Annotated in this window: 57 protein-coding genes and 1 tRNA gene (2 of these 58 only partly in view); 50 read left to right on the top strand and 8 right to left on the bottom strand. The window is 52.1% G+C overall.

The genetic code is table 11. The annotated features are described in order from the left end of the window. On the top strand, positions 1 to 800 hold the 3' portion of the coding sequence (locus K0H63_RS13010; protein WP_220065044.1) for a DUF6268 family outer membrane beta-barrel protein. The gene continues 220 nt to the left of window position 1, outside the view; the window shows 800 of its 1,020 coding nt (coding positions 221-1,020); its start codon lies beyond the left edge, outside the window; its stop codon occupies positions 798 to 800. 135 nt (positions 801 to 935) lie between these two features. Here the strand turns inward: K0H63_RS13010 and K0H63_RS13005 are convergent, their stop codons facing one another. The 3 genes from K0H63_RS13005 to K0H63_RS12995 all read right to left on the bottom strand — a co-directional run bounded on the left by K0H63_RS13005 (position 936) and on the right by K0H63_RS12995 (position 4,666). Then, the gene (locus K0H63_RS13005; RefSeq protein WP_220065043.1) at positions 936 to 1,487 is read right to left on the bottom strand and encodes a chalcone isomerase family protein; all 552 of its coding nucleotides are present in this window, start codon (positions 1,485 to 1,487) and stop codon (positions 936 to 938) included. Between the two features lie 55 nt (positions 1,488 to 1,542). Then, entirely contained in the window at positions 1,543 to 2,022 is a 480-nt protein-coding gene (locus K0H63_RS13000) for a DUF2947 domain-containing protein (protein ID WP_220065042.1), read from the bottom strand. Between the two features lie 139 nt (positions 2,023 to 2,161). Continuing rightward, positions 2,162 to 4,666, bottom strand: a complete 2,505-nt coding sequence (locus K0H63_RS12995) for a motility associated factor glycosyltransferase family protein (protein ID WP_220065041.1) — start codon at positions 4,664 to 4,666, stop codon at positions 2,162 to 2,164. 386 nt (positions 4,667 to 5,052) lie between these two features. Here K0H63_RS12995 and pseB point away from each other — a divergent pair, with 386 nt between their 5' ends. The 8 genes from pseB (at position 5,053) to K0H63_RS12955 (ending at position 14,955) form a co-directional block, all read left to right on the top strand. Then, positions 5,053 to 6,048: a UDP-N-acetylglucosamine 4,6-dehydratase (inverting) gene (gene pseB / locus K0H63_RS12990; RefSeq protein ID WP_220065040.1), complete on the top strand. Its 996-nt coding sequence runs from the start codon at positions 5,053 to 5,055 to the stop codon at positions 6,046 to 6,048. Continuing rightward, entirely contained in the window at positions 6,045 to 7,196 is a 1,152-nt protein-coding gene (gene pseC, locus K0H63_RS12985; protein WP_220065039.1) for a UDP-4-amino-4,6-dideoxy-N-acetyl-beta-L-altrosamine transaminase, read from the top strand. The genes pseB and pseC overlap by 4 nt, the downstream gene beginning before the upstream one ends. A gap of 105 nt (positions 7,197 to 7,301) precedes the next feature. Then, complete coding sequence (gene pseF, locus K0H63_RS12980; protein WP_220065038.1) at positions 7,302 to 8,000, top strand: pseudaminic acid cytidylyltransferase; 699 nt, start codon at positions 7,302 to 7,304, stop codon at positions 7,998 to 8,000. 165 nt (positions 8,001 to 8,165) lie between these two features. Next, positions 8,166 to 8,858, top strand: a complete 693-nt coding sequence (gene pseF, locus K0H63_RS12975; protein ID WP_220065037.1) for a pseudaminic acid cytidylyltransferase — start codon at positions 8,166 to 8,168, stop codon at positions 8,856 to 8,858. Further along, positions 8,855 to 10,375: a UDP-2,4-diacetamido-2,4,6-trideoxy-beta-L-altropyranose hydrolase gene (gene pseG / locus K0H63_RS12970; RefSeq protein WP_220065036.1), complete on the top strand. Its 1,521-nt coding sequence runs from the start codon at positions 8,855 to 8,857 to the stop codon at positions 10,373 to 10,375. Before pseF (K0H63_RS12975) ends, pseG begins: the two co-directional genes overlap by 4 nt. Before the next feature lie 7 nt (positions 10,376 to 10,382). Then, positions 10,383 to 11,432, top strand: coding sequence for a pseudaminic acid synthase (gene pseI, locus K0H63_RS12965; RefSeq protein WP_220065035.1), 1,050 nt, complete (start codon positions 10,383 to 10,385; stop codon positions 11,430 to 11,432). Between the two features lie 25 nt (positions 11,433 to 11,457). Further along, a complete protein-coding gene (locus K0H63_RS12960; RefSeq protein ID WP_220065034.1) occupies positions 11,458 to 12,075 on the top strand; it encodes a pseudaminic acid biosynthesis-associated methylase in 618 nt (205 codons plus the stop codon). 1,215 nt (positions 12,076 to 13,290) lie between these two features. Then, positions 13,291 to 14,955 carry a methyl-accepting chemotaxis protein gene (locus K0H63_RS12955; protein ID WP_220065033.1) on the top strand — a complete coding sequence of 555 codons (1,665 nt, stop codon included), beginning with the start codon at positions 13,291 to 13,293 and terminating at the stop codon, positions 14,953 to 14,955. Between the two features lie 524 nt (positions 14,956 to 15,479). Here K0H63_RS12955 and K0H63_RS12950 read toward each other — a convergent pair. Both K0H63_RS12950 and K0H63_RS12945 read right to left on the bottom strand, forming a co-directional pair. Continuing rightward, positions 15,480 to 15,555 (bottom strand) — tRNA-Arg (locus tag K0H63_RS12950). A 54-nt stretch (positions 15,556 to 15,609) separates the two neighbouring features. Further along, positions 15,610 to 16,785, bottom strand: coding sequence for a flagellar assembly protein FlgT (locus tag K0H63_RS12945; RefSeq protein WP_220065032.1), 1,176 nt, complete (start codon positions 16,783 to 16,785; stop codon positions 15,610 to 15,612). A 286-nt stretch (positions 16,786 to 17,071) separates the two neighbouring features. Between K0H63_RS12945 and K0H63_RS12940 the strand changes: the two genes are divergently transcribed. Continuing rightward, complete coding sequence (locus K0H63_RS12940) at positions 17,072 to 17,704, top strand: FlgO family outer membrane protein (RefSeq protein WP_220065031.1); 633 nt, start codon at positions 17,072 to 17,074, stop codon at positions 17,702 to 17,704. Continuing rightward, complete coding sequence (locus tag K0H63_RS12935; RefSeq protein WP_220065030.1) at positions 17,701 to 18,156, top strand: LPP20 family lipoprotein; 456 nt, start codon at positions 17,701 to 17,703, stop codon at positions 18,154 to 18,156. Before K0H63_RS12940 ends, K0H63_RS12935 begins: the two co-directional genes overlap by 4 nt. Positions 18,157 to 18,284: 128 nt before the next feature. On the opposite strand, the gene K0H63_RS12930 is transcribed toward K0H63_RS12935, so the two are convergent. From K0H63_RS12930 to flgA, 3 genes are all read right to left on the bottom strand, one after another. Further along, entirely contained in the window at positions 18,285 to 18,719 is a 435-nt protein-coding gene (locus tag K0H63_RS12930) for a flagellar protein FlgN (protein WP_220065029.1), read from the bottom strand. A gap of 108 nt (positions 18,720 to 18,827) precedes the next feature. Next, a complete protein-coding gene (gene flgM / locus K0H63_RS12925) occupies positions 18,828 to 19,163 on the bottom strand; it encodes a flagellar biosynthesis anti-sigma factor FlgM (protein ID WP_011760435.1) in 336 nt (111 codons plus the stop codon). Between the two features lie 74 nt (positions 19,164 to 19,237). Then, a complete protein-coding gene (gene flgA / locus K0H63_RS12920; protein WP_220065028.1) occupies positions 19,238 to 19,945 on the bottom strand; it encodes a flagellar basal body P-ring formation chaperone FlgA in 708 nt (235 codons plus the stop codon). A 203-nt stretch (positions 19,946 to 20,148) separates the two neighbouring features. On the opposite strand from flgA, the gene K0H63_RS12915 reads away from it, so the two are divergent. The 39 genes from K0H63_RS12915 to flhF all read left to right on the top strand — a co-directional run. Next, positions 20,149 to 21,069: a chemotaxis protein CheV gene (locus tag K0H63_RS12915; protein ID WP_220065027.1), complete on the top strand. Its 921-nt coding sequence runs from the start codon at positions 20,149 to 20,151 to the stop codon at positions 21,067 to 21,069. A 160-nt stretch (positions 21,070 to 21,229) separates the two neighbouring features. Beyond that, complete coding sequence (locus K0H63_RS12910; RefSeq protein WP_220065026.1) at positions 21,230 to 22,063, top strand: CheR family methyltransferase; 834 nt, start codon at positions 21,230 to 21,232, stop codon at positions 22,061 to 22,063. 141 nt (positions 22,064 to 22,204) lie between these two features. Further along, complete coding sequence (flgB, locus tag K0H63_RS12905) at positions 22,205 to 22,603, top strand: flagellar basal body rod protein FlgB (RefSeq protein WP_203324300.1); 399 nt, start codon at positions 22,205 to 22,207, stop codon at positions 22,601 to 22,603. Positions 22,604 to 22,605: 2 nt separating this feature from the next. Continuing rightward, positions 22,606 to 23,019, top strand: coding sequence for a flagellar basal body rod protein FlgC (gene flgC, locus K0H63_RS12900; protein ID WP_011760430.1), 414 nt, complete (start codon positions 22,606 to 22,608; stop codon positions 23,017 to 23,019). 26 nt (positions 23,020 to 23,045) lie between these two features. Continuing rightward, positions 23,046 to 23,774: a flagellar hook assembly protein FlgD gene (gene flgD, locus K0H63_RS12895; protein ID WP_220065025.1), complete on the top strand. Its 729-nt coding sequence runs from the start codon at positions 23,046 to 23,048 to the stop codon at positions 23,772 to 23,774. Positions 23,775 to 23,807: 33 nt separating this feature from the next. Beyond that, complete coding sequence (flgE, locus tag K0H63_RS12890) at positions 23,808 to 25,169, top strand: flagellar hook protein FlgE (protein WP_220065024.1); 1,362 nt, start codon at positions 23,808 to 23,810, stop codon at positions 25,167 to 25,169. Between the two features lie 167 nt (positions 25,170 to 25,336). After that, on the top strand, positions 25,337 to 26,080 hold the full coding sequence (gene flgF, locus K0H63_RS12885) for a flagellar basal-body rod protein FlgF (RefSeq protein WP_220065023.1): 744 nt from the start codon (positions 25,337 to 25,339) through the stop codon (positions 26,078 to 26,080). Positions 26,081 to 26,092: 12 nt separating this feature from the next. After that, positions 26,093 to 26,881, top strand: coding sequence for a flagellar basal-body rod protein FlgG (gene flgG / locus K0H63_RS12880; protein ID WP_011760426.1), 789 nt, complete (start codon positions 26,093 to 26,095; stop codon positions 26,879 to 26,881). Between the two features lie 12 nt (positions 26,882 to 26,893). Next, positions 26,894 to 27,568, top strand: coding sequence for a flagellar basal body L-ring protein FlgH (gene flgH, locus K0H63_RS12875; protein WP_220065022.1), 675 nt, complete (start codon positions 26,894 to 26,896; stop codon positions 27,566 to 27,568). A gap of 12 nt (positions 27,569 to 27,580) precedes the next feature. Continuing rightward, positions 27,581 to 28,672 (top strand): flagellar basal body P-ring protein FlgI, encoded by a 1,092-nt coding sequence (locus K0H63_RS12870; protein ID WP_220065021.1) that lies wholly within the window; start codon positions 27,581 to 27,583, stop codon positions 28,670 to 28,672. Positions 28,673 to 28,699: 27 nt separating this feature from the next. Further along, complete coding sequence (flgJ, locus tag K0H63_RS12865; protein ID WP_220065020.1) at positions 28,700 to 29,836, top strand: flagellar assembly peptidoglycan hydrolase FlgJ; 1,137 nt, start codon at positions 28,700 to 28,702, stop codon at positions 29,834 to 29,836. A 21-nt stretch (positions 29,837 to 29,857) separates the two neighbouring features. Beyond that, on the top strand, positions 29,858 to 31,774 hold the full coding sequence (gene flgK, locus K0H63_RS12860; RefSeq protein WP_220065019.1) for a flagellar hook-associated protein FlgK: 1,917 nt from the start codon (positions 29,858 to 29,860) through the stop codon (positions 31,772 to 31,774). 12 nt (positions 31,775 to 31,786) lie between these two features. Next, entirely contained in the window at positions 31,787 to 32,992 is a 1,206-nt protein-coding gene (flgL, locus tag K0H63_RS12855; RefSeq protein ID WP_220065018.1) for a flagellar hook-associated protein FlgL, read from the top strand. A 92-nt stretch (positions 32,993 to 33,084) separates the two neighbouring features. Further along, a complete protein-coding gene (locus K0H63_RS12850; protein ID WP_220065017.1) occupies positions 33,085 to 33,906 on the top strand; it encodes a flagellin N-terminal helical domain-containing protein in 822 nt (273 codons plus the stop codon). A gap of 248 nt (positions 33,907 to 34,154) precedes the next feature. After that, positions 34,155 to 34,973 (top strand): flagellin N-terminal helical domain-containing protein, encoded by an 819-nt coding sequence (locus K0H63_RS12845; RefSeq protein WP_220065016.1) that lies wholly within the window; start codon positions 34,155 to 34,157, stop codon positions 34,971 to 34,973. A 125-nt stretch (positions 34,974 to 35,098) separates the two neighbouring features. Then, positions 35,099 to 35,506 carry a flagellar protein FlaG gene (locus tag K0H63_RS12840; RefSeq protein WP_220065015.1) on the top strand — a complete coding sequence of 136 codons (408 nt, stop codon included), beginning with the start codon at positions 35,099 to 35,101 and terminating at the stop codon, positions 35,504 to 35,506. A gap of 25 nt (positions 35,507 to 35,531) precedes the next feature. Then, positions 35,532 to 36,896 carry a flagellar filament capping protein FliD gene (gene fliD / locus K0H63_RS12835; RefSeq protein ID WP_220065014.1) on the top strand — a complete coding sequence of 455 codons (1,365 nt, stop codon included), beginning with the start codon at positions 35,532 to 35,534 and terminating at the stop codon, positions 36,894 to 36,896. Between the two features lie 29 nt (positions 36,897 to 36,925). After that, the gene (locus K0H63_RS12830; protein ID WP_220065013.1) at positions 36,926 to 37,246 is read left to right on the top strand and encodes a hypothetical protein; all 321 of its coding nucleotides are present in this window, start codon (positions 36,926 to 36,928) and stop codon (positions 37,244 to 37,246) included. A 6-nt stretch (positions 37,247 to 37,252) separates the two neighbouring features. Beyond that, positions 37,253 to 37,663 (top strand): flagellar export chaperone FliS, encoded by a 411-nt coding sequence (gene fliS, locus K0H63_RS12825; RefSeq protein WP_220065012.1) that lies wholly within the window; start codon positions 37,253 to 37,255, stop codon positions 37,661 to 37,663. Between the two features lie 289 nt (positions 37,664 to 37,952). Next, entirely contained in the window at positions 37,953 to 39,383 is a 1,431-nt protein-coding gene (locus K0H63_RS12820) for a sigma-54 dependent transcriptional regulator (protein WP_286670260.1), read from the top strand. Between the two features lie 92 nt (positions 39,384 to 39,475). Beyond that, positions 39,476 to 40,549 (top strand): sensor histidine kinase, encoded by a 1,074-nt coding sequence (locus K0H63_RS12815; protein ID WP_220065011.1) that lies wholly within the window; start codon positions 39,476 to 39,478, stop codon positions 40,547 to 40,549. Further along, positions 40,542 to 41,882 carry a sigma-54-dependent transcriptional regulator gene (locus K0H63_RS12810; RefSeq protein WP_220065010.1) on the top strand — a complete coding sequence of 447 codons (1,341 nt, stop codon included), beginning with the start codon at positions 40,542 to 40,544 and terminating at the stop codon, positions 41,880 to 41,882. Before K0H63_RS12815 ends, K0H63_RS12810 begins: the two co-directional genes overlap by 8 nt. 123 nt (positions 41,883 to 42,005) lie before the next feature. Further along, positions 42,006 to 42,341: a flagellar hook-basal body complex protein FliE gene (gene fliE / locus K0H63_RS12805; protein ID WP_220065009.1), complete on the top strand. Its 336-nt coding sequence runs from the start codon at positions 42,006 to 42,008 to the stop codon at positions 42,339 to 42,341. Between the two features lie 36 nt (positions 42,342 to 42,377). Then, positions 42,378 to 44,063, top strand: a complete 1,686-nt coding sequence (fliF, locus tag K0H63_RS12800) for a flagellar basal-body MS-ring/collar protein FliF (RefSeq protein ID WP_220067900.1) — start codon at positions 42,378 to 42,380, stop codon at positions 44,061 to 44,063. Next, positions 44,056 to 45,093: a flagellar motor switch protein FliG gene (gene fliG, locus K0H63_RS12795; RefSeq protein WP_011760409.1), complete on the top strand. Its 1,038-nt coding sequence runs from the start codon at positions 44,056 to 44,058 to the stop codon at positions 45,091 to 45,093. Before fliF ends, fliG begins: the two co-directional genes overlap by 8 nt. Continuing rightward, positions 45,093 to 45,995 (top strand): flagellar assembly protein FliH, encoded by a 903-nt coding sequence (gene fliH, locus K0H63_RS12790; RefSeq protein WP_220065008.1) that lies wholly within the window; start codon positions 45,093 to 45,095, stop codon positions 45,993 to 45,995. The genes fliG and fliH overlap by 1 nt, the downstream gene beginning before the upstream one ends. Further along, positions 45,964 to 47,304 (top strand): flagellar protein export ATPase FliI, encoded by a 1,341-nt coding sequence (gene fliI / locus K0H63_RS12785; RefSeq protein WP_220065007.1) that lies wholly within the window; start codon positions 45,964 to 45,966, stop codon positions 47,302 to 47,304. The genes fliH and fliI overlap by 32 nt, the downstream gene beginning before the upstream one ends. Positions 47,305 to 47,307: 3 nt before the next feature. Then, the gene (fliJ, locus tag K0H63_RS12780) at positions 47,308 to 47,754 is read left to right on the top strand and encodes a flagellar export protein FliJ (RefSeq protein ID WP_220065006.1); all 447 of its coding nucleotides are present in this window, start codon (positions 47,308 to 47,310) and stop codon (positions 47,752 to 47,754) included. Between the two features lie 154 nt (positions 47,755 to 47,908). After that, positions 47,909 to 49,642: a flagellar hook-length control protein FliK gene (locus tag K0H63_RS12775; protein WP_220065005.1), complete on the top strand. Its 1,734-nt coding sequence runs from the start codon at positions 47,909 to 47,911 to the stop codon at positions 49,640 to 49,642. Positions 49,643 to 49,726: 84 nt separating this feature from the next. Beyond that, entirely contained in the window at positions 49,727 to 50,254 is a 528-nt protein-coding gene (fliL, locus tag K0H63_RS12770) for a flagellar basal body-associated protein FliL (RefSeq protein ID WP_220065004.1), read from the top strand. Between the two features lie 38 nt (positions 50,255 to 50,292). Then, on the top strand, positions 50,293 to 51,321 hold the full coding sequence (gene fliM, locus K0H63_RS12765) for a flagellar motor switch protein FliM (protein ID WP_220065003.1): 1,029 nt from the start codon (positions 50,293 to 50,295) through the stop codon (positions 51,319 to 51,321). 11 nt (positions 51,322 to 51,332) lie between these two features. Then, positions 51,333 to 51,707, top strand: coding sequence for a flagellar motor switch protein FliN (gene fliN / locus K0H63_RS12760; RefSeq protein WP_220065002.1), 375 nt, complete (start codon positions 51,333 to 51,335; stop codon positions 51,705 to 51,707). A 38-nt stretch (positions 51,708 to 51,745) separates the two neighbouring features. Then, a complete protein-coding gene (fliO, locus tag K0H63_RS12755; RefSeq protein ID WP_258405541.1) occupies positions 51,746 to 52,099 on the top strand; it encodes a flagellar biosynthetic protein FliO in 354 nt (117 codons plus the stop codon). Then, entirely contained in the window at positions 52,096 to 52,845 is a 750-nt protein-coding gene (gene fliP / locus K0H63_RS12750) for a flagellar type III secretion system pore protein FliP (protein WP_220065000.1), read from the top strand. The genes fliO and fliP overlap by 4 nt, the downstream gene beginning before the upstream one ends. 5 nt (positions 52,846 to 52,850) lie before the next feature. Next, positions 52,851 to 53,120 carry a flagellar biosynthesis protein FliQ gene (gene fliQ / locus K0H63_RS12745; RefSeq protein WP_220064999.1) on the top strand — a complete coding sequence of 90 codons (270 nt, stop codon included), beginning with the start codon at positions 52,851 to 52,853 and terminating at the stop codon, positions 53,118 to 53,120. Continuing rightward, positions 53,120 to 53,908 carry a flagellar biosynthetic protein FliR gene (gene fliR, locus K0H63_RS12740; protein WP_220064998.1) on the top strand — a complete coding sequence of 263 codons (789 nt, stop codon included), beginning with the start codon at positions 53,120 to 53,122 and terminating at the stop codon, positions 53,906 to 53,908. The genes fliQ and fliR overlap by 1 nt, the downstream gene beginning before the upstream one ends. Position 53,909: 1 nt before the next feature. After that, positions 53,910 to 55,043 (top strand): flagellar biosynthesis protein FlhB, encoded by a 1,134-nt coding sequence (flhB, locus tag K0H63_RS12735; protein ID WP_220064997.1) that lies wholly within the window; start codon positions 53,910 to 53,912, stop codon positions 55,041 to 55,043. 99 nt (positions 55,044 to 55,142) lie between these two features. After that, positions 55,143 to 57,242 carry a flagellar biosynthesis protein FlhA gene (flhA, locus tag K0H63_RS12730; protein ID WP_011760396.1) on the top strand — a complete coding sequence of 700 codons (2,100 nt, stop codon included), beginning with the start codon at positions 55,143 to 55,145 and terminating at the stop codon, positions 57,240 to 57,242. A gap of 12 nt (positions 57,243 to 57,254) precedes the next feature. Further along, positions 57,255 to 57,671, top strand: partial view of a flagellar biosynthesis GTPase FlhF gene (flhF, locus tag K0H63_RS12725; protein WP_220064996.1) — the beginning only. It continues 975 nt past the right edge of the window; the window shows 417 of its 1,392 coding nt (coding positions 1-417); the start codon lies at positions 57,255 to 57,257; the stop codon falls past the right edge of the window.

The raw sequence follows: 57,671 nt of genomic DNA, 5'->3' as shown, positions 1-57,671 counted from the left end.
GTCCGCCGTCTTTGTCTTTTCAGGCAGCCTATGCCAGTACCCAGGATGCCGAAGTGGGGCAGGCGACCCTGGGGCGTGATCTCTATATGTTCGATTTGAAAGGCAACCACGGCCTCAATCAGCATTGGTCTGTGGGATGGTCACTGGGTTATGACGTGCTCGATTACCGTTGGCAATCCGGTGATGACGCACTCTTTGCCGGGCGGGTTGCGCCCTGGAGTTCCATCAACAGATACAATCTGTCGATGTCGGTCGGTTATCGTGATGACAATTGGTTTTATAGCCTGAGCCCCATGCTGCAGTATACCTGGGCCGATACGGCTTCATCATCCGATGCCCAGAGCTGGGGCCTCGTTGCCACAGCCATGCACAGATTTGATAATGGTAACCTGCTCGGCCTTGGTGCTATCTACCTGGATGATATAGGTAAAAGCCGTGTCTTCCCGTTTGTGGCTGTTAACTGGCGATTGTCGGATACCTTCGTATTGACCAATCCTTTTGATGCCGGATTCAGCGGACCTGCTGGGCTTGAGCTTATCTATGAAATGTCGCCGGCGTGGCAATTGGGTGTTGGCAGCTCCCGGCGCAGCCAGCGGGTATTGCTGGATGATAATGGCCAAACCGTGGAGTTTGACGAATGGGTCGGATTTTTACGCCTTGGTTGGCAGATTGGCCAGAAGGTAAGCCTCAATACCTATGCCGGCATGATGTTTAATGGCGAAATGGAATTGGGCAGCGGAGAGCGGGAAAAACTCTCCAACGAAGGGGCTCTGGCTCTGGCCTTTAAAGTCGAGTTTTAAGCCTGTCACCCAAGTGGTTTTTTAAGCGGCCCGGACAGGCGTTGTTGCAAAAGGCCGGGCAGTAGAAAACGGCCTGGCAAGGCAGAAACAAAAAAGGACCCTGAGGGTCCTTTTTTGTTTTGTGTGGATGATGCATCAGTTACCCAGCATATCTCGCTTGAGGCTTTTCTGGGCCGGACGCTCGCCGAGCCAAATGTTGAGAAGGGCTTTGGCGAAGGTCGCGTCACCTACCCTGGGCTGGGGGATATCATTTTTGATGGCTTCCACGCCATCCCGGCTGGCAATCAACACGAAGTTGTCGCCGGGTTTGATATCGGCTTCAAACAGCGTCATAAAGGCGGCGATACTGGCCTTCATGGCGTCATCCATCTTGCCATCGGTTGCGGCTTCAAAGCCGTCGCTGATGGCATCGCGCATTTTATCGCTGGTGATAAGGTCAGACAGAATATCCAAGCGGATGATGGCTTTATCCTGTGCCAACACCTTGTCGGCAGTGTCGGCTGTGGCGGTCAGATAGAGGCTGCCCACGTACAGGTCCATAAAAAATTTGCTGCGTACCCCTGCGCCATTGAGCACATAGGTTTGATTATCCTGCGACAGGCTATCGGGCAGAGCTATACCCGCAACCTCTTTGGCAACACCTTGAAAAGAAAGACAGAGTAACAGTAAGGAAAGGAGTGACTTCATCACGGCTCCGGAAATAAGAGGGGGGCTAGGGCGGGTAAACCGACCTGCATAGATGTTAGCTGCGAACGCCCAGTTGCACGTTGCCATCTTGGGTAAAGAGTGCAACCTGGGGCTGGCTGGTAGAAATCAGCAGTGGGCCATCATCAAAAAACAGAAAGCATTTCCAGTTACGTACAAACACATCCCAGCGGGTTTCGATGGCCTGATATTTGTCGTAGCAAAAGAACACCCGGGTATCGTCCGGCCACTCAAAATGTGCCGCCACAACGGCGGGCAGGGCGGCTTCGTCGCTGTCCCAGGCGTCTTGCCAGATATCGCTTTTCACCCAGCTTTTAGGGCGTCCGCCCCAATCGGCCTTGGAGAAATGCTCTGATGCGCTGGCCTTATCACTCACCAGTTGTTTCCACACCGCCATGGCACTTTTTTCATCCAAAGGATAAATACAGGCCTTGTCATCATCGCTTACCGGCAAGTCTTTGTTGTTGAAAATCCACTTGCGACGGTATAGGGCAAGTGGAATATAGCTGTAGGTCAAGCAAGACTCCCGGGTACAGGCAGAAAATTGCGGCCATTATAGCGGGATAGCCCACGCTGGCAAAGTCAGGGCTTTGTCTCCAAATTGCAACCTGGCCGGGTTGTGTATTCCGTCGACTGGGATAAGGTGCACAAGCAGATTAGTTCTTTTCCTCTAGCACCGCTAAGTATTGAGATGCAATGGCATTATCCGGGTCTGCCTGCAAGGCGTTACTGAATGATGTTACGGCGGCATCTGGTTCATTCAACTCCATCATGAGTTGACCCAGTTTGATCCAAGTCGGTACATCACCCGGGTATTTTTCGAGGTAGTCAACATAGGCGTTGACTGCTGCTTGCCACTGCCGCTGCAGCTTTAGCACCTGAGCGTAAAGGGGGGCATATTCATCACTGTATGACAAAAGCTTGCTCAGCACTTCGGAAGCTTGATCCAACTTCTGCAACGACAGGGACAATACCACAATCTCCCTTAGCTCTGTTTCTGTCCTGTCTTTGTTTGGTATGCAAATAAGGCTGTCCAGTGCCTGTTCCTGCTTATTTTCCAGCTGGTAGACATAACTTTGGGCAAGAAAATAGAGCCTCTGAGCCTCTGCTTCTTTTGTTCTCAATGGTTCAAGCAGCTTTACCATGTGGTTAAGGGCGGCTGAGTTCCGATAGCGATACAATATGATTAATTTCTGTTGAACGCCCGATAGCGAGCTGGCTTTTGTCGCTACAGCGGCGATTCCTTCACTTCCCTGTAACATCTCGTTTTCGAAAGCCTTTTGTAGTCTGGCGATACACTCTCTATCTTCATCTGTTAGATCGTTTGAGATTTCAGTTTGCCTGTCCAGCCAGATATTCACTCTGCCAGGCTCGAGGTTGCTCAACCAAAATGCTTCCAGTTTGTGTAGTTGGGTGAGGCCCCGCAACTCAGACTCACGCGCGTGAAGTATCAGCTCACAGTCACTGACCATCTTTTCCAGCATTTGACTGTTTTCTTCAAAAGCCCTGTAATAGGCTTCTGTCATGTCGAGCATCTTGTCTTGGTGCCATTCATCCGTTGCGGCAGGGTTGAGAAAACGGATGAATTCGCCATAGCCGAAAAACTTGAGAAACCATGCCAGCTTGGAATACTTCTCGTTAAGCTCCTTTTCAATCGATTCTATTCTCTGCTCCAGGTTGCTAGCCTGGGTTTGTGAAACTGGCGGGTTGGCCAAAGTAACCCTGAGGGATTGGTTGCATTTGATGGCTTCTTTTGCCAGCTTGGAAATGGCAAGCAGTTTTTTGCGTGTGGCCTTGATGTTGCTCACGCAGACGCAGAGGTCACGTTTGATGTTTTCCTGAGTTGTATGCGGAATCAAACTGTTCAGCTTGGCGAAAGCATTAATACCAGTCGGCTCAAAGGAGAAGGATAAGTGGTTTCGGTACACAATACCTTCAATTTTGGCGGCATCTTTTGACAGGTTGTAAATGGCACAGTTTTGCAGATTTTTCGTTTGTTCTGCTAATGAACGCATCGCGTGCAGCAACTGGATTGGCGTTTCGGCCTGATGACCGGCGTAGGTTTCCACCCATTCCCCCAATCCGCTCAGGCTTGGGCCTATCTTGGCTTCAATACTTCCTTGGGTATGGCTGAATCCAGAAGGTGAATAACAAAAGTCCACCCCAGAGAGCAGGATTTCACTAAACCCCATCTCAACTGCCAAATGAATAGCGGCATTGGTGACTGTGGGACCCATGGTTTCTATGTTGTCTTGGGAGCCATCGTCATCCCCCCATGGATACCTTGGCCCCAGATAAGCGCTCTTACCCCTCCACTGACCAATGAGACTGGGCGTGACGTGATTTGAGTTGATGAAAATTGTTTGGTCGGTCAATTTCAGCAGGTCTTTACTGACCTCCATACTCATCTGCTGTGGATCAACAGAGACGACTATGTGTGGTGTTATGCCTTTTTCTATTAGTTGTTTGCTTAACCTGGAAACCGCAAAGATTACCAAATCCTGCTGATGGGATTTTACCCAGTCGATATGGCAGTCAAGTGATGGACCTCCTGCCAATACTATACATCTATGACCTGTGAACTGATTGCGCAGCAAAGAGGCGGGATGACGGTTATCGGCCAGGTTTTGCAGTTGCCTCTTGACGAAAATTTTTTGGGTTGTGCCTATTTCATGATTGAAGGTTTCATGTTGAATAAGCTTTTCTACTTCGGCGGCCAGCAACAAATAATCTTGCAGATAGCCTAATTCGGCCCCCAAAGACTTATGCAGGCTGACTGCGTTTTTGGCTATGTAGATATCGTTATTGTCAGTTGAGATGCGTTCGGTAAACTCACTTAAAGACATCACCTGTAGCTTATGGGACAACTGCTGCGGTATGTCTATATTGAGTAACCTGAGCACTGGGTCGAGTTCGACAAATAGATACTTGCTGCCCACAGGTAACTCTGCATCCAGCAGATAATTGGCCAGCAGGCCCGAGTCAAGGCCAATGATGATATGCAGGTGTTGCTGCTTTTGGAGCAAGTCTTTCAACTTGGCCCGGTACAAGGTTTTTGAGTCCAGTTTTTCAAACGTTTGCCTGTTTACCGATGGTAAATAGACTTCGTCAAACTGGCTGATGGCAAATACGGGATTGATCTCTTGTGATGACCCTGGCATAGCATCCTCTATTGGTGTCCATTGGATGTCTCAGCAAACCGTCAAAAAACAGCGATTCCTGGCAAGAGGTTTTCTGGACAGGAAGCACGGGCCGGTGAGCAAGGCTAAGTTCGACTTACTGTAGCAATTACATGAAAATCAAGCAAATTAAAGGTTTTTAGATAACTCTGCACGTTCTTTCTTTGGAACTGCAATGGATGACTCTGGCATTGGCATGCTGTTTGCTTTCTATTCAGCAACGCAAATATCTGCCGGGCGTGATGGACCGTCAACAAAAGTGATCTGAAGTAGACATTTGACGCTGTAAGGTTATGCTCTAGCTAATATCATGAATTAATGCGGAATTTATACCGTCAACGGTAATGACCCTAGCTTTGGGAGTGAGTATGTTTAATGATAAGACTATTTTGATAACGGGTGGCACAGGATCTTTCGGCCACCAGTATGTCAAAACGCTCCTGGAGCACTATCGTCCCAAGCGTCTGATCGTATTCTCGCGTGACGAACTTAAGCAATTCGAAATGCAGCAGCGCTTCAATGCCCCCTGCATGCGTTATTTTCTTGGTGACGTACGCGATGTTGACCGCCTGACTCAGGCGTTTCGTGATGTCGACTTCGTCATTCATGCAGCCGCCATCAAACAGGTTCCTGCAGCCGAGTACAATCCCATGGAATGCATCAAAACCAATATCTATGGTGCTGAGAATGTGATTAAGGCAGCCATAGCCAATAATGTCGACAGAGTGATAGCCCTGTCCACTGATAAGGCGGCGAACCCTATCAACCTTTATGGTGCCACCAAGCTGGCCTCTGACAAGCTGTTTATTGCTGCCAATAATATAGTGGGTGGCGGGAGGACTCGTTTTGCAGCCGTGCGTTATGGCAATGTCGTAGGCTCTAGGGGCTCAGTGGTGCCTTTCTTCAAAGGGTTGGTTGCCAAAGGGGCCACCTCTTTGCCAATTACCCATCCCAATATGACCCGCTTCTGGATTACCTTACAGGACGGCGTCAATTTTGTGTTGAAGAATTTCGCCAGAATGCAGGGCGGTGAAATCTTTATTCCCAAGATCCCTTCCATCAGAGTCGTTGATCTGGCAAAAGCCTATGGCCCGAATTTGCAACAGGAGATAGTGGGTATCCGACCAGGTGAAAAGATGCATGAAATAATGTGTCCAAGTGATGATTCCCACCACACTCTGGAGTTTGATGATCATTTCGTCATTACCCCCAGCATACAGTTTTTCGGTGGTAACAATGACTACAGCCAAAACAAGTTGGGAGAGAAAGGCACATTGGTTGAACCCGGCTTTGAATATAACTCCGGTACCAATACTCATTTCCTGACGCCAAGTGAAATTCTCAGCATGGATGCCAATGTATGATTTTATATGGCAGACAGGACATTTCCTCACAGGATATAGCTGCCGTTGTTGATGTACTCAATTCTGATTATCTGACTCAGGGGCCCTGTGTACCTGCTTTTGAAAAGGCAATTTGTGAATTGACTCATGCAGCTCATGCTGTGGCGGTTAACAGCGCCACCTCAGCGTTGCATATTGCCTGTCTGGCGCTGGAGGTGGGTGCAGGGGATCTGGTGTGGACCTCGCCCATTACCTTTGTTGCGTCGGCTAACTGTGTACTTTATTGCGGCGCTGAGGTGGATTTTGTTGATGTCGATCCTGCTACGGGCAACATGTGCCCGCAGGCGCTCAAGGACAAACTTGAAAAAGCCAAGTGCCTGGGCCGACTGCCCAAGGTCATCATTCCGGTGCACCTGGCCGGTCACTGTTGTGACATGCAAGCCATATGGGCGCTAGCGACCGAGTATGGTGTAAGGGTGATTGAAGACGCCTCCCACGGGATTGGGGGAAGCTATGGTGAGCACAAGATAGGTGCCTGCCGCTTTTCGGATATCACGGTATTCAGTTTTCATCCGGTGAAAATAATCACTACGGCCGAGGGCGGGATGGCCACAACGAACGATGCCGTATTGGCAAAGCAGTTGGCCTTGTATAGAAGCCATGGGATCACCAAAACTGCCGCCGACATGCTTAGACCTGACGAGGGGCCTTGGTATTACGAGCAGCATGAACTGGGTTTCAATTATCGGATGACGGAATTGCAGGCTGCATTGGGACTGAGTCAGTTGGGGCGTCTGCAGACCTTTGTGGAAATTCGCAACAGGCTGGCAGATGGTTACCGAAATGCGTTCGCTGCATCCGTTGTACAGACGGTGGATCCTTTGGCCGGAAGCCTTAGCGCCTATCACCTGCAAATAGTTCGACTTCCCGATCCCGCAAAGCGCCGTGCCATCTTTGAGAAGATGCACGCCGATGGTATTCAGGTACATGTACATTATTTCCCAGTCCACCTTCAGCCCTATTATCTCGGGCTGGGATTTGCCAAAGGAGACTTCCCAATAGCTGAGAAGTTTTACGATGAAATCATGACCTTGCCTCTGCATCCCGGCGTTTCGCAAGAACAGGTTGAGTTTATTGTCCAGCGTCTGATGCTCCATGTGTCGGCTTGAGAGGTAGTCTGGTCGCTGGTTGTGTGCATCTGTAAGTCGTGACTAAAGCAAGCAGGTGCGATCGAGCGTGGGCTCGGGCAGGGGCGAGGTGAACAGGAAACCCAAATGGCAATAGCTTTGATTCCCGCCCGTGGCGGAAGTAAACGCATACCAAATAAAAACATCAAATTGTTTAATGGTAAGCCAATCATAGCTTACTCGATTGAGGCAGCGAGGGAGAGCGGTTGTTTCGAGCGTATTATCGTTTCTACTGATAACAGTGACATTGCTCGTGTGGCCGTTTCCTGCGGAGCCGAGGTGCCTTTTGTCCGACCGGCTGACATTGCGGACGATTACGCTACCACGATAGATGTGATTAAGCATGCATTGAACTGGTTGGATGTATGTGGTGAGATGCCTGAGTATATCTGCGCCCTTTATGCGACAGCGCCTTTTCTTGAGGCAGAGACCATAGCCAATGCATTGCTATTACTAAGACAAGATGTGGCAAAGCAATATTGCTTCGGCGTGGCGGAATATCCTTCGCCTATCCAGCGTGCCTTTAAAATCACGCCGATCGGCAATATCGAGATGTTTCACCCTGAATATTTTTTGACCCGCTCCCAAGATTTGGAAAAGGCCTATTTCGGTGCAGGCCAGTTTTACTGGGGCAGGTCTCAAGCCTTTCTGAATGATGTGCCATTGTATTCAAAGGCTTCCATCCCCTACGTCTTACCAAACTATAAGGTGCAGGATATTGACAGCCTAGATGATTGGATAAGGGCTGAAGCTTTGTATCGTGCCATCAATAGCTTGGTAATTTGAAAATAAGCACTTAATAGAAACGAAAATATCACTTTTGGCATGGCAACAGAGATATAAGTGTCGAAAGGACCGCATTACCGGTGTTTAAAGGAGACCCGCGTGTTTTGCCGTTTCCTCTCTGGATGTTTTTAACAAGGCAGATACAGTGCTATCAGGAGATAAACAGTGAAAGTTGCGATTATTCCCGCAAGGGGGGGCAGCAAACGTATTCCCCGAAAAAATATCAGGTTGTTCCATGGTACGCCCATCATTGCCTATTCTATCGAAGCAGCCCTTGCATCCGCTTGCTTTGACAAGGTTATCGTGTCTACCGACGATGAGGCCATTGCCGAAATCGCAAGGCAATATGGTGCAGAGGTGCCTTTTATCAGGCCACAACATATCGCCGATGATCACGCAACTACCCTGGATGTCATTCAACATGCCATTGACTGGTGTGAACAGCAGAGTTGGAACCTGAGCTACGTTTGCTGCCTGTATGCAACGGCTCCTTTTATTCAACTGAGTGATCTGCAAATGGGGCTGGCCAGGGTACAACAACCCGGTGTCGAGTACGTTTTCAGCGCAACCAGTTTCTCTTTCCCAATCCAAAGAGCGATAAAATTATCCAACTCGGGTGAGGTGAGCATGTTTTCTCCCGAATTTGAACAGAGCCGATCTCAGGATTTGGAGGAAGCCTATCATGATGCCGGACAGTTTTACTGGGGCCGGGCCAGCGCCTTCAAGCAGCGACTCGCCATATTTGCTCCGCATTCCAGGGTGGTTATGCTGCCGCGAATCCAGGTTCAGGACATAGACACCCATGAAGACTGGGAATGTGCTGAAGCCTTATATGCTGTGTTGAAGAGACAGGTATGAATATCCTGATTAGGGCCGACGCATCTGTTCAGATTGGAAGCGGTCATATCATGCGTTGCCTTGTGTTGGCCCATGCATTAAAGAAGCAAGGTCACGAGGTCTGCTTCGCCTGTCGTCGACAATCGGGTGATCTCGTTGAACTGATTAAAAAACGCGGCTTCAGGGTCATAAACTTGGTTGCCCCTGCGCAGCCGCCTTCCCTTGGTTCAAGCGTTGAATATGCGTCTTGGTTGCGTGTCCCATGGCAGCAGGACGCGGAAAGCCTGGTCACCCAGGCTGGAAAGGTAGATCTACTGATAGTCGACCATTACGGTATCAATATCGAATGGGAGAGATGGGTTAAAGGTGAACTGCGGTGTAAGTTATTCGTCATCGATGACTTGGTGCGATCACATGATGCCGATCTCCTGTTAGACCAAACCTTGCTGCGTGATAAACAAGCCTATATATCGCTTGGCGCTGCCAAACGGGTACTTGTTGGCAGCGACTACGCCTTGCTGGCAGAGAACTTTCCTGCTGCAAGAGAAGCTATGTTAAGTAAACCAGCCACCCTGAACCGTCCCAGAGTACTGCTGTTCATGGGGGCGATGGATTTGCCGAATGTCACGCTAAGGGTGATAGAAGCCTTTGCCAAAATTGGCGCAAGCAAGCGTCCGCTGTTGACAGTGCTATTGGGGAAACATGCATGCCATTATCAGCAAGTGCATGAGGCATGCGCTCGGACCTACGGCTGGGTGAACCATATTGAGCATGTGGACAACATGGCAGAACTTATGTGTCAACATGATTTGGCTATAGGAGCTGCTGGCACTACGGCACTGGAAAGAGCCTGTGTGGGTTTACCCAGTATTATTATTCCCATGGCGGATAATCAGAAAGACATCTGCCAGAACCTTGTTACGACAAACGCGGCCATCAGTCTTGAAATTGACAAGATTGAAGCTGAGTTAATCGTTAAGTATGGACTTTTGCTTACTGATTACCGTGAATTCAGAAACAGGAACTTCGGTCTGTGTGATGGGCTGGGGATCAAAAGAGTGATACTGGAACTGAATGATTTGCTTCATGATACTTCTTCGACATTGACTCTGCGCAAGGCGACTTTGACCGATATAAAGCAAGTTTATGAATGGCAGAATCATCCGAGCACCCGCCAATACGCCAACAATCCCCAAAGTCCCGGTTGGGAAGAACATCAAACCTGGATGCGAAAACAATTAGCCAATCCGGAGCATTTTTTTTATTTCATAGTTGATTGCGAAAGCAACAGTGATCTTGGCGTAGTGAGATTGGACAGGGTTGCTCAGGCGGAATATGTCATTTCGATCTTTATTGATCCCTCTCAATATGGAAAGAAAATTGCGGGCAAGACATTAGCCATGGTAGACGCCGTACATGGAGATGTAACAATTATTGCCAAGGTTTTGAAAGATAATATGGTTTCGCAGAGATTGTTTTCCTCGGCAAACTACAAGCAAGTCACTGACGAAACCTTCATTCGTGTGCCCTTAAAGTGAGGTTGGAATGAAATCCGAAATTTGTATCGATGGCCGTCTTATAGGTGTGTCCCATGAGCCCTATGTGATTGCCGAATTGTCTGCTAATCATAACGGCAAAATAGAAAACGCGATTGAGATCCTGATCCAGGCAAAACGTGCCGGTGCAGACGCCGTGAAATTACAGACTTATACGCCCGACACCATAACACTTGATTCCGAAGACGATGCCTTCATGGTGCACGGTGGGCTCTGGGATGGTCAGTCGCTCTATCAATTGTATAAAAGTGCTTACATGCCTTGGGATTGGCACAAGCCGTTATTTGACAAGGCCAAAGAGCTGGGCATCACCATATTCAGTTCCCCCTTCGACTTCAGTGCGGTTGACTTACTCGAATCACTCAATGCACCCGCTTATAAAATTGCTTCGTTTGAGCTGGTGGATCTCCCTTTGATAAAGCGCGTCGCGCAGACCGGCAAACCCATGATCATGTCCACCGGCATGGCAAATGAAGCTGAAATTCATGAGGCAATTACGACAGCTAAGGATAACGGTTGTAAGGAACTGATTCTCCTTCACTGCGTCAGCGGTTATCCGGCGCCAGCAGCTGAATATAACCTGCGAACCATTCCGGACATGGCACGACGATTTGATGTCTTGACCGGTCTTTCGGATCACACAATAGATAACGCGACGGCCGTAGCTGCTGTGGCGCTGGGCGCTTGTGTGATAGAAAAGCACGTCACACTGGATCGCAATGGTGGTGGACCGGATGACAGCTTTTCATTGGAACCTGCAGAGCTGGTGGCACTGTGTCGAGACGCAAAAACCGCGTGGTCGGCGCTTGGCCAGGTAAACTATCAAAAGACAACGGCGGAGCTGGGCAATGTAAAGTTTCGCCGTTCTTTGTATGTGGTGAGAGACATAGCCAAAGGTGAGTTTTTGACCGCAGACAATATCAGAAGTATTCGCCCAGGGTTTGGCTTGGCACCAAAGCATTATGAAACTGTGATCGGAAGAAAAGCTAAGCATGACCTTCCGAAAGGCTCAGCCTTAAGCTTTGAGTTTATAGAATAAGTATATCAATTGCGGGGACATAAAAGTGACTTACAAGACTGAACAAGAAAGATTCTGGGCCGGGGAATTTGGTGATGAATACCTGAATCGCAATCAGGGAGAAAGAGCCATTGCCGCCAATATCGCTTTCTTTGCCAAAGTGTTGCAACAAACTCAAAACATAGGAACCCTAATTGAGTTTGGCGCCAATATTGGTTTAAATATTGCTGCTTTCAGGGCAATTATGCCGGAAGTAAAGATGTCAGCAATTGAGATTAATGATAAGGCAGTAGCGCACCTCAAGCAATTTCAGGATCTAACGGTGTATCATTCGTCGATACTGAACTTCTTACCTGAAACTCATTATGACTTTGTGTTGATAAAGGGCGTACTTATCCACATCAACCCGGACGAATTGCAAGGGGTATATGACAAACTGTATAACAGCAGCGGCCGTTATATTTGCATTGCCGAATATTATAACCCCACGCCGGTCGAAGTTCCATACCGGGGGCACAGCGGCAAATTGTTCAAGAGAGATTTCGCCGGCGAAATGCTGGACAAATACCCGGATCTGCAACTGGTGGATTATGGTTTCATGTATCACAGGGATAACAACTTCCGTCAGGACGACATGACCTGGTTTCTGTTGGAGAAGCGCTAGTCGAAGGGGCGATACTTAATAAAGCTGAATTTAGTGCATGATCTGCCATTTGCTTTTGCTCCAGTGTTATGCACTCAATTAAAATAAAAGAACCCATGGTGATAGATATTTACTCAGTTTTTCTGGCGTACAAGAACAAATGGAATAAAAGAAATAGCCCTAAAAGCGAGCGAAGGGAGTTCTTTGATCTTACAAATTTAAGACCATAGCCAGAAACATTGTTTCTGCACTGCGCAGTTTAGGCTTCAGTTCATGAGTTTACTGCTCGAACAAGGCTGCTCAATTTTACAAGCCCATTGATGTCTCAGGAGTGGTGAGACGGTTAGAAGACTAAAGAAATTGCCCTGACTATCACACCTAAAAGTCAGTGACTGTTGAACTTCGTGGCATCCCCAGCTGAGTGGGTAGGATAATTGCGTCCAACGGGTCTCAATCATGGGGTGGTGATCCCCATTACATGAGTGGGCAGCGGTTGGCGCATTCTGAGTCAATGAATGATTTCCGGTGTTGCAAACAGTTGGCAGTGCAAAGTCTAACAGACCTAACACTGAGACTGCGGATAATGAGTTTAATACGATCTTTGGGATTAAAGGCAGAAGCTTTTTGTCTGGTTTTTCTACAGCGCGAGGATGGAAGTAAAGTCGCCAACTCCTCCATTGGTGGTTTGGCGCTGCTGTATTACGAGGCGCATAAATCGCCGTGAAAGCGGTTGGGATGGTTCACAAATGGAAAAGTTGTTCTGCCGCGTGACACCACAGCGGGTAGCCGTTGCATTAGGCAATATGGGGCCTCAGTGAATACCTGATGCACTAGGACAATTAACCTGCTTTCCCATCAATACCATAATGAGAGACCGGTTCAAGGCTGGGAACGTGTCCGATATTGTCTTACTATCACAAATTTCTTTTTCTTTGATAACTATCGTTTTCTGTCCTCACTGGCGCTGCAGGCACATTTTCGCTAATACTTTTCTTTGAATTCCATTATTTAAGTGGGCTTACCATCGACTAAAGTGCAGTTTTTAGTCGAGTCCTCAGCCCATACTATAGTTTAAATTAACAGGGCGTCTGCATGACCGTGGCACAGTGGCCGGTTTTGACTGTTTGTCGGTTATCCGCGTCTTGACTTAGCGTTTGTAGGGCGTTTGAGGGTGTTCGTACTAAAGAGAGCATATTGACACAACGCGGCTCTTTTCCCCGTTAAAAACACCCAACAATGTTGTCGAATACCGAGGTGCTTATGCTTGGCAACTATCTGAGAAATTACAATATTTCACGCCGAATTTGGGCGATGCTGCTGTTGTCATTGGTTGCGACCCTGCTGATGTTTGTGTTTGCGCTACGCAACATGGATTCGGTGTTGGTACAGGAAAAAGAAGCGCGGTTGAATGCGCTGACAGATATCGCCATCAGCATCATCAAGGATTATCAGGACAAGGCTCAGTCCGGAGAGCTCAGTGAAGCTGATGCCAAGACAAAGGCATTGGCTGCCCTCGATAGCCTCAGATACTCAGGAAAAGAGTACTACTTCACCATCGACCGGCAAGGAATGCTGATCCAGCACCCCTTCGCTAAAAAACTGGTGGATACCAGCGTGCTGGGTATGGCCGACCCCAACGGGGTAAAGCTGTTTGCCGAAATGATCCGCCTCACTCAAAACAGTGATTCTGCATTGGTCAATTACATGTGGAATAAGCCCGACGCCGATGCCCCCAGTCCAAAGATGAGTGTGGTAAAGCGCTTTAATGAGTGGAACTGGATTGTGGGAACAGGTATTTATGTGGATGACATTGCGGCCCAGAAACAGGAGTTTGCCTGGCAATACTTACTGGTATTTTTGTTGGTGTGGGGACCGGTGCTGGCACTGCTGCTGATGATAAGTCGCAGCGTGACCGAGCCCCTGCAGCGAACCCTTATGGCTTTTAAAAACATTGCCGAAGGCGAAGCCAACCTGACGCTGCGGCTGGAAGAGCGCGGCCGTGATGAGTTATCACAGGTGTCGGTATACTTTAATGCCTTTGTTGGCCGCATCCAGTCATTGGTCAGCTCGGTGCGCGACTCGGTCGACCACAGCCGTCAGCTGTCGGCCTCGCTGTCGAATGTCGCCCACGAAGCGGCCCATGCCACAAACAGCATGCAACAGGAAACCCAGAGTGTGGCAGCCGCCATCAATCAAATGTCGGCCACTGCCAGTGAGGTGGCGGCGAATGCTCAGCTTGCGGCGCAATCGGCAAAAGATGCCGACGCCCAGGCCGACAGTACCAATTTGGTGGTCACCCATGCCATGGGTAATGTCCGGCAGCTTTCGAGCGAGCTGGAAGAGACCTCTGAGATTGCCAAGGCCCTCAAGGTCAGCTCGGGTGAAATCGGTCAAATTCTCGATGTGATTGTGGGCATCGCCGAGCAGACGAATTTATTGGCTCTCAATGCCGCCATTGAGGCTGCCCGCGCCGGTGAGGCTGGGCGGGGCTTTGCCGTGGTAGCGGATGAAGTTAGAACGCTGGCGAGCCGTACCCAGCAGTCCACCCAGGAAATCAATGCCATCATTGAGGCCATTCGTGGCGCCGTCGACAAGGTCAATGCGTCGGTTGCAAGAGCGCGCCAGCAATCGGATAACACGGTGGATGAAACGGCTCAGGTGATGGATGCCCTGGGGCTGATTAAGCAGGCCATAGGTCAGATAAACGATATGAATCTGCAAATAGCAACGGCGACCGACGAACAGAGTGCGGTGATTGCCGAGTTGAATCAGAACATCACCCGGATCAACGACATCTCCCTGGACAATCAGTCCAAGAGCGAAACCGTCGGCCACACCAGCGACAGGATTGCCGAAGACTCTCGGCAGATGGAGCAGTTGATTGCGGTATTCAAGGTATAGGTTGATTGCTTAGCCAGTGTAGCGGCCAACCAAGCTGAACGTTAGTCACTGCATTTTGGCGATTATTCACATGCCTGACTGAGCCGCAAGGCTATTCCGAAGCATATCCCCTGAAGTGAACTTCTACAGCATGGATGCTGTCGTCGAGCTTACATGGATGTACTCGCTGCGCGTCACCTAAGTGGATGTGCCAAGGGGCGCTCATTCGTATCCATGCGATCGCGACATTGGTGCATCCATGCACGGCACCCACGGCAGGGGGATAAGCGTGTCGTCAGACTGCGAGATGAACAGTTTCATCTCGCAAGCGTTCCCCGAAGGCCTCTGGCCGCCACGCGGGGATTAATGGCATCAGATGCCGGAAGTTGCAGTTGAAACAAGAGATTGCCACGGTGGCGGCACATAAGCGGCACAGCCGATCAATACAGATACTGTAGCGGCAACAGAAACACAAAAATTGGCAGAAAAAGAGGAACTGAACGACAAGCTTGAAACTTGTGCAAGCATTCACAAGCACAAGTGAATGGTCTCCCCACAGGGACTCGAACCCCGATCGGTCGCTTAGGAGGCGACTGCTCTATCCTGTTGAGCTATAGGGAGACCCGCTGATTATACCTATTTTGTCTTTGATTAAAAGTCTTGATATTTAACTGGTTAATTCTTGTTCTGCCCGGTTTTTATCGCAATATCGCTGACCTGAATATTATCCACGCTGCCCAGACCAGAGAGCTCGGCGCGGGCACTGTCTTCAGTTACCTGGGTTATGCTGATGTTTGTTTTGGTGTTGTTCCCGGTGGCGCGGGTGTCGTTCAGCCTGTCTGGAATGTGTTTTGCCAGCACCACGGCGAGTTCATCCCCGACCTTAATGCCATGGCGACGTCCCAGATTCAGGATCAAAGTTTGCCCCTGCCTGGCAACAATTTGCCCCAGTACAGGGCGGCAAAACAGTGCCTTGTCGAGTTCCTTTACCGCCTGCACCAGCAGTTTATCTACCGCCATGCCATAGGCTGAGCGCCAGAACCTGTCATGGGTTGGGGACACCTGCTCCGTGCGTTCGAACTCCCAGGGAGCAGAGGTTGTGAACTCGTCACGCCAGATAATTTCGCCGCTGATCCCCTGGAACAGGGTGAGGGTAAGGGCAAACTGGCGCTCGGGGGCGTCTGTGACCAGGCCGAAGTAGCTACTTTGCGCGGGCTCGGTGGAGACATCAGTAATTTGGGGGACCAAAACGTATTGGCTATCGCTTGCCATGGCAAGGTACCCCGGCAAACGATAGCCGGGGGCGGCAAGTTGCCTTGCGTCCACATCAAGACGCGCGCCGGGCCGCAGGTTGGCAAAGGCCGCACCTGAGGTACTGTCCAGTCGTCGGGCGAGCTGCCGGGATACGGCTTCCCCAAGGTTATTTATCTGACCCTGCGCCAATTGGCTGCGGTGACTCACGGCGGCTTCGGGCAATAGTATCGCTGCTTTCAGGTGGGTGCTCTGACACTGATTTTGAGGCGCTTCCATCAATTCGACGCGCAGTTGCACTCGTAAGCGGTTGTTTTCAATCTGCTCACTGATGAGCTGTACGGGCCCAGTCATCAGCTGTTGCATCAGACGGGTGCTGGTATCGGTAAGATGACCATCGACCATCTGCTGTGAGGATTCAATGCTGACACCGGCTTGCAGGCTGGCATAGCTGACGGCCTGCTCAATGGCTTCTGCGCGAGCTTTGGTGACGTTACCATTGACGATAACGGCCTCGCCCTGGGCGGTCACCCAGTCGGCTTGTGCCTGAATGCTCATAAGGAGCGCGCTGAAAACGAGGGCGGATTTTATCAATCCCATATGCCTGTCCTGCCACATCTCAAAGGGTTGAGGGTTCCATCCATTGGTGTCTTTGGCACAGGGCCTGCAAGCCATTTTAGTGCCGCCGCGGTGCATGCTGGATACCGGATGGTTCTGTCATGATACGGACTAAGCAAGTTACGTGCCGCCCCAGGCCTGGCATCCGCTGGGATTATGGTGTTTTAAAGTAAAGTAATTGCCACAGGTGCCGATAGCTGTGTAATGGAGTGGAAAGTCTGAAGATGGGTTTTCTTATTAATTTATATAAAATCATGGAGTTGTCTCTATGAAGGTGCGAATGGTCACTGCTCTGGCACTCGCTTTTGTATGGTTGCCTGCGATGGGGCAGCCCAAGGTTCCTCAGAGTGTATCCTATGGGGAAGACGGCTACCCACAACGGGAGCAAGTCAATGTTCTGGCACAGCAGATAGTCAATGAGCTGCTGCTGACCAACGACGTGCTTTCATCCACCGATCCCATCGTGGTGACAACCCCGGTAAACGTGGATGACATGACTCAAAGTGGCAGTTTTGCCCGCCAGTTGCAGCAGGGCATGATGGCCGCGCTGCATGCCCGGTACTTCAACGTGGTGGATACGGCTATCAGCCAAACCCTGAGAGTCACAGACAAAGGGGACTTGCTGCTGAGTCGTGATTGGCAAAAGCTGCGTGAATCTGCCCAGACCCAGCATGTGCTGGTGGCTACTTACAGCCTGGGGCGGGATGGCATGACAGTAAATAGCCGTCTGGTCGACATAGCCAATAACCGTGTGGTAGCGACATCTCAGTCGTTCAGTCGTCCGGGGGATCTCAGGGATTACCTGGGTTACTCCCAGCAAGTCGTTTCCAAAGACGGGCTGTTATATCGCCATGAAGCGCCGGGGCTGGACAGGGTCACTCTGCTTGGAGAAGACAAATGAAAAAGTGGATTAGCACCTGTTTGACCCTGGTGTTTTTAGCCGGGTGCGCCAGCAGTGATGACCGTTATGTGCAGTGGGAGACTGAGGCGCCAGCGAGTTTTCCCAAGCTGACCGCCATTGGCTATGCGCCTTTGGCAACCCAACCTGCGAAGACCCAGGCCGAAAAGGTGCTGATGGCCATGCAGGCCTCAAAGCTTGCGGCATACAGAGAACTGGCAGAGCAGGTTTACGGTCAAAAAATCAGTGCCGGCGCCAGCGTGAACGACTGGGCCATGGGCAGTGACAGCATTAAAGCATCGGTATCTGGTGTCATCCGCGGCGCCAGAGTCGTTAAGGCCTATCCTGTTGGTGAGCATTATGTGACAGAGCTGGAACTGGATTTTGCGCGCGTGTGGGATATCTATCAGCAGCAGAATCGCCCCTCCAAGGTAAAGGAAGTGACTTACTTTTAAGGTTGGCACTCCCCTTAATCGCAGCCGCAGTAAAAAAGCCCCTGAGAATGGGGCTTTTTTATTGGGCGTTTTGTAGGCTATGTCGACATAGGCGCAGGTGGCAATAAAGCGCTTATACCCCGGGCGTGTCAGACTTCTATGCTGCTACCCAGAGTAGAGATGGTCGATGTTTTACCCTTATCCGTGTAGGTAAGGGAACTGGCGTTGCGACTTACCTGCAGCGCCTGTGCCAGCCGGTTAATGCTTGCCTGGCTGTGTTCAATAAGCTGCGCGTTGGCTTCGTTTTCCTGCTTACAGCGTGCAAGGGTGTGTTGAACCGATGCTACCTTGGCCGCCAGGGCGTTATCGTTTGTCAGCAGGCTGTGACCGGGATGAGCCGCCATGACATCATCATTTTGCTTCAGTCGTAACAGGGCAGAGGACTTGTGCTCTGCGATGGTCATCAGCTCAGATGCATTTTGGGCAATCAGGGCTGCACGTTCAGCTGCCATAGCAGCCAGAAGTTGCTCCAACAGGCTCTGTTGTGCATCGAGCAATTGATTGAGTTCATTAACGTGATCCATGGTGTTGCATCCCGGTTTTATTGACATCAGGGTTAGTGATTAAAGAATGCAAAAAGCCGGCCATCATCAAATGGCCGGCTTTGGATAGTTCCCAATCCGTGCTGGAAATCAGGCGTCTCGGCCTAATTCCTGTAATTCTGCTTCAAAGCTGGCGATATTGGCCGCGAGCTTTTCAGGGTCAATTTTATAACGGCCTTCAGCAATGGCTTGCTTGATTTCGGCCACTTTCTTTTGGTCAACTTCAGGCAGAGAAGACAGCTTTGACTGCACGCTTTGCAATTGCTGAGCCTGACTGGTGATCATCACCGAGTCGGCCTTTTGGGGTACCTGTGGCTGAGCGGTTTGTGCTGCCGATGCCTGGGCAGTGCGGGCACTGGTCAGTGGACTGCTGGTGTTGCCGACGCGGTTGGACGCGGCATTGTTTTTGGGTAATTCGATGGCCATTTCGGGCTCCAGTGTCACGGATTTGGGTTTCTTGAGGTTTATATCGGCCGCAGCCAGCAAAGCTTTAGGGTATTTTACATTTTGACTTCCACTTCGCCAACGCCGATGACAGTTGCCTCTAATACCCTGTTTGAGTTGATATTTCTAATCCTAACCCTATCGCCTTCGTTACCGTCGGCCAAGGCCTCGCCCTGGGTTTTTATCTCAAAGCTGGCTGATTTTGCGTAAATAGCTACCGCATCTCCCTTGCATACAAAACACAGGTTGTCGGCAAAGATGGGGGCGTCCTGGGGGATACGGCGCTTAACCCGCGATCCATAAAGGGGCTGTAAGTGCGAAAACTGTTGGCCACGCAGCAGAGTTTTGTCGACATATCTGACTTCGATGCTCTCTGCGTCCAGCAAATCGCCATTACCCAGCGGGCGTTTGGCCACCACCACAGGGAAAAGCACTTCTGCGCGGACAGAAAGGTACATCTGCCAAGGATAGTCCAGATCCGGGCTGACACAGCTTATACGCACTGTATTGTTACGGGAAATGGGTCTGTCGGTGGCAAGTCTTGCTGATACAGGTCCTTCACATCGGGGCAGATTCCCCCGGCTTTCCAGGCTTTGGGCCTGTACGTTGATTTTGGCGTTCGCCGGTGCATCAATTTTTTCAATAACCACGGCTTCAGCCGCCGAAGCGATGGCCGATATACTCGGGATATGAGGTTCTTCTGCGATTGATACCTTGGGTAGCAACGTCAGAATCACCAAAACTTGTGCTAACTTTACTTTCATAATGAACAGACTAGCGTGTGGCGCCAGATTACACCTATACTTTCATTCAGCACCAAAGTACCTCGTCCAAGCGCTTAGACGGGCCGTCAGAAGTTTGACGAAGTTGGGGCAAGGGTTGTCGGTGACAATAACAAAAGCAAGTTACATGCCTATGCTCCGAGGTGATCGGGGCGTCATTCCATCAAGACCACTAAGGCGAACTTATGTCGAGCATTCTTGAGTCAGTCAACAAGCGTACCCAACTGGTGGGGCAAAACCGATTGGAGCTGCTGCTGTTCAAGCTGAACGGCCGTCAGCGCTTCGGTATCAACGTCTTTAAAGTAAAAGAAGTTTTGCAGTGCCCACCCCTGACAGGATTACCCAAGCTCAATCCATTCGTGCGCGGTGTGGCCCATATTCGTGGTACCACCATTTCTGTGATTGACCTCAGTGCGGCCACCGGTGGCAAACCCATAGAGAACATTCAGAACTGCTTTATTATTATCTCTGAATATAACCGTAGTGTTCAGGGCTTTTTGGTGAATTCAGTCGAGCGCATCATCAACATGAACTGGGAGGCCATAATGCCGCCGCCTCAGGGCGCTGGTCGCTACTCCTATTTAACAGCGGTCACCGAGATTGATGGAGAGCTGGTAGAAATCCTGGACGTTGAAAAAATTCTTGATGAAATCAGTCCGGTCCGTACCGCCATCAGTGAAGACACAGATGCACAGTTAACGATTGATCGTGGGCAGCACTTCCACATCATGGTGATTGATGACTCTGCGGTGGCGCGTAAGCAAATCATTCGTGCGCTCACCTCCCTTGAGCTACAGATTGACACGGCAAAAGATGGCCGTGAAGCACTGGAAAAGCTGAAAGCCATTTCGGCGGAAATGACCAACGTGGCTCACGAGATCCCGCTGATTATCTCCGATATCGAGATGCCGGAAATGGACGGTTATACCCTGACCGCCGAAATCCGTGATGACCCCAAACTCAAAGACATCAAGGTGATTTTGCACACGTCGCTGAGCGGTGTGTTTAATCAGGCGATGGTTCAGAAAGTGGGTGCCAACGACTTTATTGCCAAGTTCAATCCCGACGAACTGGCCGCTGCGGTTAACAAGCACCTGAGTATCTGAGCAGGATGGCATTCCCCTTGGGCGGGGTTATACTCCTCCAAGGGCGCTTGTATTCAGTCACTGGATAATGTATAAAGCAGCGCTTATTTTTGGGGAATAAAATCAGAAAGTTAACCAGTTATTGAGTTAATTTTCTCTATTTGGTGCAGGATGAGAAACGGTGTCAGACAAATCACTGGCTGAAGCGGAATATAATCAATTCAGGTTGTTCCTTGAACAACACAGCGGCATAGTGCTTGGCGAAAACAAGCAGTATCTGGTCCGCAGCCGCCTTGCGCCTCTGATGGGCAAATACAACCTGCCTTCGTTATCAGAAGTGGTCAAACATTCAATGAAACCCACAGAGCGGCAACTGCGCGCCGAGGTCATTGATGCCATGACTACCAACGAAACACTGTGGTTTCGTGATAAATACCCCTTCGAATTGCTCGCCAATGCGCTGCTGCCTGACTATGCCAAGCTTGGCAGGCCGCTTAAAATTTGGTCTGCCGCTTGTTCTTCAGGGCAAGAGCCTTATTCGCTGGCGATGACTATCCTCGAATATCAGCAAAAACGTCCGGGCGGCTTGCCCGCAGGCGCATCGATTCAGGCAACGGATTTATCCCCCTCGATGCTGGATCGCTGTAAACAGGCCGAATACGATAGCCTGGCGCTGGGACGGGGCTTATCGGATGAACGAAAAAGAGCATTTTTCGATACCCTGCCAAGCGGCAATATGCGGGTAAAAGACAACGTGCGGCGTATGGTGAGTTTCCGGGCACATAACCTGCTGGAAAGCTATGCCTTGCTGGGTAAGTTTGACATCATCTTTTGCCGTAACGTGCTCATTTACTTTGCCCCTGAGGCAAAGGCAAAAATACTGCGGCAATTTGCTGCCGCTCTCAATCCCAAGGGCATCCTGTTTCTTGGCGCTTCCGAGTCCATTGCCGGTTTGACCGATGAATTTGACATGGTGCGCTGCAACCCGGGTATTTACTACCAGAAGAAGACATAGCCAAATAACCTAATGAATAAAAACAAAAAAGCCGACTTGGCAAAGTCGGCTTTTTTGTTGTCTGCCATTTGCATGGCGGAACTCCCCAGATTTGGCACACGAATTGCTTTTCATCTGCCATCATGGCGTGGAGGCAATTTTATGGCGATCAGTTTCGATAAGGCGCTTGGGGTGCATCAGTTTACCCTTGGCATCAGAGCAGAGCGGGCGGAAGTCCTCTCAAGCAATATCGCCAACGCCGATACCCCCCATTACAAAGCACGGGATGTGAACTTTGCCGATGCGTTGCAGGCGGCACGCAGCCACCAGCGTGGCATGCAAATGGCTCAAACCAGTGAAGGGCATTTTGACTTGCAAGCACTGAGCCGACAGCACGTGCAGTTCCGTGTCCCCAATCAGCCAGATACCGGCGATGGCAACACTGTGGATATTCAGCAGGAACAATCTGCCTTTATGCAAAATGCGCTGGAATATCAGATGTCGCTGGGCTTTCTGGAAGGCAAGTTCAACGGTATGAAAAAGGCCATTAAAGGAGACTGACAATGAGCTTGTTTAATATCTTCAATGTGTCTGGCTCCGGCATGAGCGCGCAATCGGTCCGCCTCAACACCACCGCCAGCAACATTGCCAACGCCGACTCAGTGTCCAGCAGCGTCGATAAAACCTACCGGGCGCGTCATCCCGTGTTTGAGGCTGAACTTGCCAAAGCCAGCCAGCAGCAATCTGCCCGTGGTGTGAATGTCAAAGGCATAGTCGAAAGCGATAAGCCGCTGCAAAAAGAATACAACCCGGACCATCCCATGGCGGATGCCGATGGCTTTATTTACAAACCCAATGTGAACGTGATGGAAGAAATGGCCGACATGATATCCGCTTCGCGTTCGTACCAAATGAATGTCCAGGTGGCCGATACCGCCAAGAGTATGCTGATGCAGACTTTGAGAATGGGCAAATAACGGATGTGGCGCTAAGGAGGTAAGCCGTGAGTTTTCTTAACTCTATCAGTCAGGCATCGGCGGCCCAGTCAACCCAGAGCACGGGAAATCCCTTTCTGGACAGTGTCAGGTTGCAGACCAAAGAAGCAGTGCCAGAGGCCAAAAAACAGGAATTGACCCAAGAGGACTTTTTCGCCCTCTTGTCGCAGCAGTTGTCTATGCAGGATCCGTTCAAGCCGGTTGAAAACGACCAGATGATTGCCCAGATGGCGTCTTTCTCTACCGTGGACGGTATCGCCAATTTGAACGAGCACATTGTGAATCTGAATACCGTGATGACCTCCAGTCAGGCACTGCAGGCATCGGGTTTGGTGGGACAGAAGGTGCTGATCCCATCAGCATCTGGTCATGTATCCGCTGAAGAGCCCAACCTCAAGGGCGTTATCAGTACCTCCAAGCCCATTGAGACAATCATGGTGCGCATTGAAGATGCCAAGGGACAGTTGGTGAAAACCTTCAGTGTCGATGGCAGTGATGGCGGCAACATTGATGTGAATTGGGATGGCCTCGACGCCGAAGGTAAACCCGTTGCCGACGGTACTTACACCATCAAGGCCAGTGGTCGGGTCGATGGTAAGGCCGAGGAATTACCGGTTTCAACTTATGCCCACGTGACCAGCGTGTCGCTTGGGACTGCAGCAACAGGCGCCATTCTTAACTTGCGTGGCATTGGCGGCATTAAACTATCGGATGTTCTGGCTGTGGCTGAGAGCTGATCCAGAAAACCAGACTAAAGAGGTAATTGACTTATGTCTTTCAATATCGCACTCAGTGGCATTGCTGCCGCCCAGAAAGATTTGAACACCACTGCCAACAACATCGCCAACGTCAACACCACGGGCTTTAAAGAGTCACGTGCTGAGTTTGCCGATGTGTATGCGGCTTCGATTTTCGCTAACAGCAAAACCCAGGTGGGTGGTGGCGTGACCACCACTCAGGTGGCGCAGCAGTTCCATCAGGGCAGTTTGCAGTTCACCAGTAACGCGCTGGATTTGGCCATTAGCGGCGGCGGTTTCTTTGTGACGTCTGCCGACCCTTCGGCCCGTGATTACAGTTTCACCCGCGCCGGCGCCTTTAAGGTAGACAGCAATAACTACCTGGTGGATTCAGCAGGCAACTTCCTGCAGACCTTCCCGGTGGATAAATTCGGTAACTCCACCTCCGTGAGTTTGACGACTACCCGTCCGGTACAAATTCCCGATACCGCCGGCAGCCCGGTGATGACCGAGAACGTGGGTATTCAGATGAATCTGAACGCCGGTGAAAAAACCAAGGATCCCGTGGCATTTGACCCAGACGATCCAACTACGTTCAACAACTCAACCTCGTCCACCATTTATGACTCCCTGGGTGAGCCTCACATTCTGACCACCTACTTTGTAAGGCCAAACGATGGTGCCTACACAGGGGAAAACAACTGGGTGGCTTACTATGCGCTCGACGGTCAACCTGTGAATCTGGGCGCTGGCGCCGGTACTTACCAAATGGATACCAATGGTGACGGTACCCCTGACACCACCGGAACTGCCCAAACCACGGGGGGCTGGACTGGTGCCGTACTGACCTTTAACAGCACTGGTACTTACACTGGAACCAATCCAGCAACCATCACTACAGAACCCCTGGGGATCGGTGGTGCCGGCATTCTGGGGCCTGGCGCCGATGGCAGCCAGACCCTCACCATCAACTTCGCCAACCCGACTCAGTACGCCTCAGCCTTTGAAGTAACCGAGCTGACTCAGGATGGAACCACTGTCGGTCGTCTGACCAACGTGGAAGTGGGTGAAGATGGCCTGATTAAAGCCGCCTACAGCAATGGCAGTACCGTGCCCCTTGGCCGCGTTGCTTTGGTGCGTTTCGCCAACGAGCAGGGGCTGACTCAGGTGGGTAACACTTCCTGGAAAGAAAGCCTGGCATCAGGTACAGCCCTCGCCGGTGAAGCAAACAGTGGTACCTTCGGTGCCGTGCGATCTGCAGCGCTGGAACAGTCCAACGTGGATTTGACCACAGAGCTTGTTGACCTGATTTCAGCGCAGCGTAACTTCCAGGCCAACAGCCGTACATTGGAAGTGAACAACACGCTGCAGCAGACCATTCTGCAGATCCGTTAAGATTTTCTCTCCTTGGTTGCCGCCTTCGGGCGGCAATTTTTTGCCTGTTTACGCCCCCCCTTATCGTTCTTATCCTCACTTTCCCAGCCCTTGCTGGACAAGCTCTTGGTTAATTGGCATGCAGTTTGCTTTGCTCAGTGCATGCTAGATCTTTGACGGAGCCCAGCGTGGACAAATTTCTCTATATCGCCATGAGTGGTGCCAAGCAGAATCTCAATTCGCTTTCCATTCGGGCCAACAACCTGGCCAACGCCAACACAGATGGCTTCAAGGCCGACCTGGAGCAATCCCGCTCCATGCAAGCCTTTGGAGAGGGATTGCCCACCCGGGTATTCGCCATGACCGAAAATCCCCAGGCCAGTTTCCGTCACGGTCCCATTAACAGCACCGCCCGCGATCTGGATGTTGCCGTGAAAGGCGATGGTTGGATAGCGGTGGAAGATGCCGATGGCAACGAGGCTTATACCCGTGCCGGTAGCCTGAAATTTGACGAAACCGGTTTGCTGACCAATTCACAGGGACGCCCTGTGATGGGCGATGCGGGCCCAATCGTTCTGCCACTGCCCATCGATAAGGTAGAAATTGCCCAGGATGGCACCATCACGGTTCGGCCTCAGGGGGCGACTGCCGAAGTGGTGGAAGAGGTGGCCCGGATCAAACTGGTTAATCCCGGTAATCAAAACCTGATGCGTGGTAACGATGGTCTGTTTCGGATGATGAATGGAACGACTGCACCACAGGACGAAACCGTGGCTCTGGAGAGCCGCGCAGTGGAAGGCAGTAACGTCAACCCCGTCGAAGAGATGGTGGCCCTGATTGATATCCAGCGGCAGTTTGAGCTGCAGGTAAAAATGATGAAAACCGCAGAAGAAAACGATAAAGCTTCTGCACAACTCGTACGTATTGGCTAAGGAGACAGGATTATGCATCCCGCATTATGGATAAGTAAAACTGGCTTAGATGCTCAGCAAACGGATATCGCCGTGATATCCAACAACGTCGCCAACGCCAGTACCGTCGGCTACAAAAAAAGCCGCGCCGTGTTTGAAGACCTGCTCTATCAAACTGTAAATCAGGCAGGCGGGATCAGCGCGTCCAACACCAAGTTACCCAATGGCCTGAACATAGGCGCCGGCACCAAGGTGGTGGCGACCCAAAAGATGTTTACCCAGGGCAACATGCTGACCACGGATAACGCGCTGGACATGATGATTGAAGGCCCTGGCTTTTTTGAAATTCAGTTGCCGGATGGCACCACAGCCTACACCCGTAACGGTCAATTCTCGCTGGACGATACCGGCCAGATAGTGACGCCCGGCTCCGGTTATGTGCTTCAGCCAGCCATCACCATTCCCGATAACGCCACCAGTATCACAGTGTCTGCCGAAGGGGAAGTGTCAGTAAAAACCCCCGGCGCTGCCGAAAGCCAGATTGTGGGGCAGCTGACCCTGTCTGACTTTATCAATCCCTCTGGCCTTGACCCCATAGGTCAGAACCTGTACCTGGAAACCGGTGCCAGCGGCACACCTATTCAGGGTACCGCCTCATTGGATGGTATGGGGGCAATCCGTCAGGGAGCACTTGAAACCTCCAACGTGAATGTGACCGAGGAGCTGGTCAATCTCATCGAAAGTCAACGCATCTATGAAATGAACTCCAAGGTGATTTCAGCGGTGGATCAGATGCTGGCTTACGTTAACCAGAATCTGTAAGAGGCGATGGTTATGCTCAGATACCTTATGGTTGGTTCGCTGCTGGTGCTCGCAGGATGCGCCAGTACAGAACACAAACCCATTCCGGACGATCCTTACTATGCCCCTGTGGTACCTGAAGAGCCGCCGGTCGCATTGGAACCTACGGGCTCTATTTTCCTCGACTCACAGGCGGCAAGCCTGTACACGGATATCCGTGCCCACAGGGTAGGGGACATCATTACCGTGGTGCTCACCGAGTCTACCCAGGCAACCAAGAGCGCCAATAATGAAATCAAAAAGGGCTCGGATCTCAATATGGATGCCATCCAGGCTCTTGGCGGCCCGGTCACCATCAGTGGTAATCCGCTGAGTCTGGGGTATTCCGACAGCATGAACACCAAGCGTGAGGCTGACGCGGATCAAAGCAACAGTCTCAGAGGCAATATCTCTGCCCATGTGCTTCAGGTGCTGTCCAACGGCAACCTGGTTATTCGCGGTGAAAAGTGGATAAGCATCAACAACGGCGACGAGTTTATTCGGGTCACCGGGGTTATCCGGCCCCAGGACATCACCACAGACAACAAAGTGGAATCCACCCGGGTGGCCAATGCCCGTATTCAATACAGTGGCACTGGCACCTTTGCCAATTCGCAGCAGGTGGGCTGGCTCAGTCAGTTCTTCCTCAGCGATTGGTGGCCCTTTTAAAGGAGCTTGGACATGAACATCAAGGTTCTGCTTGCCGTGGCCCTGCTGGCCATGACGGTGCCGGTCAAAGCCGAGCGCATTAAAGATATCGCCGCCGTTCAGGGCGTGCGAAGTAATCAGTTGATTGGTTATGGATTGGTGGTGGGTTTGCCGGGCACCGGTGAAAAGGCGAACTACACCGAGCAAACCTTTACCACCATGCTGAAAAACTTCGGCATTAATTTGCCGACCAACGTAAAACCCAAGATTAAAAACGTGGCCGTAGTGGCAGTGCATGCCGATATGCCACCTTTCATCAAACCCGGCCAGACCCTGGATGTCACAGTGTCCAGCATAGGCGAAGCCAAGAGCCTGCGTGGTGGAACCCTGCTGCAAACCTTCCTTAAAGGGGTGGATGGCAATATTTACGCCATTGCCCAGGGCAGCATGGTGGTGTCCGGTTTCAGCGCCGAAGGGCTGGACGGCTCAAAGGTTATCCAGAATACCCCAACAGTGGGGCGTATCCCCAACGGCGCCTTGGTGGAGCGGGCAGTACCGTCTGCCTTTGCCCATGGAGATTTCCTTACCTTTAACCTGCACCGTGCCGACTTCTCTACCGCCAAGCGGATGGCCGATGCCATCAACGACTTGCTTGGGCCGGAAATGGCTCGTGCACTCGATGCAGCCTCGGTTCAGGTGTACGCCCCAAGGGATGCCTCACAGCGGGTGTCATTTCTCGCGACACTGGAGAACGTCGAAGTAGAGCCTGCCGATGAATCTGCCAAGGTGATTGTGAATTCGCGCACCGGCACCATAGTCGTTGGCCAGAATGTGAAGTTATTGCCGGCGGCGGTGACCCATGGCGGTCTGACCGTGACCATTGCCGAAAATCAGCAGGTGTCACAACCCAATGCCTTGGCCGGTGGCGATACCGTGGTAACCAACCAAAGCACCATAGATGCGTCTCAGGCCAATAGCCGTATGTTCCTGTTTAATCCGGGCACCAGCTTGGATGAATTGGTCAGGGCCGTGAATCTGGTCGGTGCTGCGCCTTCCGATGTACTGGCGATCCTCGAGGCGTTAAAAATGGCAGGCGCCTTGCATGGTGAGCTTATCGTCATTTGATTCTTGTCGGAAAATTGGCAACTCACCATGGAAAAGCTTTCAAACGCCTCACATTTCCTCGACATCGGTGGCCTGGACAAATTAAGAGCCCAGGCCAAGGCCGATGACAAGGCAGCCCTGCGGGAAGTTGCCAAGCAGTTCGAGGGGATTTTTGTGCAGATGCTGATGAAAAGCATGCGTGATGCCAATGCCGTGTTTGAATCCGACAGCCCGTTCAACAGCCAGTACACCAAGTTTTATGAGGAAATGCGCGATCAGCAGATGGCTGTCGACATGTCCCAAAAGGGCATGTTGGGACTGGTGGATTTGATGGTGCAGCAGCTATCTCCTCAGGATAGCCCCATCACACCGTCATCTGTGCTGGGCGGCGATAAGCGCTTTGATATGGGGGAGGCCCCCATGATGCTGCGCCGTGATAAGCCCGCTGAGGCCAGTGAGGCCAATCACGCAAAGGCACCACTCGAAGGGGCCAGTGCGCGTCAGATGGCTGAACCTCAACTCGCTGCGATGAACGGCGATATGGCCACAAGCATGGGTTTCCATGAAGCCCCGGCTCTGGATGCACCAACAGCCGTATCGGCTTCTGCTTCCAGCGCAGCTGCGCCCCTATTCGACCAATTGCTCGCCGGGAAGCAAACCCCCAGCAAGCAGCTGGAAAGTGAGCGGGACAATCCGAGTTTTGAAAGCCGTCAGGATTTTATTCGTGCCCTGATGCCGCTGGCGAATGAAGCTGCCAAGCGTCTTGGTACCAAGCCTGAGGTGCTGATTGCCCAATCGGCACTGGAAACCGGTTGGGGCCAGAAGCTCGTAAGAAGACCCGACGGCAGCATGAGCAATAACCTGTTCAACATCAAAGCCGACAGGCGCTGGGAAGGGGAAAAAGCGGCCGTCAATACCCTGGAATTTGAGCAGGGCGTCGCGGTACGTCAACGAGCCGACTTCCGGGTTTACGACACCCTGGAGCAAAGCTTCAACGATTTTGTCGACTTCCTGAAAAGCGGCGATCGCTACGGTGATGCCCTCAAACAAGCGGCAAGACCTGCATCCTTCGTGCAGGGTTTACAAAATGCCGGGTATGCCACGGACCCTCAATATGCCGACAAGGTGATGCGGGTAATGCAGGCGGTAACGTCTGAAATCAAGGCCATGGCCCTTGGCAACTGACCCTGACAGGCGGAGAAAGAAATGAGCATAGATTTATTGAACATCGCCCGGACCGGGGTACTGGCATCTCAGGCACAGCTCGGAGTCACCAGTAACAACATTGCCAACGTCAATACCGAAGGCTATAACCGCCAGGTTGCGACCCAGGCCACTCACCTGTCGCAGCGCTCCGGTAACAGTTTCTATGGCACGGGCACCTATGTCTCCAGTGTCAAACGGGTATACAACGAATATGCCGCCCGCGAGCTGCGCATCGGCCAAACGGCAAAAGGTGCCGCCGAAGTCAGCCACACCAAAATGAGTGAACTCGATCAGCTGTTTTCCCAGATTGGCAAGGCTATCCCCCAGTCGCTTAACGATATGTTCAAAAACATCAACAGCCTGGCAGATTTGCCATCGGATCTGGGTATCCGTAGCGGTGTACTGGGTTCTGCTCAGCAGATGGCCAGCGCCATCAATGAGATGCAACGTCAGCTTGAAGGGCAGATGAAGCAAACCCATGAGCAGATTGATGCCATCACGACCCGCGTCAACGAGATCAGCACTGAGCTTGCCAATATCAATCGTGAGCTGATGAAAACCATGGGCGAAGACATGCAGCTGCTGGACAAGCAGGATGCGCTGATCATGGAGTTGAGCGAATATGCCCAGGTGAATGTCATTCCGCTGGAAAATGGTGCCAAAAGCATCATGCTGGGTGGTGCTGTGATGTTGGTGTCTTCAGAAGTGGCCATGAGCATAGGGACGGCGCAGGGCGACCCATATTCAGACGAACTCAGGCTCACCGCAACCACTGGCAGCTCCACGCTGGTTGTCGACCCTTCAAAACTGGGCGGGCAGCTTTCGGCGTTGTATGAATTCAGGGATAAAACCCTTATTCCCGCTGAAAATGAACTTGGCCAGTTATCGCTTGGTATTGCCAATGCCTTTAACGAGGCACAAAAGGCCGGATTTGACATGAATGGTCAGGTCGGCAGCAATATATTCCTCGATATCAACGACCCGCTCATCGCCCAAAGCCGTGTAGGCCAGTATGGAAGCAACACGGGTACGGCCTCACTCAGCGTATCAGTCGAAGATGTGGGGGCACTCTCTGGCAGTGCCTACGAGCTTAAATACACAGCCCCGGGCACCTATGAGTTAACCGATACCCTTACAGGCGATGTGACGCCACTGACCTTAAGTGGTTCCACCCTCACTGGTGGCGCTGGTTTTAACATCAACATCGATGCCGGTGCTTTTGCCGACGGTGACAGGTTCCTTATTCGGCCCACCTCAGGGGCAGCTGCGCAGATGTCGGTAGTGATGACAGATCCCAAAGGCATTGCCGCAGCTGCGCCTAAGATTGCCGCCGATACAACGAATTCGGGTAACACCATGGTTGCTGTTACCAGTATCGACAATCGGCTGGCAGCAAACTTCCCGGTTACCGGCAGCGAGCTGACCTTTACTCTCAATACCGGTGCCAATACCTATGATGTCACCGCTGCCGACGGCACGGTGCTTGCGGCCGGAGTGGCATACACGCCGCCTTCCATCAGCGCCTTTGGCTTTACCTTTGAGATAGAGTCCGCAGGGGCTGCTACTGACAGTTTTACCTTTGATCTCAGCTACGGCGAAGGTGACAACACCAACGCACTGGCCATGGCGCAATTGGCCGATACCAAACTGATGAACGGCGGCAAGTCCACCATCATTGATGTGTTCGAAAAAACCAAGCAACAGATTGGCTCAGGCACCAAGGCTGCCGAAGTACGCTTGGGGTCTGCCGAAGCCATTTACCAGCAGGCCTATGGGCGGGTTCAGGAAGTATCCGGGGTCAACCTGGATGAAGAGGCGGCCAATTTGCTGCGATTCCAACAGTCGTATCAGGCGTCGGCGCGTATTATGACCACGGCCCAGCAAATCTTTGACACCCTGTTTGCGTCGGTGCGTTAAGAGGATTGAGTGATGCGTATTTCTACCTCGCAAATGTTTACCCAGAACACCAATAACATACTGCAAAAGCAGACTGAGACCGCGAAGCTGCTAGAGCAGTTGTCCAGTGGCAAGAAGGTGAATACTTCGGGTGATGACCCGGTCGCAGCCTTGGGTATCGACAACCTGAATCAGCAGCAGGCGCTGGTGGATCAATTTCTAAAGAATATCGACTACGCCAAAAATCATTTGGGCATAGCCGAAAGTAAACTTGGCAGCGCCGAGGAGCTGGTTACCGGTTTGCGCGAGCAAATCCTGCGTGGGGTTAATGGCGGCCTTTCGCCCTCAGAGCGGCAAATGATTGCCGATGAGATGCGTGGCAGCCTGCAGGAACTGCTGAATGTGGCAAACACCCGGGATGAGTCCGGTAACTTTATGTTCTCCGGCTTTAAAACAGACACAGAACCCTTTGCCTTCGATGGTGCCGGCAACATGATTTACAGCGGTGATGCCGGTGTGCGTGACGCCATGATTTCCCGCGGTATTGCCATGGGGACCAATGTACCCGGCGATATGGCCTTTATGACGTCCCCCAACGCACTTGGCGATTATGCCGTCAATTATTTGTCGACCCAGGCGGGCGACTTCAAGGTTCAAAGCGCTGCAATAACCAATCCGGCAGCCCATGTGGAAGACACTTATACCTTTAATTTTATTGATAATGGTACTGGCGGCGTGAACCTGGAAGTCCGTGACAGTGCCAATGGACTGGTCACCACAGTGAACAACTTTGATGCTACCAATCCTGTGAGTTTCAATGGGATAGACGTCAAGCTTGAAGGCACGCCCGCAGCCGGCGACAGCATTGCCCTGGCACCTCAGGCAGAGGTCAGCATTTTCGACACCATTAATAAGGCTATCACCCTGATAGAAGACGATAGCCGCATGAATTCTCCCGCTGGTATCGCAGAGTTGGCACAGCTCTTGAATGATACTGACAGCGGATTGAATCAGCTCAGCACCGCCAGAAGCGTGGCAGGTAATAACCTCAAGAGCCTTGAGAGTTACGCCGGACGACACGCAGAAGAGCAGGTCGTCAATACCTCGGCGCTGTCATTGCTGGAAGATCTGGATTACGCAACGGCGATTTCGGAATTTGAGAAGCAACAGCTTGCATTGAACGCAGTCTCCAACGTGTTTAGCAGAGTTGGTTCTGTGTCCCTGTTCGACTACTTGTAGCGGCAGGCACGGCCACTCACTGGAAGCAATTTTGTTAACTAATTTAGCCAAGCTCCAAGCCTTGGCGGTAACACTAGGAAGAGGAACTCAACATGGCTATTACTGTTAATACCAATGTGACCTCCATGAAGGCCCAAAAGAACCTGAACATGTCCAGTGGTCAGTTGGCGACTTCCATGGAGCGTCTGTCATCCGGTTTGCGCATCAACAGCGCGAAAGACGACGCCGCCGGCTTGGCAATTTCTAACCGTCTGAACAGCCAGGTGCGCGGTCTGGAAGTGGGCATGCGCAATGCCAACGATGCTATCTCCATTGCACAGATTGCTGAAGGTGCGATGCAGGAACAAACCAATATGTTGCAGCGTATGCGTGATCTAACAATTCAATCAGCTAATGGCGCCAATAGTCCTGCTGACTTGTTGGCTCTGAAGAATGAGATGGATCAGTTGGTTACAGAGATTGATAACATCGGTAAAAGTACAGCATTTGGTGAGACTAAACTTTTGACAGGTACCTTTTCAACAGGGAAAAACTTTCAAGTCGGACATCAAAACGGTGAAAATGTCACGGTTTCTGTTGGTGCAATTGATAAAGCCACATTGTCCGTAGCGAGCTTGAATAACGTTACTTCGGCCAATCGCGCATCAGCATTAACCAAGATAGATGCTGCAATCTCAAAAATCGATAGTCAACGCGCTAAATTGGGTGCGATTCAAAACCGTCTGGCCCATAACATCAGTAACAGTGCCAACACACAGGCCAACGTTGCCGACGCCAAGAGTCGTATTGTGGACGTGGATTTTGCAAAAGAAACTTCTACCATGACCAAAAATCAGGTACTGCAGCAGACTGGGTCAGCTATGTTGGCTCAGGCCAACCAATTGCCTCAGGTTGCCCTGTCTCTGCTCGGCTGATAATTGACAGGCATCAGTAAGCGGCGATGCCTGCCAGGCGGCAATTTTTTGCCACTGGCCAGGCTAGCCGCTCTGTTTTTTATAAAGCAAATACTTAATTTATAAAAAATTTTAAAAAAAAATCAGAATTTTTCAAAAAAGCCCTAAAGGATAAAAAGACGCTGCCGCTAAATATACTGTAACGAGTATGACCGCCTGGCTGAACAAGACAGGCTAGTCCTGAGCCAGGTAACCAAGAGGAATCGATCATGGCCATTACAGTAAACACCAACGTCACTTCAATGAAAGCGCAAAAGAACCTGACTATGTCTAACCGTGATCTGGCAACCTCCATGGAGCGTCTGTCTTCCGGTTTACGCATTAACAGTGCCAAAGACGATGCGGCTGGTCTTGCCATCTCCAATCGTCTGAACAGCCAAGTTCGTGGTCTGGACGTAGGTATGCGAAACGCCAACGATGCTATCTCCATCGCCCAGATTGCAGAAGGTGCGATGCAGGAGCAAACCAATATGTTACAACGTATGCGTGATCTTACCATCCAATCAGGTAATGGTGCGAACAGCACCGCGGATCTGACAGCGCTGAAAAATGAAATGGATCAACTTGCTACGGAAATTGATAATATTGGTTCTCGTACTGCGTTTGGCGATACAAAACTATTAACTGGCACATTTTCGACTGGAAAGAATTTCCAAGTAGGTCATCAAAATAATGAGTTTGTAGCAGTTTCAGTCGGCAAAACAGATAAGACATCACTGTCCATAGGAAGTTTGACAAACGTTACATCTGCAAACCGTGCTTCTGCTTTAACAAAAATCGATGCGGCTATTGCAAAAATAGATGGCCAGCGGGCTAAGTTAGGTGCGATTCAAAACCGTCTTGCTCACAACATCAGTAACAGTGCCAACACTCAGGCAAACGTTGCTGACGCCAAGAGCCGTATCGTGGATGTGGATTTTGCCAAAGAAACCTCTGCCATGACCAAGAATCAGGTTCTGCAACAAACCGGTTCTGCCATGCTCGCTCAGGCTAACCAGTTGCCTCAAATCGCCCTGTCTCTGCTGTAATGTCTCAGGGATTGAAGCACGGTGGAGGGAGGTTCGGCAACGGATCTCCCTTTGCCACATCTGGAAATCAGTCATGATATCCCGACGAAATCGCGATATCTGGCCGGAAGGGTATGAGGTGAGGTATGGATATTGCATTAGTTGGCACCACAACGCCACAGCAGCATCAGCGGGCTGAGCTCGCAGCGACGCCTGTCAAACCTTTGGCACCAAAGGATGCAGAGCTTAACCGCGCTGATCATGCCCAACCGGTTGACGCCGGTCAGGCAAATGGCAAGGCTGAGGAAAAGAAGCAACAGGCTGAAGCTGAAAAGGAGCAACTGGCTGCTGTTGCCGAAGAGATGTCTACTATGATGTCTATGATGCAAAAGGGGTTGGAGTTTCGGGTGGATGAGACATCCGGTCAGCCTGTAGTCAGTGTGCTGGATATAGCATCGGGAGACGTCATCAGGCAGATCCCCAGTGAAGAAGCGCTTAAAATTGCCCAAAAATTATCGGAAGTCACTGGGCTTCTGATGAAAACCGAGGCTTGAGGTGCACCCGTAATACGAGGTCGATATGGCATTAACTGCAACCGGAATTGGCTCTAACCTGCCCATCAATGACATGGTTTCGGCTATTGTTAACGCAGAGAAAACGCCAAAGGAAGCCCTGTTCAACCGAACAGAGGACACCATCAATGCCAAGGTTTCTGCCATAGGTACCTTAAAGAGCGAACTGGCCAAATTCCAGGATGCACTGAAAAAGCTGCAAAAGGGCAGTGAACTCAGTATCCGTAAAGTGACGACCGGTGACAGTCTCTTTTTTAAAGCGACGGCTGACAAATTTGCCCAAAGTGGCACCTATTCAATCAAAGTTGAGCAACTCGCTTTTTCCCATAAGGTCGCAGGTACCAATACCGCTGCGGCCACCGATACAGTGGGGGAAGGGCGCCTTGACTTCACTGTGAATGGTGAAAGCTTTGGCGTTGATGTTGACGCTGCCGACGATTTAAATGCCATTGCCAAAAAAATTAATGATGCCAGCGATAATAAAGGCGTGATTGCGACCGTCATTACCAGTGATGCGGGCAGTCGCTTGGTATTTTCTTCGGAAGAAACAGGCACAGCCAATCAGGTTAGCGTGACAGCCACTGATACCAGTGGCACAGGTCTAAATGACATGTTTAATGGTGCCAATCTGTCTGAGTTGCAAGCGGCACAAGATGCCATTCTCTATGTCGATAATCAAAAGATTACATCCAGCAGTAATGAGGTAAAAGGCGCTATCACGGGTGTGACTTTAGAATTGACCAAGGCCGATATAGGTGAAGTAGGTACCCTGACTATCTCTCAGGATGACGAAGCGGTGAAGGCAAATGTTACAGGCTTCGTTGACGCCTATAACGCGCTGCTGGATTCCATCAACAAGCTGTCCTCCTACGATGCAGATAATAAGAAAGCTGCCGCGCTGCAGGGTGATTCCATGATTCGTTCCCTGGAGTCGCAGCTGCGTAAGATGATCAGTGAACGGGTCGATGTTAATGGTGAAACGGTCGCCCTCTACGATATGGGTATCAAGACCGACCGCTATGGCAAGCTGGAAATTGACAGTGCCAAGCTGGATAAAGCCATTGCGGAAGACATGAGCTCGCTGGAAGGTTTGTTTTCTACCACAGATACTGGCCTTGCAAATCGTCTTTCTGATCTTGCCAGCACCTACACCAAAGCGGGCGGTGTAATCAGTACCCGCAATGATACCTACAACAGTGAAAAGCAGCGTCTTGATGATCAGCGTGAAGCCTTTACCCGCAAGATGGATGCGTTGGAAGCACGGTTGTTTAAACAGTTTAATGCGATGGATTTGGTGGTTGCTAGCCTCAACCAGCAAACCACAGGCCTGATTGACAGACTTAACTCGCTCCCTGGCGTGATAAAAGGCTAAACTGAGTAGAGCGCCAACCGGAGAACGACATGCACGAACTGGAAGCTCTCAATAAAAGTTTAATTTTATTGTTTGAAAAGCTGGAGAAAACTACCGCTGAAGATGAAAGTGCTGATGACTTGGTATCACAATTGCAAGAGATGATTCTCAAGCGTCAATTTTTATTGCAGAAGATGGAAGCTGGCCAAGAAGGCATAGATCGTTACTTCCTTAATAAGGAGTTGCGATTGAGTCAGGAGTTTTTAGCCAAGGCCATGACTCTTCGGGATCACAGGCAGCAGTTACTGCATGCCGGCAGTAAAAGTAAACGCCAACTCAATGTTTACAGAACAATCGATGCAAATAGGTAGGTACATATGAGAGGGTCACTGCAATCGTATCGCAAGGTATCACTGGAAAGTGAAATTGCCGTCGCGTCCCCCCACCGTATCATTCAGATGATGTTTGCTGGCGCCTTGGAGCGCTTGGCGCAGAGTCGTTATGCAATTGAGCAGAATGACTTAACCAATAAAGGCATTTTCATCAATAAGGCCATAGGTATTATTACCGGCTTATCTAACAGCCTGAATATGGAGGCTGGCGGTGAAATAGCCCAAAACCTGGGTGACCTTTATGATTTTATGCTGCGTAAAATCAGTGAGGCCAACCTCAACAACGATCCCCAGGCCATAGATGATGTCATGGTGATTCTAAGGGACATAAAAGAAGGTTGGGATGCCATCCCAACAGAGCAACATAACATCACTTCCCACGACGAAGCTGTTTGATTTTTGCACAAAAATTTCCCCAGTAAAAAGGCGCTGTGAATGCGCCTTTTTTGACATTAGCCAGAGAATTGGCCAAAAGGGTCGGAAGCGCGGGAAAATTGGTCTAGAATCAGAAGCAAAAGAGTTTATTGTAAAGCAGAGACTTGCTTCTCGACTGCCGATAATACAATATTCGACATGGTGTGAATGACCGGCAGTTTTCCCGGAGTAACAGCATTGACGCCCTGTGAGCAACGAACACCAATAATTAATGCGATTCGTTAGATATTCGAGCGTTACGGCCAACTGAATGATGCAGACAGACCAGAGAATTTTGCTTGTAGGAAACCAGACCGAACGTATCGGTCGTCTTTCCTGCATTCTTGAGTTTTTAGGTGAACAACTAGAGACCCTGGACCCAAGTGGTCTTGAACAAGCCGTCAAGGAAACCCGTTTTCGGGCGTTGATTGTTGACCTTAGATCCCTGCCTTTGGAGCAGGTAAAAGTGTTTGCTACCAAAATGCCTTGGCAGCCAATTTTACTGCTTGGCGCAACTGATGATCTCAGTGCAAATCTCATCGGTAGCATTGAAGAGCCGTTCAATTATCCCCAACTCACCGAGTTACTGCACTTCTGTCAGGTTTTTGGCCAACAGAAGCGCCCGGATGTACCAACCAGTGGCAACCAGACCAAGTTATTCCGCAGCCTCGTTGGCCGCAGCGAAGGCATAGTTAACGTCCGTCATCTCATCAGTCAGGTTGCGCCATCGGATGCGACTGTGTTGGTGCTGGGGCAGTCTGGTACTGGCAAAGAAGTGGTTGCTCGCAATATTCACTATTTGTCGGAGCGTCGCGACGGTCCTTTTATTCCCGTCAACTGTGGTGCCATTCCGCCTGAACTGCTTGAGAGCGAACTCTTTGGTCATGAGAAGGGCTCTTTCACCGGTGCTATCAGCTCCCGTAAAGGCCGTTTTGAACTGGCCGAAGGCGGTACTCTGTTTCTGGACGAAATCGGTGATATGCCTCTGGCCATGCAGGTAAAACTGCTGCGTGTGCTGCAGGAGCGCGTATTTGAACGCGTCGGCGGCAGCAAACCCATTCAAGCCAATGTCCGTGTGGTGGCGGCGACCCACAGAAACCTGGAGAACATGATAGAAAATAACGAGTTCCGTGAGGACCTTTTCTATCGTCTCAATGTATTCCCCATTGAAATGCCGTCGTTGTCAGAGCGCTGCGATGACATTCCTTTGCTGCTGCAGGAGCTGGTCAGCCGGGTCTTTAACGAAGGCCGCGGCAAGGTGCGTTTCACCCAGCGCGCCATTGAGTCCCTCAAGGAGCACGCTTGGTCCGGCAACGTACGTGAACTCTCCAACCTGGTTGAGCGCCTGACTATCCTGTATCCGGGCGGTTTGGTGGATGTGAACGATCTACCCGTTAAATATCGCCATATCGATGTCCCCGAGTACTGTGTCGAAGTCAGTGAAGAGATGCTGGAGCGTGATGCGCTGGCGTCCATTTTCAATGATGATGAGCCGGTGGAAATTCCGGAAACCCGCTTCCCGAGCGAACTGCCTCCGGAAGGGGTAAATCTTAAGGATTTGCTGGCCGAGCTCGAAATCGACATGATCCGTCAGGCGTTGGAGCAGCAGGATAACGTCGTTGCCCGCGCAGCTGAGATGCTGGGGATCCGCAGAACCACTCTGGTTGAAAAAATGCGTAAGTACGGGATGACTAAAGACTAATTTTACTTAAGTCCCAGCCCATTCACTAAATTTCTACTCTGGCACAGTCCCTGCATTAACCCCGTCAATAACGTAATTTTGACGGGGTTCCCATGGCCACCAAAGCTTTAGCCAAGATAGCCGAATTTCCGGCGCGGGCTCATCTTAAAGAGGTGAAGGCCAGCGGCTTTGCATCTGCCGAGCAAATGGCGCAGATCCTGGAAGCCATGCCCTCTGGCGTGGTGATCCTGAATGCCGATGGCATAGTCACTTTGGCAAACCCCGTTGCGGTTCAGCTGCTTGACCGGCCTTTGGAAGGAGAGCGTTGGCTCAGCGTCATCGCCAGAGCCTTTTCTCCTCAGGATGACGATGGCCATGAGGTCTCGCTGAAGAATGGCCGCAGAGTGAAGTTGGCCATTACGCCACTGGAACCCGGTCAGCTGATTTTGCTGACCGATCTGACTGAAACCCGCTTATTACAGCGTAACCTTGCTCATCTGCAGCGTCTGTCGGCCCTTGGCAAAATGGTTGCGACACTGGCACATCAGATCAGAACCCCGCTGTCGGCTGCACTGCTTTACGCCGCAAACCTGGCCAGTCCCAAACTCAATCAGGATTCCCGCACTCGTTTCCAACAAAAGTTGGTGGACAGGCTGAATGAGCTGGAGCGACAGGTCAACGACATGCTGTTGATGGCAAGGGGCAAAGTGGAAGCGCCCATGTCTCCCATGCCGTTGGCAGACATCATTGCCCCGGTGCTGGCAACCTGTGAGCCCATCGCCACCGATAAAGGCTGTGCAGTGCGGTTTCAGGATGAATCCTTTGGCGCCATGATGGCGGCCTCCCAGAGTGCACTGAGCTCAGCCATTAATAATCTTTTGATGAACAGCCTTGAAGCAGGCGCCCGCCACATACTGCTCCATGGCAGCATACAGGACGGACGTCTGGTGCTTGCGGTAGTGGATGATGGTAAAGGATTGGAATCCGGCAGTGAGCAGCAGGTGATGGAACCCTTTTTTACGACCAAGGCACAGGGCACAGGCCTTGGCTTAGCCGTGGTACAGACAGTGGTGCGTAACCATGGTGGTGAGCTGAAAATGCAATGCGCTGCCAATCGAGGCTGCAGTGTGATGCTTAAATTCCCCGTGATTTCAGAAGATTCAGTAAAGGAGGTTAGCCATGCCTGAAGGCAGATTGCTACTTGTCGAGGACGATGCATCTCTGCGTGAGGCGCTGCTTGACACCCTGATGCTGGCGCAGTTTGACTGTGTGGCGCTTCCCAGCGCCGAAGAAGCCATTCTTGCGTTGAAGGAATCACGTTTTGATATGGTCATCAGCGATGTGCAGATGGAAGGCATAGGTGGCATGGGGCTCTTGGCCTACTTGCGGCAGCATCATCCCAAGGTTCCGTTATTGCTGATGACGGCCTTTGCCACCATAGACAGCGCCGTGAGTTCCATCAAACTCGGTGCGGTGGATTATCTCGCCAAGCCGTTTTCACCCGAAGTGCTGCTTAATCAGGTCAGTCGATACATGCCTGCACAAGCCGATACCGGCGCACCTGTGGTGGCCGACGAGCGAAGTCAGGCGCTGATGGCTCTCGCCGGACGGGTCGCAAAATCCGAGGCTTCTGTGATGATCCTGGGGCCCTCAGGTTCGGGTAAGGAAGTGCTTGCCCGCTATATCCATAAACAAAGTTTGCGCTCAGACGGTCCCTTTGTGGCCATCAACTGCGCTGCTATTCCCGAAAACATGCTCGAAGCCACGCTGTTTGGTTACGAAAAAGGCGCCTTTACCGGTGCCTATCAGGCCTGCCCCGGAAAATTCGAGCAGGCCCAGGGGGGCACCCTGCTGCTGGATGAAATCTCCGAAATGGATCTGGGATTGCAGGCCAAGTTGCTGCGGGTATTGCAGGAGCGGGAAGTTGAGCGTCTCGGTGGCCGTAAAACAATCAAGCTGGATGTGCGTGTACTTGCCACCTCCAACCGTGAGCTCAAAGCCATGGCAGAGCGGGGCGATTTCCGTGAGGATCTCTATTACCGTATCAACGTATTCCCATTGACCTGGCCGGCACTGAATCAGCGCCCCAAAGATATCCTGCCACTTGCACGGCATTTGCTGGCACGCCATGCAGAGCGTTTGGGCACTGAAGTTCCCGAATTTGACGAAGCAGCCTGTCGCAGATTGCTGGCACATCGCTGGCCGGGGAATGTCAGAGAACTCGATAACGTGGTGCAGCGGGCATTAATACTGTCCGCCGGCGTTAAGATTGGTGTGCAGGACATCATTATTGATGCCATGGATGTTAACCAAATCACCCACGAAGAGACAGCTATCAAGGCCGAGCCCGAAGGGCTGGGGGATGAGCTCAAGGCACAGGAGCATGTGATTATCCTTGAAACTCTGAGCCAGTGTCGCGGCAGCCGTAAATTGGTGGCTGAGCGGCTTGGGATCAGTGCCAGAACCCTGAGGTACAAGATGGCCCGAATGCGGGAAATGGGTATTCAGTTACCTGCCTGATATTTGGGCAAAAACATCACAAAAAGCAGGCTTAGCCTGCTTTTTTAGTTTATTGGCAAGCCTTTTGCAGTACCCCGATATCAGCGATTTATCCCGTCAATTTCATGGCGAAGGGAGCAGCATATGCAAATAGGTCCATCTTCATTCATGCAGGAAATGCAGAAACTCCAGGGCGAACTCAATCCTTCCATGGGCATTGAGCCTCAGCCGCTTCGTCAGGTTGGTAACACCAGCGGAGCTGACTTTGCCAGTTTGCTCGCCAACGCAGTAGGCCATGTGAACGAGCTGCAGCAAAGCTCTTCAAGTCTGGCAACCAGACTGGACATGGGCGATACCCGCGTGACCCTGTCTGATACTGTGATCGCCCGCGAAAAGGCCAGTGTCGCCTTTGAGGCGACAGTGCAGGTGCGCAACAAGCTCGTCGAAGCCTACAAAGAAATCATGAGCATGCCCGTTTAAGGCGGCCACTGAAGGATACTGAACGTGAGCACAGATATGATTGTCAGCACCGACAGCGGCATGAGCGGTGTACAGCAGGAAAATAAATCCGGGGTGCTGGGTAACCTCGGTGGCGCCGACATGCTTAGACAGGTCACTATGATCCTGGCCCTTGCCATCTGTTTGGCATTGGCGGTGTTTGTGATGATGTGGGCACAGGAACCCGAATACCGTCCATTGGGTAAGTTTGAAGCCCAGGAAATGATCCAGGTGCTGGATGTGCTCGACAAAAACAAAATCCCCTATCAGGTGGATTTTGATGTGCTGCGGGTCCCCGAAGACAAGTATCAGGACATTCGGCTGCTGCTGAGTCGTAACGGTGTGGATGCTGCAAGTACCACCAATCAGGATTTTCTGAGTCAGGACATGGGCTTTGGCGTGAGTCAACGTCTGGAGCAGGCCAGACTCAAACACAGCCAGGAGCAAAATCTCGCCCGTACTATCGAAGAGCTGAAAAGCGTCAGCCGCGCCAAGGTGATTCTGGCACTGCCCAAAGAAAACGTGTTTGCCCGTAACCAGTCCAAGGCCAGTGCCACTGTGGTGGTCACCAGTCGTCGTGGCGGTCTCGGGCAGGAAGAAGTGGATGCCATAGTTGACATAGTGGCGTCCGCCGTACAGGGGCTCGAGCCTACCCGGGTGACGGTAACCGACTCCAACGGTCGTTTGCTGAACTCCGGCAGTCAGGATGGGGCTTCTGCCCGTGCCCGCCGTGAGCTCGAGCTCGTCAAACAAAAAGAAGCCGAATACCGCGCCAAGGTTGATGCCATACTGATGCCCATTTTGGGGCCGGAAAATTACACCTCCCAGGTGGATGTGACCATGGACTTTACTGCCGTGGAACAAACGTCCAAGCGTTTCAACCCTGATCTGCCAGCGGTGCGCAGCGAAATGACCCTGGAAACCCAAACCAACGGTGAAGCCAACATGGGTATCCCCGGTGCGCTGTCGAATCAGCCGCCGATGGAGTCAAACATTCCTCAAACCCTGCAGGAAGCGCAGGACAAGGCCCAGGCAAGTGGCAACTCACATCGTGAGGCAACCCGTAACTACGAGCTCGACACCACCGTCAGCCATACCCGTCAACAGGTTGGCGTGGTGCGCCGCGTGAGTGTATCCGTGGCGGTGGACTACAAAACCGGTGAAGCCAATACCGAAGGTCAGGTCAATCGTGTTGCCCGCACAGAGGCCGAGCTTGCCAATATTCGTCGTCTGCTTGAAGGCGCTGTGGGGTTCAGTGGTCAGCGCGGCGACAGCATCGAAGTCGTCACTGTACCCTTTATGGATCAGCTGGTTGAGGAAGTGCCAGAGCTGCCAATGTGGGAGCAACCCTGGTTCTGGAAGGCCATGAAACTGGCTTCCGGCTCTCTGGCCATCCTGGTGCTCATCCTTTTTGTTGTGCGCCCACTGCTGAAGAAACTGCTGCTTACTGACAAAGTCGATATGCCTGATGATGGCCGCCTGGGTCATGAACTGGCAGAGATTGAAGATCAGTTTGCCGCAGACACTCTGGGTATGCTCAACGCCAGCGATGCTGAATACAGCTATGCAGACGACGGCTCGATTCTCATCCCGAATCTGCACAAAGATGATGATATGATTAAGGCTATCCGTGCTCTGGTTGCCAACGAACCTGAGCTTTCCACTCAAGTCGTGAAGAATTGGTTGCAACAGGACAATGGCTGAAAATAAAGAAAAATCCGAATCCGGTTTCAAAGTCAGCAATTTAAGCGGCGTTGAAAAAACGGCCATTCTGCTACTGAGTCTGAGTGAGGCCGATGCTGCCTCTATCCTCAAGCACCTGGAGCCCAAACAGGTGCAAAAAGTGGGTATGGCCATGGCCGCGCTGGAAGACTTTGGTCAGGAAAAAGTCATCGCGGTACACAAGCAATTTCTGGATGACATTCAGAAATTTTCCTCCATCGGCTTTAACAGCGAAGAGTTTGTCCGTAAGGCGCTGACAGCGGCCCTGGGTGAAGACAAGGCCGGCAATCTGATTGAACAGATCATCATGGGCAGTGGTGCCAAGGGCCTGGATTCACTCAAGTGGATGGACGCCCGTCAGGTAGCCACCATTATCCAGAACGAGCACCCGCAAATTCAAACCATCGTGCTCTCCTATCTCGAGCCGGATCAGGCCGCGGAGATTTTCTCTCAGTTCCCGGAAAACACCCGTCTGGATCTGTTGATGCGGATTGCCAACCTCGAAGAAGTGCAGCCTGCGGCTTTGCAGGAGCTGAACGACATCATGGAGAAACAATTTGCCGGTCAGGGTGGTGCTCAGGCGGCCAAGATGGGTGGCCTGAAGGCGGCTGCCAACATCATGAACTACCTGGATACTGCCATCGAAAGTCAGCTCATGGAAACCATGCGCGAAACTGACGAAGAAATGGCGCAGCAAATTCAGGATCTGATGTTCGTCTTCGAAAACCTTATCGATGTGGACGACCGTGGTATCCAAACCTTGCTGCGTGAAGTGCAGCAGGATGTGCTGATGAAGGCGCTCAAGGGAGCCGACGAGCCGCTTAAAGACAAGATCCTCGGCAATATGTCCAAGCGCGCAGCAGAGCTGCTGCGTGACGATCTGGAAGCCATGGGCCCAATCCGTATCAGTGAAGTGGAATTGGCCCAGAAGGAAATTCTGTCCATTGCAAGACGCCTGTCCGATGCCGGTGAAATCATGCTCGGCGGTGGCGGCGGTGAAGAGTTCATCTGATGACTGACAGCAAACGCCCCAAAAACATATTGCGCGCTGAGGAGCAGGACGAATTCGCTCACTGGCGATTACCTGATATGTCCTCTGCGCGGGAAGAGGCGCCGGCCAACTTGCTGGGCAGGCGTCCGGGGCAAACCTTCGTACCTCAGGAAGAAGAGGAAATCCGTCCGCCCACGCTGGCCGAAATAGAGGCGATACGTGCCGAGGCCGAACAGGAAGGCCTGGCGGCAGGTCATGCGGAAGGATTGGCTCAGGGGCTTGAGGCCGGTCGCTTACAGGGCTTGAAAGAAGGCCACGAAGAAGGCGTACGTCAGGGCCATGAGCAGGGAATGGCACAGGGACTGGAAGACGCCGCCCGATTGATTACCCGCTTTGAAGGCCTGATTGAGCAGTTCGCCGCCCCCATGGCGGTACTGGATAACGAAATTGAGCAGGAACTGCTTTCCCTCGCCATGGGATTGGCAAAGCAAACTCTGCAGCACGAGTTAAAAACACATCCCGAACATGTACTTGCAGCATTGCGTGAAGGGGTTGATTGCCTGCCATTGAAAGAGCAGCAAGTTAAAATCCGGCTCAATCCGGAAGACGTTACCCTGGTCAGCAGCCTGTATGGCCCCGACGAACTCACCCGTAAACTATGGCAGCTGGAGAGCGACCCGCTTCTGGCGCGTGGCGAGCTGGTGATAGACAGTCAGCGTTCCCGGGTGGATATGCGGCTGGAAAACCGGATTGCGGCAGTATTGGCGGCACCGATAGAGCGTCATGAAACGCTGGAGCGAGAGGCGCAGGTATTGCAGCAACAAGCTCAGAGCTCGGCCGCTGAGCCAGGTCATACGGATGGGGTAAAGGGGGCTGAAGAGGAGCTGGGGGATGATAAATCGTCGCCACCACCTGCTGAATAACCTGCGTCAGCTACGGCAATCTTTGCCGGTCAATCGTCCTGTGGCCGAAGGTCAGCTGGTACGTGTGGTGGGGCTGACACTGGAAGCCAGTGGGTGCCGAGCCCCCGTCGGCAGTCTCTGTGCCATCGACACCATGGGTGGCGAACTGATTGCCGAAGTAGTCGGTTTTGATGAAAACCTGCTGTATTTGATGCCCATTGAAGAATTAAAGGGCGTGCTGCCCGGCGCCAGGGTTAGGCCATTGGGTGAGCAAACCGGTATCCATGTGGGGATGTCGCTGCTGGGCCGAGTGCTGGATGGCGGTGGTGAGCCCCTCGATGGTCTGGGGCCTTTGGGCACTACAGACATAGCTCCCCGCCATGGCCCTGCCATTAATCCACTTGCACGCCGACCCATTCACGAGCCCCTTGATGTGGGTATTCGTGCCATCAACGCCATGTTGACTGTCGGCAAGGGCCAGCGCATGGGGCTCTTTGCCGGTTCGGGCGTGGGTAAGTCGGTGCTACTTGGCATGATGACCCGCGGCACCACGGCCGATGTGATTGTGGTGGGGCTGGTCGGCGAGCGGGGCCGGGAAGTGAAAGAATTTATTGAGGAAATCCTGGGGAGCGAAGGGCGTGCCCGCTCAGTGGTAGTCGCGGCTCCCGCCGATACATCGCCCTTGATGCGTCTTCGCGCCTGTGAAACTTCTACCCGTATCGCCGAATACTTCCGCGATTTGGGATTTAATGTGCTGCTGTTGATGGATAGTCTGACCCGTTATGCTCAGGCGCAGCGTGAGATTGCCCTGGCAGTGGGAGAGCCTCCGGCAACCAAGGGGTATCCGCCATCTGTGTTCGCCAAACTGCCAAGATTGGTGGAACGGGCCGGCAATGGTGGACCGGGGCAGGGCTCAATTACCGCGTTTTACACGGTATTGACCGAAGGGGACGATTTGCAGGACCCCATTGCAGATGCGGCCCGCGCCATCCTGGATGGTCATATAGTGCTGTCACGCACCTTGGCTGACTCAGGCCACTATCCTGCCATCGATATTGAAGCCTCCATCAGCCGGGTTGCTCCCATGGTCATCAGCCCGGCACACCTGGAAGCGATGCGGCGGGTTAAACAAACTTATTCTCTCTATCAGCAAAATCGTGATTTGATCTCCATCGGTGCCTATGCCGCCGGCAGCGATCCCCGCATCGACAATGCCATTCGCTTGCAGCCGGCCATGAATGCTTTTCTGCGTCAGGGGATGCGTGATGCCATCAGTCTGTCCGACAGTGAAACCATGCTCGGCCAAATTGCCGCTCAGTGTAAGGGCTAATCCATGGCGCGCCCCGATCCGCTGCTGACTGTTTTGAAACTGGCACAGGATGCCGAGGAGCAGGCGGCGCTGCAACTTCGCAGCGCACAGCTGGATCTCGGTCGCCTGAAACAGCAACTGGATGCCCTCAATCAATACCGACTCGACTATATGCGTCAACTTTCCGGCCAGGAAGGTAAGAACATCAGCGCCAGCTATTACCAGCAGTTTCATCGGTTTATTAAGCAAATCGACCAGGCGATAGGCCAACAGGTGCAAAGTGTGACCGGCGCAGAAAGCCAGTTGGAGCACAGGCGCCGTAATTGGCTGGAGAAACAGCAAAAGCGTAAGGCGGTAGAGCTGCTGCTCAAGCATAAGGCTGACAAACGGGAAACCAAAGAGGCGAGGCTTGAGCAAAAATTGCTGGATGAGTTTGCCATGCAGCAATTTATTCGCAAAGGCTCACACTAGCCCGGCTAAGCAAGGGGCGGGATAAGCACAGTAACCAGACGGCCGTACGATTGGCATGGCATTTGCTGGAATCCAGTCAGACTCATAGACTTAGTCCCAATCGGTGTTGTTTTGGCTGGCACGGCGTGCCCAAGACAATGCGGGAGAACCACTGATGCAACAGATCCTCAATGTGCTTTTGGGTTCGGCTGGCGCCGCTGCCGGTCCAGCCAATCCTGAATCATCCGGCACCTCGGCTGAAGGTGTTGATTTTGACTCTATCATTTCAAAAACAGTTGCTTACGAAGAATCATCCGCAAAGAGTTTGCAGGTCAAAGGACCAAAATCGGACAACGCCGCTGATGCCGTCTCCAAGACAGAAGGCGGTGAGGTCAATGGTGATGCCCATGGTGATGGCGTGTCTTCCGTACTGGCCCAAATTCAATTTTCCCGTCAATTTGCCGCCGATAAGACTGCCGTCAAAGGCGGCGAAGCCTTGCCGCCGGAAGCGGCAGCGTCAGAAATACCGGTGGCCATGGTTGATGTTATCGATGATGCATCCGTGGAAATTGCAGCAGACGCGCTGTTTTTACGTTTCAGCGCCCTGATGAAACAGGCGGATGAGGGGGAGAGAGAGCAAATTGCATCCGAGCTTGGCATGTCTTTGTCGGCGCTCATGGCGCTGGATGAAAGCGCATTTAACACATTGATGGCAGATAATCCCACCCTGAAAGAGGGCTTGGCTTTGTTGCTGCAAGCCGATGCGTCGGGTGCTGACACAGATAACGACGCCGGAAATCAGGTCGCGTTGTTGATGCAAACTCTTCTTGGTACGCCGGCGCAGCCGAATGTGTCCGCTGAAAACCCGTCAGAACATGCAGCTGATGTCAGGCAAGGTGTCAGTTCAGCCGAAGCTGCGTTGAATAAGGCCGCCAATCTTGCTCCCGATCAGGCGCGGGGGTTAGATGTGGCCCTGGCGCGCGTTGGCGGTGATCCCCAGTCGGATAATGCTTTTGCCGCCGGTAAGACTATGGCTGGTTCCGCTGAGGTTGCCAGCTCTGAGGCTGTGACAACTGAGACCTTCCGCGCTGAGACGGACGGGAAAAAGGGTGACGCCGGACAGGCATTTACCCGCGCATTGGGGGCCGCTCAGGGGTTGGCGACTGACCCTGTGGCAGGGAAAGAGCAGGGCGACCTTGGAAACAAAGGCGTTTCTGGCATAACACCGCTGGCAGGCGCTGATGCCTCAACCAAGGTCAGCGGCGAGCCACAGGACACGGTCAACGAGGCGCTGTCGTTTAAATCAGTGGAGGCCGCCAGTCGTGCGGCAGACAACAACCTTAAACCGGAGCTGCCTGCCATGGATACCAAGGGCCAGGCTTCAATCGAGTCTGTTGCCGACATTAAGCAGCCATCCCTGCAGCACAGTAGCCGCATCCACGAGACACCTGCCATGACTATGTCGCTGCGCACAGCGCAAGAGCGGCCCATGACACAGCCGGACATGGTTGCCCGATTTGCTCCCGTTATGCACACCCAGCTTATCGCCATGGTCAGGGACGGCATACAACAGGCTGAAATCCGTCTGGATCCACCCGAGCTTGGCTCCATGATGGTTCGCATTCAGGTGCAGGGTAATGAAACCCAGGTTCAGTTCCACGTTAACGCTCAACAAACCAAAGATGTAGTCGAGCAGGCGATGCCGAGATTAAGAGAGCTGCTGGCTCAGCAGGGGATGGAATTAACCGATGGACAGGTATCCCATGAGCGTCGTGGCGATGGCCGCGAACGCCAGGATGCCCCGGAAGGGAGCCAGTTTGTGACCATGGATGAATTTCCAGCAGAAGAGTTACAATTAAGCGCAAATCAGACAACAAGTTATAGCTCGGGTATAGATTATTACGCTTAAGCAGGTAACCTATAGACACTTGTTTAGTTCAGGCTTGAATGAGCCTTGATGCACCCGGGTGCAGAGCAAAAAGGATAAGCCAAGATGGCAGAAGAAGAGTCCCTACAACTGGAAGACACCAGTGCCAAAAAAAGTAAGAAAGGCCTTTTCATCATTATCGGGGTGGTCGTAGCCGCACTGCTGGGCGTGGGTGCCTGGCTGTTTTTGGGCAGCAGCGACCCTGAACCTGTGGCCGGTGATACGGCAACTGAAGCAGCTGGCACAGCCGTGGCTTCAGCCGAGTCAAATTCACGTGAAGCGTTTTATGTGGCCATGCCCAGACCCTTTTTGTTCAATCTGCCCGGCCAACCACGTAGCCGCCTGGTGGAAATCAAGGTGCAGCTGATGGTGCGCGGCGCCGACGATGATGTGCTTATCAAAAAACACATCCCCCTGATTGAAGATGCCTTGCTGACCACATTCAGTGGTGGCGATGTACAAAAGCTGTCGACCCAGGCGGGGAAGGACGAGCTCAGACAGCTGGCGCTGCTGAACGTGCAAAATACCCTGCAACCCGTTACCGGTCGCAAAGTGGTTGAAAAGGTCCTCTTTACCGGTTTTGTGATGCAATAACACAGCTGTTATTGCTATCAATTGAATAAGGCAAGATTGTGACGGATTTACTTAGCCAAGACGAAATTGATGCCCTCCTTCACGGTGTGGATGATGTTGAAGAAGAAGAGGTCAGTGAGGCCGGTGCTTCGGCGCGCTCCTACGACTTCTCTTCCCAGGACAGAATCGTTCGTGGCCGGATGCCAACGCTGGAAATTGTTAACGAGCGATTTGCCCGCCATTTGCGCATAAGCATGTTCAACATGATGCGTCGCGCCGCCGAGGTGTCCATTAACGGCGTGCAGATGCTCAAGTTTGGCGAATACGTTCATACCCTGTTTGTTCCAACCAGCCTGAACATGGTGCGATTTCAACCGCTGAAAGGCACCGCACTTATCACCATGGAAGCCCGGTTGGTGTTTATTTTGGTGGACAACTTTTTTGGCGGCGATGGCCGCTTCCACGCCAAAATTGAAGGTCGCGAATTTACTCCGACAGAGCGGCGCATTGTGCAGCTGCTGCTGAAAATCATCTTCGAAGATTATAAAGACGCCTGGGCGCCGGTAATGGATGTTGAGTTTGATTACCTCGACTCTGAAGTGAACCCTGCTATGGCGAATATCGTCAGCCCCACGGAAGTGGTGGTCGTGAACTCCTTCCACATCGAAGTGGATGGCGGTGGCGGTGATTTTCACATCACCATGCCTTACTCCATGATTGAGCCTATCCGAGAACTGCTGGATGCCGGTGTTCAGAGCGACAAGCAGGATACCGACATGCGTTGGTCTCAGGCGCTCAAGGATGAAATCATGGATGTCGAAGTAGGCTTTGAAGCCACAGTGGTTGAGCACCAGATAAGCCTGAGGGACGTTATGGAGATGCAGGCCGGCGACGTGATACCGATCGAGCTGCCTGAATATGTGTTGATGAAGATTGAAGAGCTGCCCACCTATCGATGCAAACTGGGTAAATCCCGTGAGCAGTTGGCACTCAAAATCTGTGAAAAGATCCCTCGTCCAGAGACAGTGAAAACTGAATTGCAATTGGTGACCCGAAAGGGTAAAGCCAGAGATATCAATGACCTCTAAGGTGATATGAGATGAATACCGAAGACGATTGGGCCGCAGCAATGGCCGAGCAGGCCCTAGAAGAAGCCAAGGCCGCCGAGTTTGAAGAGCTTAAAGACGAGACCAAGCCTCTGAGCAGTGAAGAAGTCGCCAAACTGGATGCCATTTTGGATATTCCAGTGACCATCTCCATGGAAGTGGGACGCAGCTATATCAGCATCCGCAACCTGCTGCAGCTCAATCAGGGCTCAGTGGTTGAACTCGACCGCGTGGCCGGTGAGCCGCTGGATGTGATGGTTAACGGTACCCTGATAGCTCACGGCGAAGTGGTAGTGGTAAACGATAAGTTTGGTATTCGCCTCACTGACGTGATAAGTCAAACCGAGCGAATCAAAAAACTCAAGTAAAACAATAGGGAGCCTGTGTGTCTTTAACTCTACTCTCACTGGCATCCACAGGTTCTGCCGGCACAGATGTCGCCGGCTCTGCGGGTTATGCCACCACCCTGGCCAGCATGATTGGCGGCCTGATTTTAGTGCTCGCGGTGATTTTTGTGCTGGCTTATGTCGTGCGCAGGCTCAATCTGGTGCCGTCGGGTGGCAACGTGGTCCGTACGCTGGCGGTAACTCCGCTGGGTCAGCGTGAAAAGCTGGTGTTGGCCCAGGTCGGAGAGAAACAGTATCTCCTTGGCGTGACTGCATCGCAGATAACCCTGATAGACAAGCTGGACGAGCCTTTGACCATTACCCAGGACTCCTTTGCCAGTCGCCTCAAAATGGCTAAGGACGGCCAAAAATGACCCGCGTGTCAGCGATTTTATTTTGGATGTTGGTGGGCGTGGCATCGCTGCCGGCCTTCGGCGCGGATGGTGTCTTGCCTGCTGTGACAGTTACCACCACCCCGGATGGGGGCACACAATACTCGGTTACACTGCAAATTCTGATGCTGATGACGGCGCTGAGCTTCTTGCCCGCCATGGTCATCATGCTCACCTCCTTTACCCGCATCATAGTTACCCTGTCATTGCTCAGGCAGGCCATCGGTCTGCAGCAGGCGCCCTCGAATCAGGTACTGATTGGCCTGAGCCTCTTTATGACCTTTTTCATTATGGCGCCTGTGTTCGATAAAATTTATGAGCAGGGCGTGAAACCCTACATGGAAGAGACCCTGCCCATCGACCAGGCATTCGAGCGAGGTAAAGAGCCGCTGAAAGCCTTTATGTTGTCGCAGGTGCGTATCACCGACTTGGAAACCTTCGTGAATATCGCCGGTTATGACAACATCAAGTCACCGGAAGAAGCGCCCATGACGGTGATTATTCCTGCCTTTATCACCAGCGAGCTGAAAACGGCCTTCCAGATTGGTTTTATGCTGTTTGTGCCCTTTTTGGTTATCGACCTGGTGGTCGCCAGTATCCTGATGGCCATGGGGATGATGATGCTGTCGCCAATGATTGTGTCATTGCCCTTTAAAATCATGCTGTTTGTGTTGGTGGATGGTTGGAGCCTGGTGATGGGCACGCTGGCCAACAGTTTCGGTACCTGACGCCTATGACTCCAGAAGCCCTGATTGATATCTTCCGCGAAGCGCTGGCGGTGATTGTGATGATGGTGGCCGTCATTATTGTGCCGGGGCTCATCGTTGGCCTGATTGTGGCAGTGTTTCAGGCGGCGACTTCTATTAACGAACAAACTTTGAGCTTTCTGCCACGTCTGCTGGTGACCTTGTTGGCGTTGATGATGGCGGGGCATTGGCTGGTGAGAACCATGATGGACTTCTTTTTGGAGATGGTGCATCTCATTCCGTCGGTAGTAGGGTGATGGAAGTTCTCCTTGATACTCTGATGGAGACTATCAAGGCCTATACCTGGCCCTTGTTTCGCATTTCCGCGATGTTTATGGTGATGCCGGTGTTTGGTGCCAACACCACACCGGTGCGGGTGCGATTGCTGCTGTCTGTTGCCGTGACCTTTGCGGTGAGCCCCATGTTACCGCCCATGCCCCAGGGCGAGCTGTTTGCCCTGAGCTCCGTCTTTATCAGCGCCCAGCAAATCCTGATCGGGGTTGCCATGGGACTGGTTGCGCTGATGATGTTGCAGATTTTCGTGCTCACCGGTCAAATCATAGGGATGCAGACGAGTCTTGGGTTTTCTTTCATGGTGGACCCCGGCTCCGGGCAGCAAACGCCTGTGCTGGGTAATTTCTTCCTCCTGCTCGCCACGCTGATTTTCCTTGCCGTGGACGGCCATCTCACCATGATCCGCATGTTGGTGATGAGCTTTGATACCCTGCCTGTGTCGATGACCGGCATTACCCTTGCCAACTATCACAGCCTCGCGCTTTGGGGCAGCTACATGTTCGGTGCGGCCCTGACCATGTCGTTGTCGGCAATCGTCGCTCTGCTGCTGATTAACCTGTCATTCGGGGTCATGACCCGGGCAGCACCGCAGCTCAATATCTTCGCCATCGGTTTTCCCGTGGTGATGATAAGTGGCCTCTTTATCCTCTGGTTAACCCTGGCGCCTGTCATGTCCCACTTTGGCGAGATATGGGAAGCGGCTCAGGTGTTGCTGTGTGACATTACCCATATTCAATGCAGGGTGAACTGACATGGCAGAAAACGATACCAGTCAGGAACGTACAGAGGAGCCCACGGGGAGGCGACTTGAACAGGCCAGAGAAAAAGGCCAGGTCGCCCGCTCCAAAGAACTGGGCACGGCTGCGGTGCTACTGGCCGCAGCCGTTGGCTTTTTAATGTTGGGCCCGAGCCTGGGCAAGGCAATGCACAATGTGATGACCATGACCATGGTGCAAAGTCGCGAGCAGGTGTTTGATACCAACAGCATGCTTAACATCTGGGTTCCCATAGCCAAGGAGCTGGTATTGCCTGTGCTGGGATTGGTGCTGGTGCTGGCTGCCCTGGCTTTTGCCGGCAACATAGTGCTGGGCGGCATTATTTTCTCCAGTAACGGAATTCTGCCCAAGGCCAGTAAAATGAGCCCGCTGGCGGGCTTTAAGCGCATGTTTGGTGTGCAGGCGCTGATGGAGCTGGGTAAAGGGCTGGCCAAGTTTTCGGTGGTGGCGGTGGCGGCCTATTTTCTGCTGTCGTTTTACTTTCCTGAAATTATTCAGATCTCTGCCGAGCATTTACCGTCCAATGTGTTCCATGCCCTGGATTTGCTCACCTGGATGTTCCTGCTGCTGTGCAGTTCCATGCTTATCATCGCCGTTATTGATGTGCCTTTTCAAATTTGGAACCACAAGAAGCAGCTCAAAATGACCAAACAAGAGGTCAAAGATGAGTACAAGGACACCGAAGGCAAGCCCGAAGTGAAAGGCCGCATTCGTCAGATGCAGCGGGAAATCGCCATGCGTCGTATGATGGCCGAAGTGCCAAAGGCCGACGTGATAGTGGTTAACCCCGAGCATTTTGCCGTTGCCCTGAAATACGATGTAAAACGTTCGCCAGCGCCCTTTGTGCTGGCCAAAGGGGTGGATGCCGTGGCCTTTAAAATTCGCGAAATCGCCCGGGAATACGACATTGCCATTGTGTCGGCGCCGCCACTGGCGCGGGCGATTTACCACACCACCAAGCTCAACCAGCAAGTTCCCGAAGGTCTCTTTACCGCAGTGGCTCAGGTACTTGCCTATGTGTTCCAGCTTCGGCAATACCGTAAAGGCCGAGGCCGCAAGCCAACACCCATTCCACTCAATCAACCGATCCCCGACGAGTTTAAATACTGAGCGGTTAATACACTGACCGTTACTGCGTCTCAGGTTGCCCCTTAATTTGGCTTGGAATTTGCTTTGTAGGCCCAAAGTGTCAATTTTGGGTAGCGTCTGATGGATGTCATGGGCCAATTGGGTCAAATCAAAAAAATGAAACCGGCAAACCTGCAGGGGCTTGGTACCCCGGCGTTGGTGCTTGCGGCCCTGGCAATGATAGTGCTGCCAATGCCGGCGTTTCTGCTCGATATCCTGTTTTCATTCAACATTGCCCTGGCGCTGGTGGTGCTGCTGGTTGCCATTTATACCAACAGGCCATTGGATTTTGCTGCTTTCCCGACAGTTCTGCTGGTGGCAACGCTGCTGAGGTTGGCGCTGAACGTTGCCTCTACCCGTGTTGTACTGCTTGAAGGCCACAATGGTGCCGACGCTGCCGGTAAGGTGATTGAAGCCTTCGGCTCTGTGGTGATCGGTGGTAACTATGCCGTTGGTCTGGTGGTGTTTTTAATCCTAATCATCATCAACTTCGCCGTGGTCACCAAGGGCGCGGGACGTATTTCCGAGGTGAGCGCCCGCTTCACTCTGGATGCCATGCCCGGTAAACAGATGGCCATTGATGCTGACCTTAACGCTGGCCTTATTAATCAGGAACAGGCCCGTACCCGCCGCGCCGAAGTGACCAAGGAAGCCGACTTTTACGGCGCCATGGACGGTGCGTCCAAGTTTGTGAAAGGCGATGCAATCGCCGGGATCATGATCCTGGTGATTAACATCCTTGGCGGCTTTGTTATCGGTATGGTGCAGCACGATCTGGCCTTTATGGATGCAGTAGAAATTTATACTCTGCTGACCATAGGTGACGGCCTGGTGGCCCAGATCCCGGGGCTTCTGCTCTCCATTGCCGCGGCGCTGATGGTGACCCGTCAGAACGAAGAAGGTGACATGGGCGGCATGGTGATGAGTCAGATGTTTGACAATCCCAAGTCGTTGGCCATCGCAGCAGGGGTGCTTTTTATCATGGGCATAGTACCCGGCATGCCCCATCTGGCTTTTTTAACCTTCGCGGTGGCCACTGGCGCTGGCGCGTATTTCCTGCATAAACGCATCGAGAAGCGTAAGCAGCAGGCCCTTGAAGCCGCGGCAAGCGGCAGTGTTGAGAAGCTGGATAATTCACCCAAGGAGCTCGGTTGGGACGATGTGCGCCATGTGGATACCATAGGGCTTGAGGTGGGCTACCGCCTGATCCCGCTGGTGGATAAGGGGCAGGGCGGCGAGCTTTTGTCCCGTATCAAGGGCGTGCGTAAGAAACTGTCGCAGGAACTGGGCTTTTTGGTGCCCGCAGTGCATATCCGGGATAACCTGGATCTCGCCCCCAGCACTTATCGTATCTCGCTGATGGGTGTAGTGGTGGGTGAGGCTGAAATCCGCCACGACTGTGAACTGGCCATTAATCCCGGGCAGGTGTTTGGGCAGCTCGATGGCGTAACGACCCGCGACCCAGCCTTCGGACTCGAAGCGGTTTGGATTGCCCCTGAACTGCGTGAACATGCCCAGACGCTGGGTTATACCGTGGTTGATGCAGCCACTGTGGTGGCAACGCACATCAGTCAGACCCTCAGTAACAACGCCTCCAAGCTGCTCGGCTATGAGGAAGTGCAGCAACTGCTGGATATTCTGGCCAAGCATTCGCCAAAGCTGGTGGACGGCTTTATCCCCGATGTGATGTCCCTCGGCACCGTGGTGAAAGTGATGCAGAACCTGCTCAACGAAGGGGTGTCGGTGCGTGACCTGCGAACCATAGTGCAGACACTGCTGGAATACGGTACCAAGTCCGGTGACACCGAAGTACTCACAGCGGCGGTGCGTATCGCTCTTAAACGTATGATTGTTCAAGAAATAGCCGGGCCTGAGGCGGAAATCCCTGTCATAACTTTGGCACCAGAGTTGGAACAGATGTTGCATCAGTCGATGCAGGCTTCCGGTGGCGATGGTCCCAACATCGAACCCGGATTGGCCGAGCGGATGCAACAGTCACTGGCTGACGCCGCTCAGCGGCAGGAAATGGTGGGTCAACCCGCCATACTGCTGACCTCGGGAATGCTGCGTTCGACCCTGTCGCGCTTTGTGAAGTACACCATTCCCAACCTGAGGGTCATTTCCTACCAGGAAATCCCCGATGAAAAGCAGATTAGAATAGTGTCAGCCGTGGGTCAGTAAGAGGGTAGAAAATTGAAAATCAAACGTTTTTTTGCAAAAGATATGCGTGCCGCTCTGGCTCAGGTAAAAGAAACCCTCGGTGCTGACGCTGTAATCATGTCCAATAAAAAAGTCACCGGTGGTATCGAAATTGTGGCTGCGGTTGATTATGACGAACCCAAGCCTTCGATTGAGGCCAAGGTGGCTGCGCCCAACCCTTTTGATATAAGCGACGATAAGGTGTCCCTGGGTGGCCGTGCGCCAGTGCGTACTAACCGTCAAAAAGTTAACGAGGCACCGGCCGACTCATTGCAGGCCCTGCTTGAGCGCCAGCAAAGCCGCATGAACCAGCAAATGGGCCATGCTGTTGAAGCCGATGACATGCCCGCCTGGGCCCGTGGTTTGGAAGCGCCGGTTGCTCCCAAAATGAAAGATGCTCCCCGCCAGGCC

Origin of the sequence: Shewanella zhangzhouensis (assembly GCF_019457615.1) — a bacterium.
GTDB lineage: Bacteria > Pseudomonadota > Gammaproteobacteria > Enterobacterales > Shewanellaceae > Shewanella > Shewanella zhangzhouensis.
Note: the sequence above shows the minus strand (reverse complement) of the source record. Positions and strands in the feature narration are given on the sequence as shown.

Bases quoted from the DNA above. Each gene is read 5' to 3' on its own strand.
- K0H63_RS13005 (WP_220065043.1), bottom strand. From the start codon at position 1,487: ATGAAGTCACTCCTTTCCTTACTGTTACTCTGTCTTTCTTTTCAAGGT.
- K0H63_RS12995 (WP_220065041.1), bottom strand. From the start codon at position 4,666: ATGCCAGGGTCATCACAAGAGATCAATCCCGTATTTGCCATCAGCCAG.
- pseB (WP_220065040.1), top strand. From the start codon at position 5,053: ATGTTTAATGATAAGACTATTTTGATAACGGGTGGCACAGGATCTTTC.
- pseC (WP_220065039.1), top strand. From the start codon at position 6,045: ATGATTTTATATGGCAGACAGGACATTTCCTCACAGGATATAGCTGCC.
- pseF (WP_220065038.1), top strand. From the start codon at position 7,302: ATGGCAATAGCTTTGATTCCCGCCCGTGGCGGAAGTAAACGCATACCA.
- pseG (WP_220065036.1), top strand. From the start codon at position 8,855: ATGAATATCCTGATTAGGGCCGACGCATCTGTTCAGATTGGAAGCGGT.
- pseI (WP_220065035.1), top strand. From the start codon at position 10,383: ATGAAATCCGAAATTTGTATCGATGGCCGTCTTATAGGTGTGTCCCAT.
- K0H63_RS12955 (WP_220065033.1), top strand. From the start codon at position 13,291: ATGTTGTCGAATACCGAGGTGCTTATGCTTGGCAACTATCTGAGAAAT.
- K0H63_RS12945 (WP_220065032.1), bottom strand. From the start codon at position 16,785: ATGGGATTGATAAAATCCGCCCTCGTTTTCAGCGCGCTCCTTATGAGC.
- K0H63_RS12940 (WP_220065031.1), top strand. From the start codon at position 17,072: ATGAAGGTGCGAATGGTCACTGCTCTGGCACTCGCTTTTGTATGGTTG.
- K0H63_RS12935 (WP_220065030.1), top strand. From the start codon at position 17,701: ATGAAAAAGTGGATTAGCACCTGTTTGACCCTGGTGTTTTTAGCCGGG.
- K0H63_RS12930 (WP_220065029.1), bottom strand. From the start codon at position 18,719: ATGGATCACGTTAATGAACTCAATCAATTGCTCGATGCACAACAGAGC.
- flgM (WP_011760435.1), bottom strand. From the start codon at position 19,163: ATGGCCATCGAATTACCCAAAAACAATGCCGCGTCCAACCGCGTCGGC.
- flgA (WP_220065028.1), bottom strand. From the start codon at position 19,945: ATGAAAGTAAAGTTAGCACAAGTTTTGGTGATTCTGACGTTGCTACCC.
- K0H63_RS12915 (WP_220065027.1), top strand. From the start codon at position 20,149: ATGTCGAGCATTCTTGAGTCAGTCAACAAGCGTACCCAACTGGTGGGG.
- flgB (WP_203324300.1), top strand. From the start codon at position 22,205: ATGGCGATCAGTTTCGATAAGGCGCTTGGGGTGCATCAGTTTACCCTT.
- flgC (WP_011760430.1), top strand. From the start codon at position 22,606: ATGAGCTTGTTTAATATCTTCAATGTGTCTGGCTCCGGCATGAGCGCG.
- flgE (WP_220065024.1), top strand. From the start codon at position 23,808: ATGTCTTTCAATATCGCACTCAGTGGCATTGCTGCCGCCCAGAAAGAT.
- flgG (WP_011760426.1), top strand. From the start codon at position 26,093: ATGCATCCCGCATTATGGATAAGTAAAACTGGCTTAGATGCTCAGCAA.
- flgH (WP_220065022.1), top strand. From the start codon at position 26,894: ATGCTCAGATACCTTATGGTTGGTTCGCTGCTGGTGCTCGCAGGATGC.
- K0H63_RS12870 (WP_220065021.1), top strand. From the start codon at position 27,581: ATGAACATCAAGGTTCTGCTTGCCGTGGCCCTGCTGGCCATGACGGTG.
- flgJ (WP_220065020.1), top strand. From the start codon at position 28,700: ATGGAAAAGCTTTCAAACGCCTCACATTTCCTCGACATCGGTGGCCTG.
- flgK (WP_220065019.1), top strand. From the start codon at position 29,858: ATGAGCATAGATTTATTGAACATCGCCCGGACCGGGGTACTGGCATCT.
- flgL (WP_220065018.1), top strand. From the start codon at position 31,787: ATGCGTATTTCTACCTCGCAAATGTTTACCCAGAACACCAATAACATA.
- K0H63_RS12850 (WP_220065017.1), top strand. From the start codon at position 33,085: ATGGCTATTACTGTTAATACCAATGTGACCTCCATGAAGGCCCAAAAG.
- K0H63_RS12845 (WP_220065016.1), top strand. From the start codon at position 34,155: ATGGCCATTACAGTAAACACCAACGTCACTTCAATGAAAGCGCAAAAG.
- K0H63_RS12840 (WP_220065015.1), top strand. From the start codon at position 35,099: ATGGATATTGCATTAGTTGGCACCACAACGCCACAGCAGCATCAGCGG.
- fliD (WP_220065014.1), top strand. From the start codon at position 35,532: ATGGCATTAACTGCAACCGGAATTGGCTCTAACCTGCCCATCAATGAC.
- K0H63_RS12830 (WP_220065013.1), top strand. From the start codon at position 36,926: ATGCACGAACTGGAAGCTCTCAATAAAAGTTTAATTTTATTGTTTGAA.
- fliS (WP_220065012.1), top strand. From the start codon at position 37,253: ATGAGAGGGTCACTGCAATCGTATCGCAAGGTATCACTGGAAAGTGAA.
- K0H63_RS12820 (WP_286670260.1), top strand. From the start codon at position 37,953: ATGATGCAGACAGACCAGAGAATTTTGCTTGTAGGAAACCAGACCGAA.
- K0H63_RS12815 (WP_220065011.1), top strand. From the start codon at position 39,476: ATGGCCACCAAAGCTTTAGCCAAGATAGCCGAATTTCCGGCGCGGGCT.
- K0H63_RS12810 (WP_220065010.1), top strand. From the start codon at position 40,542: ATGCCTGAAGGCAGATTGCTACTTGTCGAGGACGATGCATCTCTGCGT.
- fliE (WP_220065009.1), top strand. From the start codon at position 42,006: ATGCAAATAGGTCCATCTTCATTCATGCAGGAAATGCAGAAACTCCAG.
- fliF (WP_220067900.1), top strand. From the start codon at position 42,378: ATGATTGTCAGCACCGACAGCGGCATGAGCGGTGTACAGCAGGAAAAT.
- fliG (WP_011760409.1), top strand. From the start codon at position 44,056: ATGGCTGAAAATAAAGAAAAATCCGAATCCGGTTTCAAAGTCAGCAAT.
- fliH (WP_220065008.1), top strand. From the start codon at position 45,093: ATGACTGACAGCAAACGCCCCAAAAACATATTGCGCGCTGAGGAGCAG.
- fliI (WP_220065007.1), top strand. From the start codon at position 45,964: ATGATAAATCGTCGCCACCACCTGCTGAATAACCTGCGTCAGCTACGG.
- fliJ (WP_220065006.1), top strand. From the start codon at position 47,308: ATGGCGCGCCCCGATCCGCTGCTGACTGTTTTGAAACTGGCACAGGAT.
- K0H63_RS12775 (WP_220065005.1), top strand. From the start codon at position 47,909: ATGCAACAGATCCTCAATGTGCTTTTGGGTTCGGCTGGCGCCGCTGCC.
- fliL (WP_220065004.1), top strand. From the start codon at position 49,727: ATGGCAGAAGAAGAGTCCCTACAACTGGAAGACACCAGTGCCAAAAAA.
- fliN (WP_220065002.1), top strand. From the start codon at position 51,333: ATGAATACCGAAGACGATTGGGCCGCAGCAATGGCCGAGCAGGCCCTA.
- fliP (WP_220065000.1), top strand. From the start codon at position 52,096: ATGACCCGCGTGTCAGCGATTTTATTTTGGATGTTGGTGGGCGTGGCA.
- fliQ (WP_220064999.1), top strand. From the start codon at position 52,851: ATGACTCCAGAAGCCCTGATTGATATCTTCCGCGAAGCGCTGGCGGTG.
- fliR (WP_220064998.1), top strand. From the start codon at position 53,120: ATGGAAGTTCTCCTTGATACTCTGATGGAGACTATCAAGGCCTATACC.
- flhB (WP_220064997.1), top strand. From the start codon at position 53,910: ATGGCAGAAAACGATACCAGTCAGGAACGTACAGAGGAGCCCACGGGG.
- flhA (WP_011760396.1), top strand. From the start codon at position 55,143: ATGGATGTCATGGGCCAATTGGGTCAAATCAAAAAAATGAAACCGGCA.